Origin of the sequence: Pseudomonas putida NBRC 14164, assembly GCF_000412675.1 — a bacterium.
Taxonomy (GTDB): Bacteria; Pseudomonadota; Gammaproteobacteria; order Pseudomonadales; family Pseudomonadaceae; genus Aquipseudomonas; species Aquipseudomonas putida.
Genome location: NC_021505.1, coordinates 4,394,095 through 4,449,769, shown reverse-complemented (window position 1 = coordinate 4,449,769; position 55,675 = coordinate 4,394,095). Strand labels below are relative to the sequence as shown.

Genomic DNA, 55,675 nt, shown 5'->3' with positions numbered 1-55,675 from the left:
GCGGGCATGCCCGCTCCCACAGGTACAGCGTAGCCCCTGGCTGAGCGCAATCCCTGTGGGAGCGGGCAAGCCCGCGAAGGGGCGCGCAGCGGCCCCAAAAAACTGAAATTGTTAGGAGTCGTCATGGACGCTCGCTTGATTGCTTTTCTGGACCGCGCCGAATCGGTACTGGCGCGCCTTGAACCCTTGTTGCCCGCACAACGCCCGACCATCGACTGGGGCACCACGCTGGCCGCCCGCTGGCAGCGCGATGGCCGCAGCGGCTACCTGCTGCCGCTGGAAGTCAGCCTGGACATCCGCCTGAGCGACCTGATCGGCGTCGACAAACAGCGCGACCAGCTGGGCCGCAACACCCACCAGTTCATCAACGGCCTGCCAGCCAACCACGCGTTGCTGTGGGGCTCGCGCGGTACCGGCAAGTCGTCGCTGGTGCGCGCCTTGCTCGCCGAACATGCCGGCGCCGGCCTGCGCCTGATCGAAATCGAACGTGATCACCTCGCCGACCTGCCACGGGTGGTCGAGCAGCTGCAGAAGCTGCCGCAACGCTTCATCCTGTTCTGTGACGACCTGTCGTTCGAAGCCGGGGAGGGCGACTACCGGGTGCTCAAGAGCGTGCTTGATGGTTCGCTGGAGCAGGCGCCGGACAACGTGCTGCTGTACGCCACCTCCAACCGCCGCCACCTGGTGCCCGAGAAGGAGAGCGACAACGAGAACTGGAAGCGCGTGGACGGCGAGCTGCACCCCAGCGAAGCGGTGGAAGACAAGATTGCCTTGTCTGACCGCTTTGGCCTGTGGCTGTCGTTCTACCCGTTTACCCAGGACCACTTCCTGAATGTTGTCGAGCACTGGATCGGCCAGCTGGCGCGCCCTGCGGGCCTGGTCTGGCAGCGTGATGAACAGCTCGACATCCTCGCCGTGCGCTGGGCCACCGGCCGCGGTAACCGTAATGGCCGTTGTGCCTATCAGTTCGCCCGCTACTGGGTCGGGCTGCAATTGCTGGAGCAAAAGTAAATGATCGACCTCAATGCCAGTGGCGCCGGCCTCGACGGCTACAACCTGCTGGCGGCGCAAGTGCAGGCGCTGTTTGCCGACGAGCGTGATTTCATCGCCAACGCCGCGCAGTTTTCGGCGTTTCTGTACAACCAGGTGGACGACCTGAACTGGGCCGGGTTCTACCTTAACCGCAACGAAGAGCTGGTGCTGGGCCCGTTCCAGGGCCAGGTGGCGTGCGTGCGCATTCCGTTCAGCAGGGGTGTGTGCGGGGCAGCGGCGACAACGCGGCAGACTCAGCGGGTAGAGGACGTGCATGCGTTCCCGGGGCACATTGCCTGCGACAGTGCGTCCAACAGCGAGCTGGTGATCCCGTTGGTAAAGGAGGGCAGGCTGGTTGGTGTGCTGGACCTGGATAGCCCCAAGGTTGGACGGTTCAGCGAGGCGGACCAGGTGGGGCTGGAGCGGTTGGCGGCGATCTTCCTTGAGCTGACCGACTGCTAAGTGTTGCATCGCCTGTGCTGGCCTCTTCGCGGCTAAAGCCGCTCCCACAGGTACTGCATTGCCCTCAGGCCTGGTGTGATCCCTGTGGGAGCGGCTTTAGCCGCGAAGAGGCCAGCACAGGTTCAAGCGTCAGTCGTAAATCACCTTCTTCTTCCAGGTCTCTTCCTCGTCGGTCTTGAGCCCGTCGGTCAATTCGTTGTGCTCGTCCTCCGCCGGTGCCATGCGGTCCAGCACCTGGGCATTGGCACGGGCCAGCAACTTCTCCAGATACGTCAGCTGCTCTTCATAGACCTTCGGCTCCGGCTGCTTGCGCAGGTACTGCACGCCGCGCTCGAACGCCAGGCGTGCCTGGCCCGGCTGGTTCTTCTGCAGGGCCTGCTGGCCCAGGTTGTTGAAGAACTCGATATGCAGCAATACCAGGATGTGGCGGATTTCCTTCACCCAGTGCTTGGCTTCGACTGCAGGTAAAAAGCCTTCCTGAGCCGCACGGGTTACCTGGTTGTGCATGGCCTCCAGCAAGAAGCGCACATCCTTGGCCTTGACCTCGGTGTGGATCGGGTTGGGCGGGTTGTTCACCGGTATCTTGTCGCCCAGGGCGATCAGCCCTTCCAGCTCGGCGATGCGCGCCTTGAGTTCGGCATTGTGCTTGTCCACCGCCAGCTGGCGCTGATTAAGGTTCAGTTCCAGGCGGGTCAGCAGCAGTTTAAGGGCCGGTGTCATGAACTGGCCGGGGAAGGTCTCGGTGATTTCGCCACAGCGGCGCAGGCGGTCGGCGAGTTCGACCCTCGTCCGGACGCGTTCGATCTTGCCGTTCTCGACCACATTGTTTAGGTAGCCGATCACAATCAGCAACGCGATGCCTGCCACGATGAGCAGGGTGATCAGAAGTGGTGTCACCGTTAATGCCTCATTGAAGAAGAATTACAGCTTTGAGTGTAGTGAGTTTGCCAAGGGGCGAACAGCGGCTGTATGCCTGTGCCGGCCTCGTCGCGGCTAAACCCGCTCCCACAGGCCTGTGCAGGATGACTTCTCTCTATATCGACAACCCGGCCCGCATCTGCACCCCAACCCACCCGGAAGTCATTGATTTAAATAAATTTCTACAAAGGGGTTGACGCCTTCCCGAACCATCCATAGAATGCGCGCCACTTGCAGCGTAAAGCACACAGCGAAACGCGGCAGGGAGTGAAAGCAGGCAGTAATGCCAGCAGCGTGTCCCCTTCGTCTAGTGGCCTAGGACACCGCCCTTTCACGGCGGTAACAGGGGTTCGAGTCCCCTAGGGGACGCCAATGCGGGAATAGCTCAGTTGGTAGAGCACGACCTTGCCAAGGTCGGGGTCGCGAGTTCGAGTCTCGTTTCCCGCTCCAGTTTCTCCGGCAACGCTTGACGGCGGGGCAGGAAAAGAAAATCCAGGGTGAATCGTGAGGTTCAAGTCTGGTGCACTGAAAAGTGTTGTGTGTCCCCTTCGTCTAGTGGCCTAGGACACCGCCCTTTCACGGCGGTAACAGGGGTTCGAGTCCCCTAGGGGACGCCATTTGCGGGAATAGCTCAGTTGGTAGAGCACGACCTTGCCAAGGTCGGGGTCGCGAGTTCGAGTCTCGTTTCCCGCTCCAGTTTAAATACTGTGGCGTCTATGCGGTGCAGTGGTGGTGAAGGCTGTAAAGGCGCTTCACGCCGGTAGTGGTAAAGCTTCAAATTGCGGGAATAGCTCAGTTGGTAGAGCACGACCTTGCCAAGGTCGGGGTCGCGAGTTCGAGTCTCGTTTCCCGCTCCAAATATTGGTTTACAGGGTTGAATAAAACTTTGTGAACCTTCAAAAAAAGACGCTTCGGCGTCTTTTTTCGTTTCCGATCATTTGTTTTTATCGTTACACAGGCCGCAGGGTATTCACCCAGCGGCCTTTTTTTGCACGTTATTTGTAGCTTACGGTAAAGGTCAGCCCGCCCTCGGCCAAGCCCGGGGTTATCACTGGTGCGCTCTGGTAGTAGCGCGCCTGGAAGTCCAGATGGGTGGTGCCGATACTTATTGGCTTGACCATTTCCTCCGATTGCAGTGGCATGGGCGAGCCATCGCTACGCAGCAGCTGGATTTCAACCCCGGCGGCATCGGAAGCGCCACCCAGGCTAAAGCGTCCCTCGGCTGGCACGGTCGGCACCGAGCCATTGGCGCCATCCAGTTCGATGTACACGTTCGCGGGCGCGGGGTTGGGGGCGCTGGCGTCTTCGCACTCGCTGAGTGTTATCTGGAAGGGAACGGGCGGGGTCGCGGGGTTTGCCCCTGTGAAATCGGCAGGGGTGTAATTGCCCAGATTCACCAGGCCGGGGCTTACCGAGTTGGATTTCAGTGAACACTGCGCCTGGTTCACCGTTGCGCTCACGCGGTACTCAATCACCTTGCCCAGGTTATGCAGGAACCCATGAAACATCTCGCCGTTGACGCGTTGGGGGCCGGGATCGATTGGCCCGGTCTTGATGAACCAGGCAGTACCGGTGATAACCGACACCCCGACGGGGAAAGGCTGGTCTTGCATGGTCCCCGAGTAGGGGATGACAGGGGAGGTGCCAGCATCTGGGGCGAATGAGTTGTTGGCCACGCCGTCGAATGGTGAACCAAGCTCCATGTATACGCCAACCCCGCGAATGTTGGTTTCCATGACGTGGCCATTGATGTCCTTGCCATTCAGGGGCGGCAAGGCGCCAGAGAAGATTGGCGCGGTGTTGGGCAGCCTTGCCGTGGGCGGGCTGGCAGGGTTCCACCCGCACGAGACGCTGGCGCCTTCGTTGTTGGGCCTGGTCATGGAGCTGGTACCGATCACCGTACCGACTGCGGCATCGCGGGGTACCCAGAATGTCCCCATGTCACGCTCGTAGGTCATGTAGCTGCTGCCTGTCTGAAACGTACAGTCGGCGTAAGCGTTGCCAGAGAGCAGGCCCAGGCCCAGGCAGCAGGCGGTCAGCCGCAAGCTGCGGTCGATATTGAAGGTGAACGCTGTCATCAGAGTGTTTCCTGGGTATTGTCGCCGGGCAGAAGGGGCTGGCTGCTGGCTACGGGCAGTTGGCAGTGCAGGGTTTGCAGGCGGTAGCCACCCTCTTGTGCGAGTGCTTGCGGGTCGATGTGCAGTGTGCAGGCTTTATCGCTGGCCTCGCCCCACAGCACGCGTATGGTTTGCGGGCCTGTGGTGCGGGTAGACACCAGTGCCTGGCCGGCCTGGCCGACCACACCCAGGCTCTGGCCATCGGCATCGAGCACCTGGGCGCCAAATGGCACGGGTTGGCCATTGGCCTGGCGCAGGGTCAGCACCAGGCGGCCCACATGCTCGGCTTCGTAGCTGGCCTTGACCACCGCGCCGCGTCGCGGCACCACTTGCTGGCTGGCATTGCCAATCACCACTTCCGGCGACAGGTCGTCGGTTTGCAGTACCAGTGAATTCAGGCGATAGGGGCGCAGGTACGGCACCAGTGCATAACCTTGGGCATTGGTACGCGCCGAGGAGGTGTTCTGTACGCCGACGCCGGCCACATCGGGCACGTGGACCAGGGCCATGGTTTCGCCCAGATGGCTGCCAAACGCCAGGCCGTCGCCATGCAGCATCACGGCACCGCTGGCGTTCACCGACATGCTGCGGTAGTCGTTGCCTTCGTTGTAGCCCATGCCGACACTGGCCTGGCTGCCTTGGTAGTTGATAGACAGCCCACCGCTGTTGCGCCCTTGGTCGTCGTTGGCCAGCGAGGTGCTGTAGCTGAGCCGGTTGTCCAGCAAGCCGCCGCTGAGGCTGGCGCGTTCGCTGATCTGGCCATTGTTGTTGCGCACGTCGAAGCTGGCCTGTTGCTGGCGGCCGAAGTCCAGTGGCATGCTCAAGCTCAGGCCGAACATGCGGCTGTCGTCGTTTTTCGAGTCCAGGGCCTGCGAGGCAAACAGGTTGACCGCGACCTTGCCCAGGCGGGTGGTGTATTGCAACTGGTACTGGCGGCGCTGGTGGCTGGTTTGCCAGTAGGTGTCCTGAGATAAGGTCAGGTTGAGTGCGCTGCGGTCACCGACGCTCTGGTACACCGATGCTTCCAGGCGGCTGCGGCGGTTGCCAAGGTAGCTGCTGGCATTACTACGTTGCCGCACCGCTTCGTCGAAGTCGCGGTAGCCCTCGGTCGAGTAGCGATAACCGGCGAAGCGCACGCTGGTGCGGCTTTGGAAGCTTTTGCCGTAGCGCAAGGCAAAGCTGTGGCCCTGGGCGTCGCCCAGCGTGGTGCCCAGGGCGCTGGAGGAACGGGTGACATCGAACGACAATGCGCCTATCTGGCCGATGTCGCGGCCCATGCCCAGTACGCTGGCGTTGTAGTACTCGCTGGAAAGCACGCCGCCATACAGCGTAGTGTCCCAGACACCGCCGCGGGCCAGGGTGGCCTGCCAGAACATCGGGTCGTCGAGTTGTTCGGCGCCGTCGTAGCGGCCCACGGTCGCGCTGTAGCGCCACACGCCTTCGCGCAGCAGGCTGCCCATGCTCGAGTAGGGTTGAGTGAAGCGGCGGATCTGGCCATCGGCTTCGGTGATGACCACTTCCAGCTCGCCATGGCCAGAGCCCACGCTGAGGTCATCGATGGCGTAAGGGCCGGGCGCAACGTAGCTGGAATAGATAGGGTAGCCATTGTGCAGGATTTCTACCTTGGCACGGCTTTGGGCTACCCCGCGGATTATTGGCGCGTAATGCTGCATTGCATCGGGCAGCATGCCTGTGTCGGACGCCACCTGCGCGCCTGTGAAGCGCACGCTGCGGAACATGTCGCTGTTGGTGAAGGTTTCGCCCAGGGTGAGGTTGGCCTGCAGGCCGGGCAGGTCGCGCTGCGCGAACGTGTCGCTACGGGTCCAGCGGCGTGCCCCGTCGGCCTCCTCGCGTAGTGCCTGCTTGCTACGCAGGCGCCAGGGCCCCAGGTTAAGGCCGCTGTTCAAGTACAGGTCCTGGCTGCTGCGGCTGCGGCCATCGCGCTGGCTGCTGTGCTGGGCCGAAGCCTGGTAACTGATGAAGGCGGCGTTGATGCCGTTGCTCCAGCGGGCCTCGGGCACGCTGCCCGAACGGTCCTGGCGCAGGGCGATTTGCGGGATCGACAGCGACAGGTGCAACTGTGCGGGGTCGAAATCGGCACTGGCGTGTGGTACCAGCTGCGCCAGGTCCACACAGCTGTCGTCGTCTGGCAGGGGTGTTTCCAGGGCCTGCTCGCGCAGGTCGAGGGTGCGTAGCAGTTCGGCCGTCAGGCAGGGCTGCAACCTTTTTCCATTTGGGCCCTCGATGAAATCGATGTCCTGTTCGGGCAGGGGGCTGAGGTTGAGCGAGACCTGCACCCGGTAGCGTCCCGACGGCAAGAGTGCCTGCGCGGCAAGGTTTTGCAGCGCCAGGGTACCGGCCTCGGCGGACTGGCCGGGGGCCTGGCGCATGAAACCGGGCTGGAAGGCGATGTCGGTCTGGCCGGCCAAGGCAGGGTGGGCAAGGGCCAACGCCAGGCAGCCGCCAAGCAGTGGCGGCAGCGGGGCGAGGCGCGGGCGCAACGGCAATAGCCTGCGCCGTTCGAGCTGGAGCATGAGCGTGTCCTGGGCGGCGCCGACGGACGATGCACAGGTGGGCTCGTGGCAGGCGCCTGAAGCGAATGACGGGGCGTGAAGGCAGTTGTTTGCCGGGTCACGTTGAAAAGGCGGGGGCAGGTTAGAGGGCTGTCAGGGCTTGGGATGTAGGAAAAGGCTTCTGATTTGTCGGGATAAAAGGATGTGCTGGTGATTGTCCTGGTGCTTGATGGGGCGTCTCAGGACAAGAGCCTGAGCAACCTTGCCCCAGGCCAGGAATCGGTGGCCTACCCGCTCAAAACCACACAACCGAACGAAATGCTTTTCCACGCCATGTACCAGTCCACCGGGCGGGTAACTGACGGCGACGCGGCATCGGAAGTGCGCTTCTCGGTAGATATCAGGTAATACGTTACGCTCCAGGCGCTTCTGCGGACGCACCTGGAGCCCCTGCAAAAAGTAGCAAAGAGACATGCCCATGCCCCGCCCCAACTCCATTATCCCCAGGCTTGCTCTGGCGATAGGCACCAGCCTTGCCCTGCTCATCCAAGTCAGTGCCCACGCCGCCCTCACCATCAGCTCAACCCGAGTCATCCAGCCCAGCGACCGACAAAGCACCAGCATCGTGGTCGCCAACCCCAGCCAACGCCCTTACGCAGCCCAGGCCTGGATCAATACAGAGGCAGACGACAACACTACTGCAGTGCCGTTGATCGCCTCACCTGCGCTGTTTCGCATCGATCCCGCCGGCGAACAGACGGTACAGCTGAACCGCCTGCCCAACAACCTGCCCAAGGACCGTGAATCGGTGTTCTACTTCAACCTGCAGGAAATCCCGCAGGCAGACGACAAACCGACTAATACCCTGACCATCGCCTTGCGCACCCGCATCAAGGTCTTCTACCGCCCAACCCAGCTCAAAGGCCGCCCACAGGACCACCTGCAGGACCTGGCCTGGTCGGTGCAAACACTCGAAGGCAAGCCGCACCTTGTGGTGGACAACCCCTCCCCTTACTACTTCACCTTCAATCAGCTAACCCTGCGCAGCGCCAAAGGCAGCGAGAAAATAGACGGCAGGAAAATGGCCATCCCCATGGGCAGGCAAACCTACCCCCTCAAAACCTCGACTGCGCAGGACGGTCTGAAGGTCGACTTCACAACCATCAATGACTACGGTGGCCTAACGCCCGAGCTGTCCCGACCGGTGGAGCGCCCGTGAAAGGTCGCTCACGGGAGAAGTTTAGGACTGTAGAGGGGAAATTTGATCCAGGTCGTACCGTCGTCGAAACTGACTTCGACATGGAAGGTGAACGTTTGGCCAAGCCAAAGCGTTGCAAGGTAGGCTTTGGGGAGGGTCACATCCTTGTTCGCGCCAATGCCCCGTCTCACTTGCGCATCAGTGACCGAATGGGCGGTCAGGACATTGTAAGGGGGCGCATCTGCCCCGCCAGGTCGCACGCCCGTTACCGTGATATTGACCCACTGCCCCACGGCAATGCACGGCCACACACCCAGGCTGACAGGCACCTGATCCAGCGCCGGGCCCAGGCTGAATCCGTTTGAATCGACCCCCTCCAGCGCTACCTGAGGTAACCCCTCCTTGAACTCAGTCACTTTCAGATTGGTCACGGCGGAAGGAAACACATCGACACCGTCGCTGACTTCATAGCGCACGACCAACGTGCGCTTGCCGTATGCCAGCACATGTTTTTCGGGAATCGCATAGGAACTCCGCCCAGCCCGGACGAACCGCTGGCCCAACTCATAAGCAGCGAATTCACCTATGCCAGCCTGCCGGCACTGCCACAGAACAACCCCGACCTGAATATGCCAGAATGGCTGTTGCTGGAGAAGGAAGACATTTTTGAAGGCGAGGGGGAAGCGCGCCAGTTGCTAAACAGCAAAATCCGCCGCTATCTGAATAAAGTCGACACTCCGTTCCAACATGGTCGGGTCGACCAACAAATCACACAGATCAACGATGCAACCACTACCAGCGACTGGAAGTACGAAAAAGTCAAGGACGGCAATGATCAGCTCACTTGGAGCCGCAGCACCGAAACCTTCACTGACCATACCCATACGTTAGAGAAAAAAACAGCCACCACCTACTCCATGCATAACGGCCAAGTGGTACTGGAGCACGATGCCAATAATGTGTTCACACACTATGAGCATGACGTATTGGGCCGCGTCATCGCAGAAACCGCGAGCCCTGGCACCCCCTATGCCACCACACGCGCCACCGCCTACAAGCTGCTCGACGAAAGTGGGCGCAAACGCACCTGCGAGGAAACCACCGACAGCAAGGGTGTAGTCACCCGCACCGTATTCGATGGCAGCCGCCGCCCGATCCGGGAAGAGCGTGAAGCCAAGGACGCCGTGACAGGGGTAGTCGTGAAGCGCACGGTAGCCGAGTTCAACTATGACTCGGCGGGCCGCCTGGTGAGCGAAATCGGCTATGACTACCTGCCGGACAAAGACGGCAAGCCAGAGCCGCGCGTGCTCAAGCTGGAGTCAAAGTACAAGTACGACGGCTGGGGCCAACAGTGCGAGGAAGAACGTCCCGACGGCATCAAGGAACGTATCGACGCTACGCCGCTCGAGCCTGGTGGCCAGCTGATCACCCGCTGGACCGAAAGCCCGAACGCGCCCGGGCACAGGCTGCAGCAAACCGTCAGTAAGCTCAATCGCTTCAGCAAACCGGTTTACGAGTGCCGTCTGCTGGAGGAAGAAGTCAAGGCCCCTGACGAAAGCACGCACCGTGTTACACGCGAGGCCGGCCGCACTGACTTCACCTACGATGGGGTCGGCCGCTGCGTGAGCCGGACCGAATCTATCCTGGACCCGAGAGGCGGCAACCAGATCATCAAACGCACCAGCAAGTTCACCTATGACGCCTTGGGCCGCATGACCAGCAATCAGCGGCCAGATGGCACGACCCTGCTACGTAAGTTCGCCCCCCACAGCATGGGCGAATCTCAAGTCAACCCTGACCTACTCCGAAGACACCGGCCTGCTGGAGACCACCGAAACCCGCGACACCACCAACCCCGACGCGCAACAACAGTCTGTCACCCTGTGCACCCAGCACAACGACAGCTTGGGCAGGGAGACCCGCCGCACCTTGAGCGTCAACGGCCAGGTGCGCCAGCTGGTAAATGTATGGCTGGACAACGACATGCTGCATTCGCGAACCCTTTGGCAAGGCGAGCAAAAACTGCGTGAGGAAACGTTCGAGTATGACGATCTCGGTCGCCTGACCAAATACGACTGCCCTGTCCAAACCACCAGCGGCCGGCAGATCAAAACCCAGATATTCAGATTCGACGCGGTAGACAATGTCAAACGCTGCCGTACAACCTTCAATGAGGGCGAATGGCCAGTGCCACCCCGGCAGCGCCGTATGGCTTCAGTGCGTAGAGGTTGGTGCCTTCAGGGCCGTAAACCGCAGAGAAGGTGACATAGGCATCTGTGCCGGGGTTGATGGTGCACTGGTCTGGGTCAATGCGCAGGGCGAACGTACGAGGGGGCGTCTGCTTGCCTGCAGTGGGGCCGAAGTAATCTGGGGAATAGCTACCGAGGCCAATCTGAGGCAGGATGCTGCCGCCAGTGCCCGGCATGACCACTTCGATAGGGCAGGTACCGCCTGGGGTAATGGTGCCGTGGAAGTTGATATTGCCGGTGTTTGCAAATGCTGCAGTGCTCGCCAAGCCCATGGCGAGGGCGATAAGTGTGCGTTTCATAGTTTATATCCTGGTGGTGGCATTCGAACATGCAGGTCAATGTTCGCCTAGCAGGATATTCAGGGCGCAGGTAGGGTGGCTGTAGGCCAATTCCACAAAAGGCATGTAAACAATGGACAAAGCTGCCAGGGCGGCGCAGCGGACCACGCCGGTCGGTCGAACTCAGTGTTGCGTGTTACCGCTAGCTTGGCCCAGCAATTGCTTCTGCTGGTTCCAGTCAAAGGCTTCGCCATTCTGTTCTGCCTCGTAGCGGCGCTCTTCCAGCTGTTGGTACAGATCCAGCTCTTGGTCAGGCATGAAATGCAGGCAGTCGCCGGCGAAGAACCACAGCAGGTCGCGCGGTACCAAGTGGGCAATTTGCGGGTAGCGCTGGATCACCTGGCAGATCAGGTCCTGGCCCAGGTACTGGCTTTGCAGGGGGTCTCGTGGCAGCAGGGTCAGCAACTCGTCGAAGCGTTCGAGAAACAGAGCGTGGCTTTCCTCCGGCACCTGCTCGGCTTCACCCAGGGCTACCAGGATGGTGCGCAGGTGCTGCAGCAGTTGCAAGTGGTAATCCAGGTGGGGATTGACCATGGGGTGATCCTTGAGGGTAATTGAAACGGGGCCGAAGTATACGCCGGTTGTGGACCTGTTGTGGAAGGTCCGCCGGGTTTGCCCATGATGCGTCCCTACCTATCAGTTCTGCCAGGTGTGCCCCCGCCGCTGCTGATGTAGATTCGAGCCTGAACCAACGATGCGGCCTTTCAGCAGGTGGCGGCGGTGTCGAAGGCATACGATCTTCTGAGCGAGGTTAGCACCATGGTAAGCGACAACACCCCAAAGCAGAGCGGTTCTATCATCTTCTGGAGGGACGATAGCACTAGCATTGGGTTCAATTTGCCGGCAGAAGGAAGTGGCGAAAGCGCTAAGAAGACAGTTGTCGCCAACCACAGCGTAATTGAGATGAGTGACATCCCCTCTGCCACGACCATCACCTTGAACTACAGAACTGCCCCGAACGACCCGACTGTGCGATCATCCATCACACTGCGTACCACCCACCGACCAGCCTCGCTTAACCGTACCGAATACAGCTATCTGTTGAATACGCATAAAGTTGGCGATTTCGTCCCTAGCGCCTTTGGGCTGGAGGTGATTGCGAAAATGGATGGACCTTCCCCTCAGGCCGATGTCAAGGCAGACCATCAAATTGATTGTCTCGTTAAACTTTCCAGCTCGCCGCCCAGTGCCTGATCTGGCCGCGTCCAAGCATGTGATAATTGGCGGTTACAAGGTGCGGGGGCGTGCCGGGGACGAGACATAACGCTCCGTCCTGGCGAAAATCCGCCCTTGCACCTGAATGGTTGTTTATCGCTCAGCGCACCTTGCCCTCTCCTGGTAGCAGTTGCTCTTTGTCGAACGCGTCCACATCAATCACTGCGCGGCAGGCTTGCTCTGCTTCACGCAGCCGTTGCGCCTCGCCCGGTTGTACTATGCCCCTTTCGACTGCCGCATCGATTACCGATTGTCCGGGGACCGTTTGCACCTTTCCCTCCTTGACTGCCTGATGCAACATCTTGCGCACCGGCACCACTTCATCAAGCAAATCGCAGGCCCGCTGCAGTGCTGCCACAGGGTCGCCCGCAGCTTGCGGTCGGAAGCAGCCGGCCAGCAGCTCTTCCAGTGTCGGGTCGCCTTTGCTACGCCCGATCAGTGCCGCCACTTCGGCATCCAGTTCATCGCTCGGCCCTGTATGACGACGGCCAAGCGGGAACACCAGCACGCGTAGCGCGCAGCCGACAAGCCTGTTTGGAAAGTTGTCGAGCAACCGGTCCAGCGCCTTTTCCGCCTGGCCCAGGCTTTCTTCCATGGCCCAGCGCAGCAAGGGCTGCATGTGCTCGGGCGAGCCCAGGTCGTGGTAGCGCTTGAGCGCAGCGCTGGCCAGGTACAGGTAGCTGAGCACATCGCCCAGGCGCGCACTCAGGCGTTCGCGGCGCTTGAGCGCGCCGCCCAGGAGCATCATAGACAGGTCCGCCAGCAGGGCAAAGGCCGCCGCCTGGCGGTTGAGGGCGCGGAAATAGCCCTGGCTCAGGGTATCCCCCGGTACTTTCTCGAAAACCCCCAACCCCAGGTTAAACACCAGGGTACTGGCCGCGTTGCCGGCGGCGAACATGATATGTTTCATCAGCAGGTCGTCGAATTCCTTCAGTGCCTGGTCACGGTCCTCGCGGCCGGCCAAGGCCATTTCCCTGAGCACGAACGGATGGCAGCGAATAGCGCCCTGGCCGAAGATCATCAGGTTGCGCGAAAGGATGTTGGCGCCTTCGACCGTGATGAAGATCGGCGCACCTTGCCAGTTGCGACCCAAATAATTGTTGGGGCCCATGATGATGCCCTTGCCGCCGTGCACATCCATGGCGTGCTGGATGCATTCGCGCCCCCGCTCGGTCAGGTGGTACTTGAGAATTGCCGACAGCACCGAAGGCTTTTCGCCAAGGTCCACGGCCTTGGCGGTCAGCAGGCGGGCGCTGTCCATCAGCCAGGCGTTGCCGCCGATGCGTGCCAGCGATTCCTGGATGCCCTCGAAGGCCGCCAGCGGCACGTTGAACTGCTCGCGGATATTTGCGTACTGGCCGGTCACCAGGCTGGTGTACTTGGCCGCGCCGGTGCCGACCGCAGGCAGGGAAATCGAACGGCCCACCGACAGGCAGTTCATCAGCATCATCCAGCCCTTGCCAAGCATGGCCTGCCCGCCGATGAGGAAGTCCAGCGGCACGAACACGTCCTTGCCGCTGTTGGGGCCGTTCATGAACGCGGCGCCCAGCGGCAGGTGGCGCTTACCGATTTCGACACCGGGGGTGTCGGTGGGTATCAGCGCAAGGCTGATGCCCAGTTCTTCCTCTTCGCCCAGCAGGTGGTCAGGGTCGTAGGCCTTGAAGGCCAGGCCCAGCAGGGTAGCGACCGGGCCCAGGGTGATGTAGCGCTTTTCCCAGTTCAGGCGCAGGCCCAGCACTTCTTCGCCATTCCACTGGCCTTTGCAGATAATGCCGGTGTCGGGCATGGCGCCGGCATCAGAGCCAGCGAGCGGGCCGGTCAGGGCGAAGCAGGGGATTTCGTCGCCGCGAGCCAGGCGTGGCAGGTAGTGGTTGCGTTGTTCGTCGGTGCCGTAGTGCAGCAGCAGTTCGGCCGGGCCCAAAGAGTTGGGCACCATCACCGTGGAAGCCAGGTCGCCACTGCGGGTGGCCAGTTTCATCGCCACCTGCGAGTGCGCGTAGGCAGAGAAGCCTTTTCCGCCATATTCCTTGGGGATGATCAGCGCGAAGAAACCATGCTGCTTGATGTGGTCCCAGGCTTCGGGCGGCAGGTCCAGGTCCTGGCCGATCTGCCAGTCGCTGACCATGGCACACAGGTCCTCAGTGGGGCCGTCGATGAAGGCCTGTTCTTCTTCGGTCAGCTTCGGTGCCGGGTAGGCCAGCAAGGTGCGCCAGTCGGGGCGCCCGCTGAACAGTTCTCCGTCCCACCATACCGTGCCGGCGTCGATGGCCTCGCGCTCGGTTTGCGACATTGGCGGCAGGGTGCGCTGGAACCAGTTGAATACCGGGCCGGTGAACACTTTGAGGCGCCACTCCGGCAGCGCAACCAGGGCGATCTTCAAGGCCAGTACGATCCAGATCACAGCCAGAAGCCAGCCGGGCGCACTGCTGAAAATGCCCATGAGCAGCACATAGGCCGCCATGATGCCGAGAATCTGCAAGGGCGCCAGGCGCCGGTGCGTGAGGTACGCCGCGCCGATCACCAGCACTACCAACCACAACAGCAACATAATCGGTCCTCCTTGGAACCAAGGGCTTGAGCCGTCCCAGACAGCTTAGACGCAATGCTGTGAACGGCAGCTTCAGAACAGTGACAGGGTGTGGCAGCGGGAGTTTCAGTTCATTTGTTCATCTGTACCGGCCTCTTCGCGGGCACGCCCGCTCCCACAGGAATACCGGTGGCGTGAAGACTGTGGTGATCCTGTGGGAGCGGGCGTGCCCGCGAAAGGGCCGGTACAGGCGGCGAAGGTCTGGAGTAGACTGCACCACCACCGCATTTCATAAGGACGTTGCCATGCTGAAGATCTGGGGCCGCAAGAATTCGAGCAATGTGCGCAAGGCACTGTGGATTGCCCAGGAACTGGGCCTTGATTTCGAGTCCATCGACGCCGGTGGCGCTTTCGGCGTGGTCAACGAGCCGCACTACCGCGCCCGCAACCCCAACGGGCTGGTGCCCATGCTCGAAGACGGCGACCTGACCCTGTGGGAGTCCAACACCATCGTCCGCTACCTGTGCGCCGAGTACGGCGCAGAGCTGGGCTGGTACCTGGAAGACCCGCGCCAGCGCGCCTTGGCCGACAAATGGATGGACTGGACCACCTCGTCCTTCGCCGCACCGTTCCGTCCGCTGTTCTGGGGCCTGCTGCGCACCCCGGAAGACCAGCGCGACTGGGTGGCGATCAACGCCGCGCACAAGCAGTGCGCCCAGCTGCTGGCCATTGCCGATGAAACCCTGGCCAAACAGCCCTACCTGTCCGGTGACCAGATCGGCATGGGCGACATCCCACTGGGTAGCTTCATCTATGCCTGGTTCGAAATGCCCATCGAGCGCCCGGCCATGTACAACCTGCAAGCCTGGTATGAACGCCTGAAACAACGCCCGGCCTACCAGGCCGCGGTGATGACTGCGCTCACTTGAACCTGCTTCGATAGTCATTATCAATAGATGTGACTGTACTTGTGCGGCCTGGCCTTGCACCATTGGCCGCACTCACTGCGCCAGTGACTTTACCTGGCGTGTCCTGCACCTTTTTCCTCGGTAAGTGACCCGCTATGAGTTCCGCCCTGTCCATCCGACAGCTCACCAAGACCTACGGCAACGGCTTCCAGGCCCTCAAAGGCATCGACCTCGATGTTGCCGAAGGCGACTTCTTCGCCTTGCTGGGCCCCAACGGCGCCGGCAAATCCACCACCATCGGCATTCTCTCCACCCTGGTGAACAAGACCAGCGGCACGGTGAACGTTTTCGGCCATGACCTCGACCGCGAGCCTTCAGCGCTGAAGCGATGCCTGGGTGTGGTGCCTCAGGAATTCAATTTCAACCAGTTCGAGAAAACCTTCGACATCGTCGTGACCCAGGCCGGCTATTACGGTATTCCGCCCAAGCTGGCCAAGGAACGCGCCGAGCAGTACCTGACCCAGCTGGGCTTGTGGGACAAGCGTGATGTGCAGTCTCGTTCGTTGTCTGGCGGCATGAAGCGCCGCTTGATGATTGCCCGCGCGCTGATTCACGAGCCGCGCCTGTTGATCCTCGACGAACCCACCGCAGGTGTGGACATCGAACTGCGCCGCTCCATGTGGAGCTTTCTCACCGAGCTGAACCAGAAGGGCATCACCATCATCCTCACCACCCACTACCTGGAAGAGGCTGAGCAGCTGTGCCGCAACATCGGCATCATCGACCACGGCACCATCGTCGAGAACACCAGCATGCGCCAGTTGCTGGGCAAGCTGCATGTCGAAACCTTCGTGCTCGACATCAAGCAGGACCTGGCCAGCGCGCCGGTGCTGCAAGGCTATCCGTGCCGGCTGCTGACTCCCCATACCCTTGAAGTGCAAGTGGACAAGGACATCGGCATTACCGCGCTGTTCGGCCAGTTGGCGTTGCAGAACATCGAGGTGCAGAGCTTGCGCAACAAGACCAACCGACTCGAGGAGCTGTTCGTGTCCCTGGTGGAAAAAAACCTGTCGAAGGTGGCCGTATGAGTGTGGAGCTGCGCACCAACTGGGTCGCCCTGAACACCATCGTCTACCGCGAAGTGCGGCGCTTCTTGCGCATCTGGCCGCAGACGTTGCTGCCGCCTGCGATCACCATGGTTTTGTACTTTGTCATCTTCGGTAACCTGATCGGCCGACAGATTGGCGACATGGGTGGCTTCACCTACATGCAGTACATCGTGCCGGGGCTGATCATGATGTCGGTGATCACCAACTCCTACGGCAACGTGGTGTCGAGCTTCTTCGGCAGCAAGTTCCAGCGCTCGATCGAAGAGCTGATGGTGTCACCGGTGTCACCGCACACCATTCTTGTCGGCTATGTGCTGGGCGGCGTGCTGCGCGGTTTGGCGGTGGGGGTGATCGTAACCATCCTGTCGATGTTCTTCACCGACCTGCAGGTGCACCACCTGGGCGTGACCGTGGTCGTGGTGCTGCTGACGGCCACCATCTTCTCGCTGCTGGGCTTCGTCAACGCCGTGTTTGCGCGCAATTTCGACGATATCTCGATTATCCCGACCTTTGTGCTGACGCCGCTGACCTACCTGGGCGGGGTGTTCTACTCGATCAACCTGCTGCCGCCATTCTGGCAGACCGTGTCGCTGGCTAACCCGGTGCTGCACATGGTGAACTCGTTCCGCTACGGCATCCTAGGGGTGTCGGATATCAGCATTGGCACGGCGATCACCTTCATGCTTGTGGCCACCGCAGTGCTCTACACGTTGTGCATCCGCCTGCTGGTCAGCGGCCGCGGGATGCGGGCATGAGCCCTGTTGTGAACATCTGAGCTTGCGCCGGCGCCATTGCCGGCCAATCCACCAGCGCCAGTACAGCAGGGTGGTGAAGTAGGCGGCAATGCCCAGCACCACCCCGCACACCACCGACCCCAGCAGGAACGGCTGCCACACGGTGGCAAGCTGGTCGGTGATCCAGTCGAACGTCAGTTCGTCGGGCAATGTGCGCGGCGGCACCTGCATCAGCCAGGCGCCGGTCATGTAGGTGACGAAGAACACCGGCGGCATGGTGAGCGGGTTGGTCAGCCACACCAGGCTGACCGCGATCGGCAAGTTGCCACGTACCGGGATTGCCAGCGCCGCCGCCAGCAGCATCTGCATGGGGATAGGAATCAACGCCGCGAACAGGCCCACGCCCATGGCCCGTGCCACCGAATGGCGGTTCAGGTGCCAGAGGTTGGGATCGTGCAGCAACTTGCCGAAAAAGCGTAAGGACTTGTGTTCCCGAATGCTGGTCGGGTCCGGCATGTAGCGTTTGAAAAGTCGGCGCGGCATGTAGGCTCCCGGAGCGTTGATCCGCGCAGTATGCCCTTAATCCTGCGCAGTCTCGTTTAGAGTTTGTGACAATTGTTGAGCAAGCTTTGCCGGCAATTGAGCTATGCCTCAGGGGGTGATTTACCTTCTGGAGCTCTACCTCATGCGCACAGGGATGTTTGCGCTCGCGCTCGGGCTGCTGTGCCTGGGCTTTCTCCCCGTATTGCCATCGGTCGGGTGGCTGCTAGCGCTGGCGGCCTGTGCTGCCGTCAGCTTGTTTACCCGTGTTTGGCCGGTGGGCTGCTTTCTGTTGGGCCTGTGTTGGGCGTGCTGGTCTGCTCAGCAGGCGCTTGATGATCGCCTGGCTGCCGGCCTGGATGGCCGCACCTTGTGGCTGGAGGGGCGGGTGGTCGGCTTGCCAGCCCGAACGGCGCAGGGCGTGCGCTTCGAGCTGCAGGCAGCACACTCGCGGCGGGCCGAGCTGCCGCAACGGTTGCAACTGAGCTGGTTCGACGGGCCGCCGCTGCGGGCCGGTGAGCAGTGGCGGCTGGCCGTGACCTTGCAGCGCCCGGCCGGGTTGCTCAACCCCTATGGGCCCGACCGGGAGGCGCAACTGCTGGCGCGGCGGGTGGGGGGCACCGGTACGGTAAAAGCCGGGCAACTGCTGGCGCCTGTAACCGGTGGTTGGCGCGATGTGCTGCGTCAGCGTTTGCTGGCGGTCGAAGCCAATGGCCGGCAGGCCGCGTTGGTGGCACTGGTGCTTGGCGACGGCACAGGCTTGGCCCGGGAGGACTGGCAGACGTTGCAAGCCACCGGCACGGTGCACCTGTTGGTGATCTCTGGCCAGCACATCGGCCTGGTGGCCGGCTTGCTGTACGGTCTGGTCGCCGGACTGGCGCGTTGGGGGCTGTGGCCCGCCCGGTTGCCGTGGCTGCCCTGGGCGTGTGGCCTGGCCATGGCGGCGGCGCTGGCCTACGGCTGGCTGGCCGGTGCCGGTGTGCCGGTGCAGCGCGCCTGCCTGATGCTGGCGGTGGTGTTGCTCTGGCGCCTGCGCTTTCGCCACCTCGGTGCGACGCTGCCGCTGTTGCTGGCGCTGGTCGTGGTGCTGCTGGTCGAACCGCTGGCAGCGCTGCTGCCTGGTTTCTGGCTGTCATTTATGGCGGTGGCCACGCTTGTCTATTGCTTCAGTGCCCGGCTAGGGGGCTGGCGGCCTTGGCAGGCCTGGACGCGCGCGCAATGGGTGATCGCCATCGGCCTGCTGCCGGTGTTGCTGGCCACGGGGCTGCCGGTGAGCCTGAGTGCGCCGCTGGCCAATCTTGTCGCAGTGCCTTGGGTGAGCGTGGCGGTGCTGCCTTTGGCACTGCTGGGTACGTTGCTGCTGCCACTGGGCGGGGTAGGGGAGGCGTTGCTATGGCTGGCGGGGGGGCTGCTGGATGGGCTGTTCCGGCTGCTGGCGCTGGTGGCGCAGCAGCGCCCGGCATGGGTGGCGCCGGCCCTGCCATTATGGGCCTGGCTAGTGGTGAGCCTGGGCGCTCTGTTGGTTTTGCTGCCCCGTGGTGTGCCGCTGCGCGGCTTGGGCGGGGTGATGCTGCTGGCCTTGTGGGTGCCCAGGGAACCGGTGCCGCACGGGCAGGTCGAGGTCTGGCAACTGGACGTTGGCCAAGGGCTGGCGGTGCTGTTGCGCACCCGGCATCACAACCTGCTGTACGACGCCGGGCCGGCCAGAGGCGAAAGCGACCTGGGGGAGCGGGTGGTGTTACCGACGTTGCGCAAGCTGGGGGTGGGCAGCCTGGACACGATGGTGATCAGCCACGCGCATGCCGACCATGCGGGTGGTGCCTCGGCCATACAGCGTGGTCTGCCGGTCAGGCGGCTGATCGGCGGGGAAGCGCTGGAAGAAGTGCCATTGCAGCCTTGTGCCAGTGGCGAACAATGGGACTGGGATGGCGTGCGCTTTTCGCTGTGGCGCTGGGCGGCCGGGCAGAGCAGCAATGACCGTTCCTGTGTGCTGTTGGTAGAGGCGCAGGGCGAACGCTTGCTGCTGGCGGGGGATATGGAAGCTGCTGCCGAACGGGCTTGGCTGGCGGACCATGAAACGCCGCGTATCGACTGGTTGCAGTCACCGCACCATGGCAGCCGCAGTTCGTCCACCGAGGCGTTCATCCGGGCTACTGCGCCGCATGGGGTATTGATTTCGCGAGGGCGCAACAACAGCTTCGGGCACCCGCATGTTCAGGTGATGGAGCGTTATCAGCGGCATGGGCTGGCGGTGCATGACACGGCGGTGGAGGGGGCATTGAGGTTGGTGTTGGGGCAGCATGGCGAAGTCGAAGGTATGAGGGAGCAGCGGCGGTTTTGGCGGGTTCGAGCTGAGTGAGCGGGAGGCAGGCCGGTGCATACGCCAATTCCCTGACCTCCGGCAGATGAGCCCTCGGCGCGCCTATGGTAGAGTGGCGGCCTTTTTGCGAAGGGGCGTTTACTGTGTGGGAATTGGTCAAGTCCGGTGGTTGGATGATGCTGCCGATCATTCTGAGTTCCATCGCTGCCATGGCTATCGTCGTCGAGCGCCTGTGGACCCTGCGCGCCAGTCGCGTCACCCCGCCGCACCTGCTGGGCCAGGTGTGGATGTGGATCAAGGACAAGCAACTGACCAGTGACAAGCTCAAGGCCTTGCGCGCCGATTCGCCACTGGGCGAAATCCTTGCCGCAGGCCTGGCCAACTCGCGCCATGGCCGCGAAATCATGAAAGAGTGCATCGAGGAAGCCGCCTCGCGCGTCATTCACGAACTGGAGCGCTACATCAGCACGCTCGGCACCATCGCCGCCATGGCCCCGCTGCTGGGCTTGCTGGGCACCGTGCTGGGCATGATCGACATCTTCAGCGCCTTCATGGGCTCGCAGATGAATGCCAATGCGTCCGTGCTGGCCGGTGGTATCTCCAAGGCCCTGGTCACCACTGCGGCCGGCCTGATGGTCGGTATCCCGGCGGTGTTCTTCCACCGCTTCCTGCTGCGCCGCATCGATGAGCTGGTGGTGGGCATGGAACAGGAGGCAATCAAGCTGGTGGAAGTGATCCAGGGCGACCGTGAAGTGGAAGTGGCCGGAGGCAAGGCGTGAAGTTCCGGCGCAATCGCCAGCGGGAGAACGTTGACATCAACCTGGCGTCGTTGATCGACGTGGTTTTCGTCCTGCTGCTGTTCTTCGTGGTCACCACAACCTTCACCCGCGAGACCCAGCTGCGCGTCGAACTGCCCGAAGCTGCCAGCGCCGAGAAGGCGCCGGCCGACCAGGACAAGCTGGTGGAAATCACCATCAGCGCCGAAGGCGTGTATTCGGTGAACAACCACCTGCTGCCCAAGAGCGACCTGGCCACCTTGAGCGAGGCCATCGAGCGTGAGTCGGGCGGTGACAACAAGCTGCCGCTGGCCATCAGCGCCGACGGCAAGACCCCGCACCAGGCTGTGGTCACCGCAATGGACGCCGCCGGCAAGCTCGGTTTCAGCCAGTTGCGCATGACCACCGTCGAGGCGGCCCAGGGCACGCCTTGATGGCTTTCGCCGACCGTTTGCTCGCCGCCTGGTACGCCGGGCACCCAGCGCTGGCGCTACTGCGCCCGCTGGAGGCGTTGTACCGCCGCGTGGTCACGCGCAAGCGGGCACGTTTTCTCAGTGGCGAAAGTGCCAGCTACCGGGCGCCAGTGCCAATCATCGTGGTGGGCAACATCACCGTGGGCGGCACCGGCAAGACGCCGATGATTCTCTGGCTGATCGAGCACTGCCGCCAGCAGGGGCTGAAGGTGGGCGTGGTCAGCCGTGGCTATGGTGCCAAGCCGCCGCAGCTGCCCTGGCGGGTGCAGGCCGACCAGCCGGCCGACCAGGCGGGCGATGAACCGCTGCTGATCGTGCAGCGCACCGGCGTGCCGCTGATGATCGACCCCGACCGCTCCCGCGCTGTGCAGGCGTTGCTGGCCAGCGAACCGCTCGACCTGATCCTGTGCGATGACGGCATGCAGCACTACCGCCTGGCCCGCGACCTCGAACTGGTGCTGGTCGATGCCGCCCGCGGCCTGGGCAATGGCCGCTGCCTGCCAGCCGGCCCTTTGCGCGAGCCCGTCGAACGCCTGCAGGATGCTGACGCGGTGCTGTTCAACGGTGCCAGTGCCGACCGCGCCGATGGTTTTGGCTTCTGCCTGGAGCCGTCCGCCCTGGTCAACCTGCGCACTGGCGAGCGTCGTGCCCTCGACCATTTCCCCGCAGGCCAGTGCCTGCACGCGGTGGCCGGTATTGGCAACCCGCAACGTTTCTTCAATACCCTGCTGGGGCTAAACTGGCAGCCGGTGCCGCATCCCTTCGCCGACCATGCACGGTTCAGTGTCCAAAGCCTGGCCTTCAGCCCGCCGCTGCCGCTGGTGATGACCGAGAAGGATGCGGTGAAATGCCGGGCCTTCGCCGCTGACGACTGGTGGTACCTGGCCGTCGAGGCGCAGCCCACGCCGGCTTTCAGCGCCTGGTTCGACAACCAGCTGCAGCGTCTGCTGCGCAAGCCCTGAGCCCGTTTTCAATTTTCGGCCACCTGGCCTAAAGGAAGCCTCCAATGGACACCAAACTGCTCGATATCCTGGCCTGCCCGATCACCAAGGGCCCGCTCAAGCTCAGCGCCGACAAGACCGAGCTGATCAGCAAGGGCGCTGGCCTGGCCTACCCGATCCGCGACGGCATCCCGGTCATGCTGGAAAGCGAGGCGCGTACCCTGACTGACGACGAGCGTCTGGACAAATGAGCCTGGACTTCACCGTGGTGATCCCCGCCCGGCTGCGCTCCACACGCTTGCCAGGCAAGCCGCTGCTGGCGATTGCCGGCAAGCCGATGGTGCAGCATGTGTGGGAGCAGGCGCGTAAAAGTGCTGCCAGCCGTGTGGTCATCGCCACCGACGACGCCAGTATCCTGGAAGCCTGCCAGGCGTTCGGCGCCGAAGTGCTGATGACCCGTGCCGACCATGAATCGGGCACTGACCGCCTGGCCGAGGTGGCGGCGCACCTGGGCTTGCCGGCTGACGCCATCGTGGTCAACGTGCAGGGCGACGAGCCGCTGATCCCGCCGGTGATCATCGACCAGGTGGCGGCCAACCTGGCTGCGCACCCGGAAGCTGGCATCGCCACCCTGGCCGAGCCGATTCATGAGCCGGAAACCGTGTTCAACCCCAACGCGGTCAAGGTGGTGAGCGACAAGAACGGCCTGGCCCTGACGTTCAGCCGCGCGCCGCTGCCCTGGGCCCGCGATGCTTTTGCCAGGGGCCGTAACGTGCTGCCAGAAGGCGTGCCGTATCGCCGCCACATCGGCATGTACGCTTACCGCGTCGGCTTCCTGCAGGACTTTGTCGGTTGGGGCCCGTGCGGGCTCGAACAGACCGAAGCGCTGGAGCAGCTGCGTGCCTTGTGGCACGGCGTGCGTATTCACGTCGAGGATGCCATCGAGGCGCCTGCCGTGGGCGTTGATACACCTGAAGACCTGGAGCGCGTAAGGCGCTTGCTGGAGGCTTGATGCGCGTCCTGTTCGTCTGCCTGGGCAACATCTGCCGCTCGCCTACCGCCGAAGGCGTGCTGCGCCATCAATTGCAGGCCGCCGGGCTTGCCGACCGGGTGCAAGTGGCTTCTGCCGGCACCGGCGACTGGCATGTCGGCAAGGCGCCAGACAGCCGCACCTGCAAGGCGGCGCTGGCGCGCGGTTACGACCTGTCGCCGCAGCGCGCCCAGCAGGTCAAGGCGGCGCATTTTGCCGAGTATGACCTGGTCCTGGCCATGGACGAGAGCAACCTGCGCGATCTGCGCGCCCTGCGCCCGCATACCGCAGTGGGCGAACTCGACCTGTTCCTGCGCCGCTATGGCTCGGTGCTGGATGAGGTACCTGACCCGTACTATGGCGGCGCTGACGGCTTCGAGCAGGTGCTCGACCTGGTCGAGGCGGCCTGCCAGGCGCTGGTGCTGGAAATCAAGGGGCGGCTATGACAGGGCAGTGGCAGGAGCAGGTATCGCTCAAACCGTACAACACCTTCGGCATCGACGTGAAGGCGCGTTACTTCAGCCAGGCTCAGGATGACCAGCAGGTGCGTCAGGCACTGGGCCAGGCGCAGCAGCGCGGGCTGCCGGTGTTGGTCATCGGTGGTGGTAGCAACCTGCTGCTCACCCGCGATATCGACGCGCTGGTGCTGCACATGGCTAGCCGTGGCTGCCGTGTGCTCAGCGACGATGGTGAACATGTCGTGGTCGAAGCCGAGGCCGGTGAGCCGTGGCATGTATTTGTGCAGTGGACACTGGCGCAGGGCTTTTGCGGGCTGGAAAACCTCAGCCTGATCCCAGGCACCGTGGGCGCCGCACCGATGCAGAACGTGGGCGCCTATGGGGTGGAGATCAAGGACGTGTTTGCCGGCCTGACCGCCCTGGACCGCGAGACGGGCGAACTGCATGACCTCGGTTTGGCAGAATGTGCCTTCGGTTATCGCGACAGCCTGTTCAAGCGCAACCCCGGGCGCTGGTTGATCCTGCGCGTGCGTTTTGCCTTGAGCCGTACCTTGCAGGCCCATCTGGACTATGGCCCGGTGCGTCAGCGCCTGGCGGAGCAGGGCGTGGCCGAGCCGACTGCGCAGGCGATCAGTGATGCTATTTGCAGCATTCGCCGTGAAAAGCTGCCAGACCCGGTGGAGCTCGGCAACGCCGGGAGCTTTTTCAAGAACCCGGTGGTGTCGGCTGAGCTGGTTGAGCGTATTCGTGCGCAATACCCGGCAGTGGTCGCTTATCCTCAGGCCGATGGCCAAGTGAAGCTGGCTGCGGGCTGGTTGATCGAGCAGGCGGGCTGGAAGGGCCATCGCGACGGCGATGCGGGCGTGCATCGCTTGCAGTCGCTGGTGCTGGTCAACTACGGTCAGGCGAGCGGGGCACAGATGCATGCGCTGGCACGGCAGATCCAGGCGGATATCCTGGAGCGGTTCGGGGTTGAGTTGGAGATGGAGCCTAACCTCTACTGAGCGTTCGGCTTTGGAATTGCGGGGTGGCAGAAATCGAGCGCCGCCCGCGCGGCGCTCGATCTCATAGGCAATGCGGCAGTAGCGACGAACACAAGAAAAAGCCCCGCCAGTTCGCACTGGCGGGGCTTTTTCATTCAGCCTTGGCTATCAACTGTGATGAGGCTTGTGCTCATCGGCGGCTTCCAGGGCTGGCTCCTCGGTCGCTGCAGCAGCTTCCTGCGCGGCTTTGGCGGCGGCCTCGGCCTCACGCTTGCGGCGGCGCACTTCACGCGGGTCGTTCGGCGCACGGCCGTTGGCCAGCATGACGGTGGCAGCTTCTGCCTCTACCGGGGCAGGCTCGACGACCACAGGTGCAGGCTCTGCGACTACTTCTGGCTGGGCTTCGACAACCGGTGCAGGCTGCTCGGCAACCGGAGCGGTTTCAACCACGGCCGGAGCTTTTTCGATTTCGCCCGCTTCGACAGCAGGCGTTTCAACAGGGGCTTCGGCGACGATTACCGGTTCGGCAGCAGGCGCTTCTTCAACCAGGTGTTGCGGAGCGACTTCGACTACCGGCTCGGCAGTGACCTCGGCCACGACAACCGGCTCGCTGACAGGCTGCTCCACCACTGGGGCTACGGCAACGTCTTCAGCCTTGGCGACGGCTTCAACCGGCTCGACCTTTTCAGCCTTCTCGACCGGCTGAGCGGCGTGGCTGTTGTCGGTCTCTGCTGCGGCAGCGATTTCGGCGGTGGCCAGTTCGGCCTGCTGGTTGGCCTGGGCTTCGGCGTCGGCGCTGATGTTGCTGCTGGCAACAGCGGCAGTCACTGCCAGGCCGGCGGCCAGTTCGGCACCCAGCTCGGTGGCCTGGTGCTGTTGTGGCTGCTCTTCGCTGCCTTCTTCCTCTTCGCCACCGTCGATCAGCTCGCCATTGGCGTTGCGCTGGCGCTCACGACGGTTGCTGCGACGACGCTGGCCACGGGAGCGGCGGCGCGGACGCTCGCCATCGGTGCCTTCCTGTTCGTCTTGCAGCAGCTCTTCGTTCGGCAGTTGCTCTTCGGCCAGTTCGGCAGCCTGCTCGGCCGCTTCTTCGGCTACGCGTGGCTGGCGCTCTTCGCGTGGTGGGCGCGGGGCGCGTTCTTCGCGTGGCGCACGTTCTTCGCGAGGTGCGCGCTCTTCACGCGGAGCACGTTCTTCGCGAGGAGCACGCTCTTCACGCGGAGCACGTTCTTCGCGAGGTGCGCGCTCTTCACGCGGAGCACGTTCTTCGCGAGGTGCACGCTCTTCACGTGGGGCGCGTTCTTCACGGGCTACACGCTCTTCACGTGGCTGGCGCTCTTCGCGTTCGGCTGGCGGGGTGGCATCCAGCGGCTCACGCAGTTCGCGCACGCGCTCTTCGCCGCGGTTGCTGCGGCGGTCTTCGCGTGGCTGGCGTGGTGCACGCTCTTCGCGTGGGGCGCGTTCTTCGCGTGGTGCACGCTCTTCGCGCGGTGCACGCTCCTCGCGTGGCTGGCGCTCTTCGCGCGGGGCGCGCTCGGCACGCTCTTCACGCGGCTTGCGCTCTTCGTCGCGGCGGCCGTTGCGGTTGCGGCTCTGTTGACGGCCGTTGCGGCGCTCCTCGTTGCGCGGGCTGCGCTCGGCGGCCGGTTTCTCGGCGACGACAGGTGCAGCAGCTGCAGGTTCGTCCTTGCCGGCGAACAGGCTGACCAGCGACTTCACCAGGCCTTTGAACAGGCTTGGCTCCGGGGCGCTCGGGGCCGGGGCGGCCGGGGCAACAGCCTGAGGCTCTTCAGCAACCGGTACCGGCGCGTTGGTGCGGGCCGGGGCGGTCTTGACCGCTGCTTCCTGGCGAACCAGGGTGCGGGTGGCGGTCTGCTGCGGTGCCTCTTCGGCTTCGGTGGTGGCGATCTCGTAGCTGGACTGGTTGTTCAGCACTTCCGGGTTGTCGTCGCGCAGGCGCTGGACTTCGAAGTGCGGAGTTTCCAGGTGATCGTTCGGCAGGATGATGATGCGCGCACGGGTGCGCAGTTCGATCTTGGTGATCGAGTTGCGCTTCTCGTTGAGCAGGAACGCGGCCACCGGGATTGGCACTTGTGCACGGACTTCGGCAGTGCGGTCCTTCAGGGCTTCTTCTTCGATCAGGCGCAGGATGGCCAGCGACAGCGACTCCACGTCACGGATGATGCCGGTGCCGGAGCAGCGTGGGCAGACGATGCCGCTGCTTTCGCCCAGCGATGGGCGCAGGCGCTGACGGGACATTTCCAGCAGGCCGAAGCGCGAGATGCGGCCAACCTGCACGCGGGCACGGTCCGCTTCCAGGCATTCGCGCACGCGTTCTTCAACGGCGCGCTGGTTTTTCGCCGGGGTCATGTCGATGAAGTCGATCACGATCAGGCCGCCGATGTCACGCAGGCGCAGCTGGCGGGCGATTTCCTCCGCCGCTTCCAGGTTGGTCTGCAGGGCGGTTTCTTCGATATCGCTGCCTTTGGTGGCGCGCGCCGAGTTGATGTCGATAGACACCAGGGCTTCGGTCGGGTCGATCACGATCGAACCACCGGACGGCAGGTCGACCACGCGCTGGAAGGCGGTTTCGATCTGGCTTTCGATCTGGAAGCGGTTGAACAGCGGTACGCTGTCTTCGTACAGTTTCACCTTGCTGGCGTACTGCGGCATCACCTGGCGGATGAAGGTCAGGGCCTCTTCCTGGGCGTCGATGCTGTCGATCAGCACTTCACCGATGTCCTGGCGCAGGTAGTCGCGGATGGCGCGGATGATGACGTTGCTTTCCTGGTAGATCAGGAATGGCGCGGCGCGGTCCAGGGATGCTTCCTTGATGGCGGTCCACAGCTGCAGCAGGTAGTCGAGGTCCCACTGCATTTCTTCGCTGCTGCGGCCAAGGCCGGCAGTGCGCACGATCAGGCCCATGTCGCCCGGCACGGTCAGGCCGTTCAGGGCTTCGCGCAGTTCGTTGCGCTCTTCGCCTTCGATGCGGCGGGAGATGCCGCCAGCACGCGGGTTGTTGGGCATCAGCACCAGGTAGCGGCCAGCCAGGCTGATGAAGGTGGTGAGGGCGGCGCCTTTGTTGCCGCGCTCTTCCTTCTCGACCTGGACGATGACTTCCTGGCCTTCGCTGAGCACTTCCTTGATGTTCACCCGGCCTTCGGGGGCTTTCTTGAAGTATTCGCGGGAGATTTCTTTCAGCGGCAGGAAGCCGTGACGTTCGGAACCGAAGTCGACGAAGGCGGCTTCGAGGCTGGGTTCGATGCGGGTGATCTTGCCTTTGTAGATGTTGGCCTTTTTCTGCTCACGTGCGCCGGACTCGATGTCCAGGTCGTAGAGGCGTTGGCCGTCCACCAGGGCTACACGCAACTCTTCGGGTTGAGTTGCGTTAATCAGCATTCTTTTCATGTTGTACCGTCGGTTTCCGGGCTGCCGGAAACGGCGTTCGGCACACACGACGTCTCATGGTCGGTGCCAAGGTGCGCAAAGGGTGGCCGGGCCACCCCCGTGTCGAGCGACGTTCGGCACCAGCCGGTTGCCCAGCCTGCCGTTGTCGCGACGACGCGTCCTGTTTGCTGCGGTGCCAACAAGGCCCCGGTGGCTTCGAATGGATATCGAATCAACCAAGCGGGCCTTGTGCACTCAGTCAGGAGGAGGAATCAACCTTCAGCCGTGGACGCCCGGGGGCATCTGTTCAGGACCTTATCCGCTCGCCAGCCGTCAGTGGCTGGTGGCCGGACGCGGTGCTACACGGTCCGAGGGCTGTGCATCTCCACCCTGCACGTATCCCTGATAATTCGGGTGCTGCCGCGCGCTGAATCCGCAACGGGTTGCATTTTTCGCCACTGCAGGTACTGCACTGGCGCCATTGATGTCCAAGGCAGGTATTTCCGAAGCATTCGCCGTGCGTTGCGTGGAAGCGACTCGCGGGCAGAGGTACTGCGAAAAGAATCGGGTAAGCAGGTGAAACACCGCGCTTGTCGTTTTTTTTCGCTCTTCTCTACACAGCGCTGGTGGCGATTCCAGGCAATTCGGTAAACTGGCGAAAACCCCGTAGGACGGCCTCGCGTCCTGGAGAATTGCGTTGGTCAGGGCCGGCTGAAAGCCTGGTGCCGCTGGCCTGCCGCTTTTGGCGGCGTTCGCGACTATAGCAGCAATGATTAAGTGCTTCAATTCCATAAAAAATTGTTATGATCCCGCAATGACGACCAATACCCCTCCGACTTCCGGCGTTCAGCTGATCGAAGTCGCGCCGGAGCTTGCCGGCCAACGCATCGACAATTTCCTCATCACGGCCCTCAAGGGCGTGCCCAAGACTTTGGTCTACCGCATCCTGCGCAAGGGTGAAGTGCGGGTGAACAAAGGTCGGGTAAAGCCTGAGTACAAGATCCAGGCCGGCGATATCGTGCGGGTACCGCCCGTCCGCCTGCCGGAGCGTGACGAGCCGGCGCCGGTGGCCCAGGGCTTGCTGCAACGCCTTGAGGCGGCCATTGTCTACGAAGACAAGGCGCTTATCGTGATGAACAAGCCGTCCGGCATCGCCGTGCATGGCGGCAGCGGCCTGAGCTTTGGCGTGATCGAAGCGCTGCGCCAGCTGCGCCCGGACGCCAAGGAGCTGGAGCTGGTACACCGCCTGGACCGCGACACCTCCGGCCTGCTGATGATCGCCAAGAAGCGCAGCATGCTGCGCCACCTGCATGCCGCCCTGCGTGGCGATGGTGTCGACAAGCGCTACATGGCGCTGGTGCGCGGCCACTGGCCGACCTCGAAGAAGCAGGTAAACGCTCCGTTGCTCAAGAGCAACCTGCGCTCCGGCGAGCGCATGGTCGAAGTGAACGAGGAGGGCAAGGAAGCGTTGACCCTGTTCCGCGTGCTGCGCCGCTTTGGCGAGTTCGCCACCATTGTCGAGGCCCGTCCGATCACTGGGCGTACCCACCAGATCCGCGTGCACACCCTGCATGCCGGGCACATGATTGCCGGTGACAGCAAATACGGTGACGAAGACTTCAGTCGCGAAATTCGTGATTTGGGGGGCAAGCGCCTGTTCCTGCATGCCTATGCGCTGACCGTGCCGCTGCCGGACGGTGGTGAGCTGAAGCTTGAAGCGCCTGTGGATGAAGTCTGGGCGAAAACCATTGAACGTCTGAGTGCGTCCTGACCCATGAATAAAGGCTATGAGCTACTGATCTTCGACTGGGACGGTACCCTGGCCGATTCCATCGGGCGTATTGTCGAGGCCATGAATGCCGCCGCCGAGCGTGCCGGCGAGGCGCCCAGCAGCGACGGCGCGGTCAAGGGCATCATCGGTCTGGCCCTGGGTGAGGCGATCCATACGCTGTACCCGCACCTGGCGCCTGAGCAGGTCGAGCGCTTTCGTCAGCACTATGCCGACATCTACATGGCGCTGGACCAGCAGCCTTCGCCGCTGTTCGAGGGCGTGGTCGAGTCGCTGGATGCCTTCCGTGCCGAGGGTTACCGCCTGGCGGTGGCGACCGGCAAGGCGCGTCGTGGGCTGGATCGGGTACTCAAGGCCAATGGCTGGGAGGCGTTCTTTGACATCACTCGCGCTGCTGACGAAACCCGCGGCAAGCCGCATCCGCTGATGCTCGAGGAAATTCTCGGCCATTGCGGCGTCGAACCGGGGCGTGCGCTGATGGTCGGGGACTCGGCATTCGACCTGCAGATGGCCAGCAATGCCGGCATGCATTCGGTGGCGGTGGGCTATGGTGCCATGTCGCTGCAGGCGCTGGCCGAGTTTGGTCCGCAGGTGTGCATCGATCACTTTTCCCAGCTGCGTGAGTGGCTGGGCGGTTCCGCAATTCCACTTCCAAGGTAGGTAAGCATGGCAGACGAATGGAAAGCCCCCGAGGCCGCACCCGAGGAGCGCGAAGGGCGCGAAGAGCGCAAGAGTTGGCAACTGCTGGAAAAGACCTTGCTGGCCAGTGTGCAGGAGCAGCGCCGGGCGCGGCGCTGGGGGATCTTCTTCAAGCTGCTGACTTTCATCTACCTCTTCGGCTTCCTGGCATTGTTCACGCCACTGATGGACATGGACAAGGCGGCATCGCGCAGTGCCAGCCATACCGCGCTGGTCGAGGTACGCGGGGTGATTGCCGACCAGGAAGGCGCCAGCGCCGACAACATCGTCAAGAGCCTGCGCGACGCGTTCAAGGACAGCAAGACCAAGGCCGTGGTCATGCGCATCAACAGCCCGGGCGGCAGCCCGGTGCAGGCGGGTTACGTGTATGACGAAATCCGCCGCCTGCGCGCCGAGTATCCGGCCATCAAGCTGTATGCGGTAATTGCTGATCTTGGTGCTTCCGGTGCCTATTACATTGCCAGTGCGGCGGACGAGATCTATGCCGACAAGGCTAGCCTGGTGGGCTCGATTGGCGTGACGGCGGCTGGTTACGGCTTTGTCGGCACCATGGAGAAGCTGGGCGTGGAGCGGCGTGCCTACACCTCGGGTGAGCACAAGGCCTTCCTTGATCCGTTCTCCCCTGAAAAGCCAGAAGAAACCCGGTTCTGGCAGGGGGTGCTGGACACCACGCACAACCAGTTCATCGCCATGGTCAAGCAAGGGCGCGGCGAGCGCCTGAAGGATAAGGACCACCCGGAGTTGTTCAGTGGCCTTATCTGGTCGGGCGAGCAGGCCAAGGCGCTGGGGCTGGTGGATGGGCTGGGCAGTGCCAGCTACGTGGCGCGTGAAATTGTAGGCGAGAAGGAGCTGGTGGACTTCACTGTGCAGGAGTCGCCGTTCGATCGCTTCTCCAAGCGCGTGGGGGCCAGTGTGGCTGAGCACCTGGCGATGTGGATGGGGTTCCAGGGGCCGCAGTTGCGTTGAGTTCGGCGTGCATTTTGCGGCGCCTGTGAGACCGAGCGCCGCCCGCGAAGCGCCGCGCGGGCGGCGCTCGGTCTCCCAGGCGCAGAAAATCTCAAGCCAGGCTCAAGGGACAACCACCCCCTCCCGGGTCAACATATCCACCAGTCGAATCAACGGCAGCCCGATCAGGCTGGTCGAATCGCACCCGTGGGTGCTCTGGAACAAACTCACCCCCAAGCCCTCTGCCTTGAAGCTTCCTGCGCAATCCAGTGGCTGTTCCGCCGTCACATAGCGCTCCACCCGCTCCCGGCTCAATTCGCGCAGCGTCACCGTAAACGGCACGCAGTCCACCTGGCAGTGCCCGGTCGCGCTATTGAGCAATGCCAATCCGGTCAGAAAGCTCACCTGCTGCCCGCTGCACTCCAGCAGTTGCTCGCAAGCCCGCTCGAACGTGTGTGGTTTGCCCAGCACCTGTTCGCCCAGTACTGCAACCTGGTCCGAACCGATAATCAGGTGCGCGGGATGGCTGCCCGCCAAAGCTTCGGCCTTTTGCCTGGCCAGCCGGCGCACCAGTTCCACGGCGGGCTCGTCATCCCGTCGCTGTTCGTCTATATCGGGGCTTGCCCAAGTGAAGGGCAGGCGCAGGCGTGTCAGCAGTTCGCGGCGATAGGCAGAGCTGGAAGCCAGTAACAAAGGAAGCATGGTAGACTCCGTTTCGGTTGAACCAATCCTATCACGCACGATGCCGCCGAATTTCCTTTGACAGGGACGGGGGGCATCCCTAGAATGCTGCGCCTATGTTGAATGACCCGATTCCACCTCACGTTGACCCGCGCAAATTAGCCGATCGTGGCGTAACCCTTAACGGTTCGCTGCAACTCGCTGATTTGGAAAGACTCTGCGACCCGCTTTCCGACAATGTCGGTACGGTGCAGGCGAAGTTCGATTTTGAACGAGATGAACAGCACGTGGTGGTTATCCACACCGAGCTGAACGTCGAGGTCAAGATGGTTTGCCAGCGTTGTCTTGAGCTGGTCACCCTGCCGATCTACAGCGAATGTACATACGCTGTGGTGAAGGAGGGTGCGAATACCCAGTCGTTGCCGAAAGGCTATGACGTGCTGGAACTGGGCGAAGATCCTTTGGATCTGCAGGCATTGGTCGAGGAGGAGCTTCTGCTCGCCTTGCCAATCGTGCCTGCTCACCATCCGGAAGAATGCCAGCAGCCGGCGGGCGCAGACGAGCCCGAATCGAGCAAGGACGAGGTATCGCGGTCCAACCCGTTCAGTGTTTTGGCGCAGTTAAAGCGTGACCCAAACGTTTAGGAGTTAATCAATTATGGCTGTTCAGCAGAACAAAAAATCCCGCTCTGCCCGTGACATGCGCCGTTCGCACGACGCCCTGTCGGAAAACGCGCTGTCGGTAGAGAAAACCACCGGTGAAATTCACCTGCGCCACCACGTTTCGCCAGAAGGCGTATACCGTGGTCGTAAAGTGATCGATAAGGGCGCTGACGAGTAATCCTTGTCCGCTCAGATCATCGCGATCGACGCAATGGGCGGGGACTTCGGTCCCCGCAGCATTGTCCAGGCTAGCATTGCCTGCCTTTCGGCTACCCCCTCGCTGCACCTGACCCTCGTCGGTCAACCCTCCCTCCTAGAAGATCTTGTCAGCGGCCTTGCAGCTGCGGATCGCGCGCGCCTGCAGATTGTCGCCGCCAGTGAGGTGATCGGTATGGACGAGCGGCCCTCCCAGGCGCTACGCGGCAAGCCGGACTCGTCGATGCGCATCGCCCTCGAACTGGTGCGTGACGGCAAGGCCCAGGCCTGCGTCAGTGCCGGCAATACCGGGGCGCTGATGGCGCTGTCACGCTTCGTGCTCAAAACCTTGCCGGGTATCGATCGGCCAGCCATGGTGGCGGCGATCCCGACCCAGGCGGGTTACTGCCAGCTGCTGGACCTGGGTGCCAATGTCGATTGCAGCGCCGAGAACCTCTATCAGTTCGCGGTGATGGGCTCGGTGGCCGCCCAGGCCCTGGGTGTGCATCGGCCGCGTGTGGCATTGCTGAACATCGGTACCGAGGACATCAAGGGCAACCAGCAGGTCAAGCTGGCGGCCACGCTGTTGCAGAACGCTCGCGGCCTTAACTACGTCGGTTTCGTCGAAGGGGATGGCCTGTACAGAGGGGAGGCGGACGTGGTGGTGTGCGACGGTTTTGTCGGCAACATCCTGCTTAAATCCAGCGAGGGTCTGGCAACGATGATCGGTGCACGCATCGAAAAGCTGTTCAAGGGCGGTGCATTTGCTCGCGTTGCCGGGGCCGTGGCCATGCCGCTGCTCAAGCGCCTGCAGGCCGACCTGGCGCCGGCGCGGCACAACGGTGCGAGCTTTCTGGGGTTGCAGGGTATCGTCATCAAGAGCCATGGCTCGGCAGGCGTGCAGGGCTTCCAGAGCGCCATCCAGCGGGCGTTGATCGAAATTCAGGAAAACCTGCCGCAGCGCCTGCATGGCCGCCTTGAAGACCTGTTGCCTTAGGCATTTCGGCGATGAAGTGCTTAAATGTGACCGCTTGGTCTGCGTTTCCATCCAAGTTTTCAGATTCCGCGCCTGGCCTGCGGCCTGGCGCACCCTATCCGACGACAAGATCATAAGGGCTTGTTCAATGTCTGCATCCCTCGCATTTGTCTTTCCCGGTCAAGGTTCCCAGTCGCTGGGCATGCTCGCCGAGCTCGGCGCCGAGAAGCCAGTGATCATCGAAACCTTCAAGGAAGCTTCCGACGCACTCGGTTACGACCTGTGGAAGCTGATCCAGGAAGGCCCGGAAGAGCAACTCAACCAGACCGACAAGACCCAGCCGGCCATCCTCACCGCGTCCATCGCGCTGTGGCGCTTGTGGCTGGCGGAAGGCGGCGCCGCGCCAGCCTTCGTCTCCGGTCATAGTCTGGGTGAATACAGTGCCTTGGTTGCCGCTGAAAGCATCAGCCTGAAAGACGCCGTTCGCCTGGTCGAGCGCCGTGGTCAGTTGATGCAGGAGGCCGTGCCTGCAGGTCACGGTGCCATGGCTGCAATCCTTGGCCTGGACGACGCCGTGGTGGTAGAAATTTGCGCCGAAGCGGCAGAAGACCAAGTGGTCAGCGCCGTCAACTTCAACTCGCCAGGCCAGGTGGTCATCGCAGGTAACAAGGCTGCGGTAGATCGGGCCATGGAGCTGTGCAAGGCCAAAGGTGCCAAGCGCGCCCTGCCGCTGGCGGTCAGCGTGCCGTCGCACTGTGCCCTGATGAAGCCGGCCGCCGAGCGCTTTGCCGAATCGGTCAATGCCATCGAATGGAAGGCGCCGCAAATTCCGGTGGTGCAGAACGTCACCGCTGCCATTGCCGCCGACCTCGATGCCCTCAAGCATGACCTGCTGGCCCAGCTGTACCAGCCTGTGCGTTGGGTCGAGTGCGTGCAGACCCTGGCTGCCAACGGTGCAGTCAACCTGGTCGAGTGCGGCCCGGGCAAGGTCCTGGCTGGCCTGAACAAGCGTTGCGCCGACGGCGTGACCACCTACAACCTCAATACCCCTGACGCCGTTGCCGCCACCCGCGCGGCACTGGCCTGATTTGGAGAAGCTTGCATGAGCCTGCAAGGTAAAGTTGCACTGGTCACCGGCGCCAGCCGTGGCATTGGCCAGGCCATCGCCCTCGAGCTGGGCCGCCAGGGCGCGACCGTGATCGGTACCGCCACTTCGGCCTCCGGCGCCGAGCGCATTGCTGCCACCCTGAAAGAGCACGGTATCACCGGCACCGGCATGGAGCTGAACGTGACCAGCGCCGAATCCGTTGAAGCTGTTCTGGGTGCCATCGCCGAACAGTTTGGCGCGCCGGCCATCCTGGTCAACAACGCCGGTATCACTCGCGACAACCTCATGCTGCGCATGAAGGACGACGAGTGGTTCGACGTGATCGACACGAACCTGAACAGCCTCTACCGTCTGTCCAAGGGCGTGCTGCGTGGCATGACCAAGGCACGTTGGGGTCGTATCATCAGCATCGGCTCGGTCGTCGGTGCAATGGGTAACGCTGGCCAGGCCAACTACGCCGCCGCCAAGGCTGGCCTGGAAGGCTTCAGCCGCGCCCTCGCGCGTGAAGTGGGCTCGCGTGGCATCACCGTAAACTCGGTGACTCCGGGCTTCATCGACACCGACATGACCCGCGAACTGCCAGAAGCGCAGCGTGAAGCCCTGCAAACCCAGATTCCGCTGGGCCGCCTGGGCCAGGCTGATGAAATCGCCAAGGTGGTTTCGTTCCTGGCGTCCGACGGTGCGGCCTACGTGACCGGCGCTACCGTGCCGGTCAACGGCGGGATGTACATGTAACACTGCAACTCAATGTGACGGATTTCGTAAAAAAAGAGTCATACTGCGAGCCTAAAATCCGTTATAAAGCTGCAACCAGATTCCAGGCGGCGGGTGCGGTGACTGGTTTGAAGGTGCGTTTAGCTTGAAAAGCGAACGTCTTTCTATAAAATTGGCCACCGGCCAGCTGCCTGACATATATCCATTAGGAGTAAACCTAGGTATGAGCAACATCGAAGAACGCGTCAAGAAAATCGTCGCCGAGCAACTGGGCGTGAAGGAAGAGGAAGTGACCAACGAGAAGTCCTTCGTCGATGACCTGGGTGCCGATTCGCTTGACACCGTTGAGCTGGTGATGGCTCTGGAAGAGGAATTCGAGACCGAAATCCCTGACGAAGAAGCCGAGAAAATCACTACCGTTCAAGCAGCTATCGACTACGTCAACAGCCACAAGGCCTAAGACACTGTAGTCGTCGCTTCTTGACGAGAAAAACCGCACTGCCTTTGCCGGCGTGCGGTTTTTTCTTTGCGAACACGCTGCTTTGGGGCGAGCCGGCTTCGCTGACCGCGCACCAAGAGCCTGTTGCCATTCCATTCCTGCGCTTGAATGTAATCGCAAGAGACTCTGTTATTAGAAAAGGAGAGTACTGTGTCGCGTAGACGCGTCGTGGTCACCGGTATGGGTATGCTGTCGCCACTGGGTACCGATGTACCGAGCACCTGGCAGGGCATTCTGGCTGGCCGCAGTGGCATTGGTCCGATCGAACACACGGACCTGTCTGCCTACTCCACCCGTTTTGGCGGCTCGGTGAAAGGCTTCGAGGTCGAGCAATACCTGTCGGCCAAAGAGGCCCGCAAGCTTGACCTGTTCATCCAGTACGGCCTGGCGGCCGGTTTCCAGGCGGTGCGTAATGCCGGCCTGGAGGTCACCGACGCCAACCGTGAGCGCATTGGCGTGGCCATGGGCTCGGGGATCGGCGGCCTTACCAACATCGAGGAAACCAGCCGTACGCTGCACGATTCGGGGCCGCGTCGCATTTCCCCGTTCTTTGTGCCGGGCTCGATCATCAACATGATCTCCGGGTTCCTGTCGATCCACCTGGGCCTGCAGGGGCCGAACTACGCCATTGCCACTGCGTGCACCACTGGCACCCATTGCATCGGCATGGCCGCGCGCAATATCGCCTACGGTGAAGCTGACGTGATGATTGCAGGTGGCGCGGAGATGGCTGCCTGTGGCCTGGGCATGGGCGGCTTCGGTGCCTCGCGTGCGCTGTCTACCCGCAACGACGAGCCAAGCCGGGCCAGCCGCCCATGGGACAAGGGCCGTGACGGCTTTGTATTGTCCGACGGTGCCGGTGCCCTGGTGCTCGAAGAGCTGGAGCACGCCAAGGCCCGTGGTGCGACCATCTATGCCGAGCTGGTTGGCTTTGGCATGAGCGGCGACGCCTACCACATGACTTCGCCACCCGACACCGGCGAGGGCGCTGCCCGCTGCATGGCCAACGCCTTGCGCGATGCCGGTATCCAGCCGGAAGAGGTCAGCTACATCAACGCCCACGGTACCTCGACCCCTGCGGGCGACGTGGCCGAGGTGGCCGCGATCAAGCGCGTGTTCGGCGAGCATGCCTACAAGCTGGCTGTCAGTTCGACCAAGTCGATGACCGGCCACCTGCTGGGCGCCGCAGGCGCGGTGGAAGCGATCTTCAGTGTGCTGGCGATCAACAGCCAGATGGCCCCGCCCACCATCAACCTGGACGAACCGGACGAAGGTTGCGACCTCGACTTCGTGCCGCACCAGGCGCGCAGCATGCCGATCGACGTGGTGTTGTCCAACTCGTTCGGCTTTGGCGGCACCAACGGCTCGCTGGTGTTCCGCCGGTTCGCCGGTTGATGCACAGCTGGGTCGATGGCCAGCCCTCGGTTGCAGTCAACCTGCAGAACCGCGGCCTGGCCTACGGCGATGGCCTGTTCGAGACCATTGCCGTGCGCGGTGGCCAGCCCAGCTTGCTGGACGGCCACCTCGCACGCCTGGCGCTGGGTTGTCAGCGCTTGGCGATCAGTGCCGACATGGCGCTGGTGCGCGACGAGCTCCTGCGCTATGCCAGCCAGCTCGGTGAAGGTGTAGCCAAACTCATCCTTACCCGTGGTGACAGCCAGCGTGGCTATGCGCCGGTTGCCGGTGCCGTGCCACGGCGAATCCTGCAGGGCAGCCCGTTACCCAGCTATCCTGTGGAGCATGCCGAGCACGGCGTGCGCTTGTTTCCTTGCCAGACCCGGCTTGGGGAACAACCGCTGCTGGCCGGCCTCAAACACCTCAACCGGCTGGAGCAGGTGCTGGCCCGTGCCGAATGGCAGGACAGCGAGCATGCCGAAGGCCTGATGCGTGACGGGCAGGGCAGGGTGATCGAAGGGGTGTACAGCAATCTGTTCCTGGTGCGCGATGGCGTGCTGTTCACTGCCGACCTCAGCCGTTGTGGTGTGGCCGGGGTGATGCGTGCTGCATTGCTGGAACAGGCCGCGGTGCTGGGCATCCCGGCGCAGGTCGCTGACCTGTCGTTTGACGCGCTGGAGCAGGCAGATGAAGTATTTGTTTGCAATAGCGTTTACGGCATCTGGCCCGTGCGGGGCGTAGCCGCGCTAAACTGGTCGCCTGGCCCGCTCACCCGTAAACTGCAGGCCGTTGCCCGTACGTTACTGGAAACCTGAATTCGTGAGACGTAAATTCCTGCTACTGCTGGAAATGGGCTTGATCCTTGCCGGGCTGGCGCTTGGCTGGTCGGCCTGGAAGGTCAACTCGGTCCTGGAGCAGCCCCTGCACGTGACGCAGGAGCGCCTGCTCGACGTGCCCAATGGCACCAACCCCAACCGCATGTTCTACCGCATGCAACAAGAAGGGTTGCTCGACGATGCTGTCTGGTTGCGCTTGTACTGGCGCTTCAACATGGCTGGCACCGCCCTGCACACCGGCGAATACCGCCTCACCCCTGGCATGACGGTCGAACAGTTGTTCGACGCATGGCGCCGGGCCGATGTGGTGCAGTACAACCTCACTCTGGTCGAAGGCTGGACCTTCCGTCAGGTGCGCTCGGCTGTGGCCAGGCATGAAAAGATCAAGCACACCCTGGACGGCCTGTCGGATTCCGAAGTGATGGACAAGCTCGGCCATACCGGCGTGTTCCCCGAAGGGCGCTTCTTCCCGGACACCTACCGCTTCGTGCGTGGCATGAGCGATGTCGAGTTGCTGCAGCAGGCCTACATGCGCCTGGACGAAGTGCTGGCAAAGGAGTGGGCCGAGCGCACCACCGACCTGCCGTATCGCGACCCGTACCAGGCGCTGATCATGGCCTCGCTGGTGGAAAAGGAAACCGGTATCCCGCAGGAGCGTGGGCAGATTGCCGGCGTATTTGTACGGCGCCTGCGCCTGGGCATGATGCTGCAGACCGACCCGACGGTGATCTACGGCATGGGTGAGCGTTACAACGGCAGGATTACCCGCGCCGACCTGCGCGAACCGACGCCCTACAACACCTATACCATGACAGGGCTACCGCCCACCCCGATTGCCATGGTCGGCCGCGAAGCGATTCACGCGGCGCTCAACCCGTCCGATGGCACCAGCCTGTACTTCGTCGCCCGCGGCGATGGCAGCCATGTGTTCTCCGACGACCTCGACGACCATAATTCGGCGGTGCGCGAGTTCCAGCTCAAACGTCGTACCGACTACCGCTCCAGCCCTGCGCCGCAGCAAGAGGCACAGCCGGGTACTGACGACGCCCAGCCCCAGGTGCCTGCAACTGACGAGCCGGCTGCACAGCCAGCACCCGAAGCGCCGCCTGCGCAGGATGCCCCTGCTGGTGGTGCGCAAGCGGCCGAACGGCCGACGCCTGACGAACAACATTAAGGACTGCCTGTGAGCGGCTTGTTTATTACGCTGGAAGGCCCCGAAGGCGCGGGCAAGAGCACCAACCGCGATTACCTTGCTGCGCGCTTGCGCGAGCAGGGCCTGGATGTAGTGCTGACCCGTGAGCCCGGTGGTACGCCGCTGGCCGAAAAAGTGCGCGAGCTGCTGCTGGCCCCCACCGATGAAAGCATGGCGGCCGACACCGAGCTGTTGCTTGTGTTCGCGGCGCGCGCGCAACACCTCGCGCAGGTAATCCGCCCGGCACTGGCCCGCGGCGCCGTGGTGCTGTGTGACCGCTTCACCGACGCCACCTATGCCTATCAGGGCGGTGGGCGCGGTTTGTCGGTCGAGCGCATCGCTACTCTGGAGCAATTTGTCCAGGGTGACCTGCGCCCGGACCTGACCTTGGTCTTCGACCTGCCAGTGGAAGTGGGCTTGGCCCGTGCTGCCGCCCGCGGCCGCCTGGACCGTTTCGAGCAAGAAGGCCAGGCGTTTTTCGAAGCGGTGCGCCAGGCATACCTGCAGCGCGCCCAGCGCGAGCCGCAGCGCTACAGCCTGCTCGATGCCGCGCAAACGCTGGAAGCCGTGCAGCGCGCCATCGATGCGCTGCTGCCGGCGATTGTGGAGCGTTGCCGTGGCTGACGCCTACCCCTGGCAGCAGGCCCTCTGGCAGCAGCTGGCCGGCCGCAGCCAGCACGCGCACGCCTACCTGCTGCACGGGCCGCAGGGTATCGGCAAGCGGGCCATGGCCGAGCGCCTGATGGCCCGCCTGCTGTGCCAGCAGCCCCAAGGGCTGGATGCCTGCGGCGGGTGCAAGTCCTGCCTGTTGCTAAAGGCCGGTAGCCACCCGGACAACTTTGTGCTCGAGCCTGAAGAGGCCGACAAGCCGATCAAGGTCGACCAGGTGCGCGAGCTGGTGGCGTTCGTGGTGCAAACCGCGCAATTGGGCGGGCGCAAGGTGGTGCTGATCGAGCCTGTCGAGGCGATGAACGTCAACGCCTCCAACGCGCTGCTCAAAAGCCTCGAAGAGCCATCTGGCGATACGGTGCTGCTGTTGGTCACGCACCAGCCCAGCCGCTTGTTGCCGACCATCAAGAGCCGCTGCCAGCAGGTGGCGTGCCCGCAGCCAAGCCTGGCCCAGAGCCAGGCCTGGCTGGCCGGTGCGTTGCCTGACAGTGACGAGGCCGAGCGCGACGAGCTGCTGACGCTGGCCGCCGGTTCGCCATTGATGGCGGTCAGCCTGCAGGCACAAGGTGTGCGCGAGCAACGTGCGCTGGTTACTGACGGGGTGAAGAAGCTGATCAAGCAGCAGCAATCGCCCAGCCAGTTGGCCGATGCCTGGAACGGCGTGCCACTGCTGTTGCTGTTCGACTGGTTCTGCGATTGGTCGCATCTGATCCTGCGCTACCAGTTGACCCAGGACGAGGAGGGGTTAGGCTTGGCTGATATGCGCAAGGTGGTGCAATACCTGGCGCAGAAGAGCCGCCAGGCCAAGGTGCTGGAGGTGCAGGCCTGGATCCTGGAGCAGCGCCAGAAAGTGCTGGGCAAGGCCAACCTCAACCGCGCCCTGCTGCTCGAAGCGTTGCTGGCTCACTGGCTGCAACTGCCGGGTACCCGCTGATTTTCATTTTTTCATGTGTGCCGTTATCCCATGCTCGTAGATTCCCATTGCCACCTTGACCGTCTTGACCTGAGTGCCCACCAGGGCTCCCTCGATGCTGCTTTGCAGGCGGCCCGTGAGCGCGGGGTCGGTCATTTTCTGTGTATTGGCGTCAGTGCCGAAAACGCCGGTGCAGTGAAGGCGTTGAGCGAACAGTACGCCGATGTCGATTGCTCGGTGGGTGTGCACCCGCTGGACCTGGCACCGGGTGAAACCCCAGCGCTGGAATGGCTGCTGCGCGAGCTGGCCCACCCCCATGTGGTGGCGATAGGTGAAACCGGGCTGGATTACCACTATGAGCCGGAAGCTGCCGAGCTGCAGCAGGCTTCGTTCCGCCTGCACCTGGAAGCCTCGCGGCAGACCGGCAAGCCGGTCATCGTGCACACCCGTGCGGCACGCGCCGATACCTTGGCACTATTGCGCGAGGTCAACCTGCCGCAGGCTGGTGTGCTGCATTGCTTCACCGAAGACTGGGAGATGGCCAAGGCCGCGCTGGACCTGGGGTATTACATCTCGCTGTCTGGCATCGTTACCTTCCGCAATGCCGATGCCCTGCGTGAAGTGGCTCGGCAGGTGCCGGTCGATCGTTTGCTGGTCGAGACCGATTCGCCGTATCTGGCACCCATTCCGTACCGTGGCAAACCGAACTTGCCACAGTATGTGCGGGAAGTGGCGGAGTATGTGGCTTCGTTGCGGGGCGCCAGTTATGAGCAACTGGCTGAGCAGACTACTGCCAACTTCAAGCGGTTGTTCCCGTTGGCACGGGTGGCTTGATGGCGCATGAGCCTGAGCGCACTTGCACTTGCACTTGCACTTGCACTTGCACTTGTACTTGCACTTGCTTTGGCTTCTAAGCGCGCGGTAGCTCAGGCGACACAGATTGCGACTTCAGGAGGCCGAGCGCAGGGCTTGCGGAGGGAGGTGACGGGCATGGATGCCCGTCAAGCGCTGGGCCCCAGGATGGGGCCTGCAGCGCGGTCCTCCCGGGAGCAAGCCCGGAGCGAGGGAACCCCGGAGCGTAGCGCAGGGGCCGGATGATGGGAGCGGACGGCTTTGGTTACTTTGGCCAAGACCAAAGTAACCCGCCGGAAGGGCGGAAAGGTGACTCAGCGCCACCTGCGCGAACGAATGTCTACACTTGTATCAAGGCGCACATCGTAAAAGCCAAGAAGCTTATGTAGTGGTTTTGATATAGCGGATAGGCCATTTGCGATGGCGACGCTGACTCACCTTTTCGCCCTTACGGCGAGTCACTTTTTGTCAAACGCGACAAAAAGTAACCAAAAAACGCTGCGCTCCGATCATCCGGCCCCTGCGCTGCGCTCCAGGGTTCCCTCACTCCGGCCTTGCTCCCGGGAGGACCGCGCTGCAGGCCCCATCCTGGGGCCCAGCGCTTGACGGGCATCCATGCCCGTCACCTCCCTTCGCAAGGCCTGCGTTCGGCCTCCTGAAGTCGCGAAGATCAAAAGCAAGATCAAGATCAAGATCAAGATCACAGGCACGGTACAGCACAAACATCGAGCGGGGAGTGCGGGTCGCTGTGCGGCCCGTCGCGCAAGCAAAAAAAACCCGGGTTCTGGGGGGGGAATCCGGGTTAAGACCATTAGGAGTAAAACAAAGGTACGCGGTCCCTGAGCACCTTTATCGGCGCGCCACTTGGGGGGGATGCGCCGCGCCAACACTTCAAGTATTGGTCAGGTTTGGCGCAGTGCCAGCGTATATTGGTCGTTTTTTAAACAAATTTGGAATACGCCGAGGTTTCAATCCTTCCACAGCGCATGGCAGTAAGCATGGTGAAACACAGACATGCGTGGATGATCCGTGCAATTTCTTGCAAGTTAGGCATAATAAACCGCTTCGATTGTCATCCAGTCCTTCCCATGCAGAAAGAACCTCGTAAGGTCCGTGAGTTTCGCCGTCGCGAACAGGAAATCCTCGACACCGCGCTCAAGCTGTTTCTCGAACAGGGTGAGGACAGCGTCACTGTCGAAATGATCGCCGACGCCGTGGGTATCGGCAAAGGCACGATCTACAAGCATTTCAAGTCAAAGGCGGAAATCTACCTGCGCCTGATGCTCGACTATGAGCGCGACCTGAACGAACTGTTGCACTCGGCCGACGTCGACCGTGACAAGGAAGCCCTGTCACGCGCCTACTTCGAGTTCCGCATGCGCGACCCGCAACGTTACCGGTTGTTCGATCGCCTGGAAGAGAAGGTGGTCAAGGGCAACCAGGTGCCGGAAATGGTCGAGCAACTGCACAGTATCCGTGCCTCCAATTTCGATCGCCTGACTCAGCTGATCAAGGGCCGCATCAGCGAAGGCAAGCTCGAAGACGTACCCCCGTATTTCCATTACTGCGCCGCCTGGGCGCTGGTGCACGGCGCCGTTGCGCTGTACCACTCGCCATTCTGGAGCAATGTGCTTGAGGATCAGGAAGGTTTCTTCCAGTTCCTGATGGACATCGGTGTGCGCATGGGCAACAAACGCAAACGCGATCCGGAACCGACGAACTGAAGCGTTCCGTCACTTGACGCTGGAACCGGCAGGGTGCGGGGGCTTGCAAAAACCTGATTTATGAGTCAGGTTTCGCCTGCCCCTTATCATCCATGCCGGAGTCATTCATGATTGTCGATCGTCAAGGCAGGCGCTTTCGCAACCTGCGTGTCAGCCTGACGGCTGCTTGCAATTATGCCTGCACCTACTGCGTGCCCGACGGCAAACGCCTGGTGGCGGCGCAAGACGAACTCTCGGCAGATGCCCTGGCCCGCGGCGTGGCTTACCTGATCGAAGCGGCTGGTATCGAGCGCCTGCGCATCACAGGGGGTGAGCCGCTGGTGAGCCCGCGCCTGGATGCCTTTCTGGCCGCAGTGGCCAAGCTCGACCTCGACGATATCTCGCTGACCACCAATGGCCAGCTGTTGGCGCGCAAACTGCCCCAGCTGCAAGCGGCGGGTATCCGACGCCTGAATGTTTCCCTCGACACTCTCGACCCCCAGGCCTTCCGCCGCATTGCCCGGGGCGGCGACCTGGCCAGTGTGCTGGCGGGTATGGAGCAGGCCACTGCGCTGGGCATGCGAATCAAGGTGAACATGGTGCCAATGCGCGGGCACAACCTCGACCAGGTATTGCCGCTGCTGGATTACTGCCTGGAGCGCGGCTTCGAGTTGCGCTTCATAGAACTCATGCGCATGGGCCACCTGGCCCGTGAGCACAATGCCTTTGTGCAGCAGTTCGTCGGGCTCGACCAGTTGCTGGCGCTGATCGGCGGCAAGTATGCCTATGTCCAGGTCGATGCGCCGCTGGACGCTACAGCCCTGCGCTATGAAATCCCGGGCATTGGCCACTTCGGCATCATCGCCAACGAGAGCGTGCCGTTTTGCCGTACCTGCTCGCGCTTGCGCCTGTCCTCCACGGGCTGGTTGCATGGCTGCCTGTCTTCGAGCAATCGCCACTTCGTCGGTGACCTGCTGGAAAAGCCGCGTCATCAGGCCCTGCCGGCCCTGCAGCGCCTGTTGGTCAAGGCGCTGGCAGACAAGCAGGACCTGGCGTTTTCCGGTGATGTGATGGTGATGAAGGTGATTGGCGGCTGAAGCTGGCGCAAAAGCTGCATCCGCCGGCTATTCGCCGGTTTTTCGTCGCCGGCCACTGGAGGAAAGATGCGTAGCCTGGTCTTGCTGCTGGCGCTGATGGCGCTGGGCGGCTGCATGAATGTCAGCGATATGGGCGAAGGCGTCCGCTATCACATGAGCGATGCCGGTCTGCTGGACCACAGCGATACCCGGCGTACCCTGTCGATCCGCCTGCAGCCCGATTCGTTCATTTTCATCGGCCAGGGCGCATTCGTGCCGCCGGGCAAGGGGCCGGTGCCACGGCAGAACGCGGTGGCTGACGAGGCGTTCAAGAGCTTTGTCGAGTATTTCCCGTTGGTGCGCCGCGCCCAAGGCCCATTGGGCCTGGAAGACGCCATTGCCCAGGCACGCTCGGTGGGTGCCGACTACGTCCTGTACACCCGCTTCGCCCGTACCGACGACCGCATCGGCAATGGCGATGAGTGGTATGACGAACAGGCCGTCGACCGGCTGGGGTGGGACACTGGCGTGGTGCAGATGATGTTGATCGAAACCAATACCCGCTACCTGATCGACACCGCACGCATCAAGAGCCGTGGCGGTTTGTTGACGTTCCACGACAACACCCCGGAGGATTTGCTTGGTGCGCCGATGCGCGAGTACGCTCGTAGCCTTCTGGGTATGAGCGAATGAGGCAGGCGTGATGAGTGACTCCGGCAAGGCCAATGATCTTCTGGCACAGATCCCCAAGGCCAAGGGCCTGCCGCCGGTGCATCTGTGGAACCCGGATTTTTGCGGTGACATCGACATGCGCATTGCCCGTGATGGCACCTGGTATTACCTGGGCACGCCGATCGGGCGCAAACCGATGGTGCGGTTGTTTTCCACGATCATTCGCCGCGATGGCGATGACTACTTCCTGATTACCCCGGTAGAAAAGGTTGGCATCCGCGTCGACGATGCCCCATTCGTGGCCGTGGCGCTGGAGGTGCTGGGGGAGGGGGAGCAGCAGGTGCTACGCTTCACCAGCAATGTCGAGGACCAGGTTGACGCCGGGCCGGATAATCCCCTGCGGGTAGTGATCGACCCGGTGACGCAGGAGCCATCGCCCTATGTGCTGATGCGCAGCAACCTTGAGGCGCTGATTCACCGCAATGTTTTCTATCAGTTGGTAGAGCTGGCGGTGGCGCGTGAAATCGACGGCGAAGAATGGCTGGGGGTCTGGAGCCAGGGCGTGTTCTACCCGATTGGGCGTAGCAGCTGAGCTCTTGGTTGCCTGTACCGGCCTCTTCGCGGGCATGCCCGCTCCCCAGGTACAGCACCTGTGGCGAATGAGCTTGTGGGAGCGGGCGTGCCCGCGAAGAGGGCGGCACAGGTAAGATCGGCCCCCTGCTTTTACCTCGAATTGGCCATTTGTCTTCAGCCAACGAAGGCCTAACCTGCTGGCATTAGCCATCCAGGAGAAGCCCGCCATGAAACCCTTGGCCATCGTCCTTTTTGCCCTGCTCGCCGCCCAAGCCCCCGCCTGGGCCCACGGCGACGTAGCCGACCAGGTCAAAGTCCTGCAGCAGCAACAACCCTCGAACGCCCCGGGCAAAACGGCTGTCATGCTTACGGTGAGCTACGCCCCTGGCGAGGCATCGCCCGCGCATCAGCACCCCGGCGCAGTGATGGCCTACGTTCTGGAGGGGGCAGTGGTGTCGAAGCTCAACAACGATCCGGAAAAGACCTACAAGGCCGGTGAGTACTGGTACGAGGCGCCAGGCACCGTGCACAGCGTGTCACGCAATGCCAGCAAGACCCAGCCCGCCAAGCTGCTGGTCTGGAGCCTGGTGGACGAGGGCAAGCCAGTGACCGAGCCGCTGGGTCAGTAAATCCGATGCAATGCAAAAAGCCCCCGGTTGCTTGCGCACCCGGGGGCTTTTCAATGTTTGGCTCCGCGACCTGGACTCGAACCAGGGACCCAATGATTAACAGTCATTTGCTCTACCGACTGAGCTATCGCGGAATCTGCGCCATATGTTACTGATTGCCCGGGAGATGTCAAGCCTCTCCCAGGCAAATCAATAAGTTACAGCACTTCGACGATGGCCTTGGTCACCACGTGGATGTTGCTCTGGTTCAGCGCGGCAACCGCGATGCGGCCGGTGTCCAGCGCGTAGATGCCAAAATCGTTCTTCAGGCGCGCCACTTGTTCAACGGTAAGGCCCGAGTAGGAGAACATGCCCGCCTGGCGGCCAACGAAGCTGAAGTCGCGCTTGGCACCATATTCAGCCAGCAGGCTGACCATTTGCTGGCGCATGCCGTGGATGCGCTGGCGCATCTCGCCCAGCTCGGCTTCCCACATCTGGCGCAGTTCGTCGCTGTTCAGCACGGTAGCGACGATGGTCGCGCCGTGGGTCGGCGGGTTGGAGTAGGTGGTGCGGATTACGCGCTTGACCTGCGACAGCACGCGAGTGCTTTCGTCTTTGTTGCCGGTGACGATCGACAGTGCGCCAACGCGCTCGCCGTACAGCGAGAACGACTTGGAGAACGAGCTGGAAACGAAGAACTCCAGGCCCGACTCGGCGAACAGGCGCACGGCGAAGGCGTCTTCGGCGATACCGTCACCAAAGCCCTGGTAGGCCATGTCGAGGAACGGCACATGGCCCTTGGCCTTGACCACTTCCAGGACGTTTTTCCAGTCGTCCAGGCCCAGGTCGACGCCAGTCGGGTTGTGGCAGCAGGCATGCAGCACGACGATCGAGCCGGACGGCAGGTTGTTCAGGTCTTCGAGCATGCCGGCACGGTTGACGTCGTTGCTAGGCGCGTCGTAGTAGCGGTAGTTCTGTACCGGGAAACCGGCGGTTTCGAACAGTGCGCGGTGGTTTTCCCAGCTCGGGTCACTGATGGCAACCACGGCATTGGGCGACAGGCGCTTGAGGAAGTCGGCGCCGATCTTCAGCGCGCCGGTGCCGCCAACGGCCTGCACGGTGACCACGCGGCCAGCGGCCAGCAGTGGCGACTCGGCGCCGAAGATCAGTTTTTGCACGGCCTGGTCGTAAGTGGCGATGCCGTCGATCGGCAGGTAGCCGCGCGAGGCGTGCTGGGCGGCACGCTGGGTTTCGGCTTCGATCACGGCGCGCAGCAGCGGAATGCGGCCTTCCTCATTGCAGTACACGCCAACGCCCAGGTTGACCTTGTCGGTACGTGGGTCGGCGTTGAATGCTTCGTTGAGGCCCAGGATAGGGTCGCGGGGTGCCAGCTCGACAGCGGAAAACAGGCTCATTGTTACCTTGGCTCTGATTGGAGAGTGATAGGACGTACACGCTCCAGCCGAATGCACTGAAGCGGTGCACAAACGGGGAGTCAGTATAGTGATACCGCCCGGTCACTGCGACACTCTGGCACAGCTTTTCCGGCTATTTGCGCAAATATTTTTCGACCATTGGTCTAATTGCCGTGTCCACTGTAACAAGCGCTCACAGCCCGGCCTTGAAAGCGCCCCCGGATAGCCGCATTTGGGTATAGACTACTGGCTAAATTTACAGTTGCTGCAACACCGCGAGGTCAAACATGTCCGAGTTCCAGCTCGTCACCCGTTTTCAGCCGGCCGGCGACCAGCCCGAGGCCATCCGCCAGATGGTCGAAGGCATCGAGGCGGGGCTGTCGCACCAGACGCTGCTCGGCGTGACCGGTTCGGGCAAGACCTTCAGCATCGCCAACGTCATCGCCCAGGTGCAGCGTCCGACGCTGGTGCTGGCGCCGAACAAGACCCTGGCCGCGCAGTTGTACGGCGAGTTCAAGGCCTTCTTCCCCAACAACGCGGTTGAGTATTTCGTTTCCTACTACGACTACTACCAGCCCGAGGCCTACGTGCCGTCGTCGGACACCTTCATCGAGAAGGACGCCTCGATCAACGACCACATCGAGCAGATGCGCCTGTCGGCGACCAAGGCGCTGCTGGAGCGGCGCGATGCAATCATCGTCACCACCGTGTCGTGCATCTATGGCCTGGGCAGCCCCGAGTCCTACCTGAAAATGGTCCTGCATGTGGACCGCGGCGACAAGCTCGACCAGCGCGCACTGCTGCGCCGGCTGGCCGACCTGCAGTACACCCGCAACGAAATGGACTTTGCCCGTGCCACCTTCCGCGTGCGCGGTGATGTGATCGACATCTTCCCGGCCGAGTCGGACCTTGAAGCCATCCGCATCGAACTGTTCGATGACGAGGTGGAGAACATCGCCGCCTTCGACCCGCTCACCGGCGAGGTTTTCCGCAAGTTGCCACGTTTCACCTTCTACCCCAAGAGCCACTACGTTACCCCGCGGGAAACCCTGCTGGAGGCCGTGGAGGGCATCAAGGAAGAGTTGAAGGAGCGCCTGGAGTACCTGCACAAGGCCAACAAGCTGGTAGAAGCACAGCGCCTGGAGCAGCGCACCCGTTTCGATCTGGAAATGATCATGGAGCTGGGTTACTGCAACGGCATCGAGAACTACTCGCGCTACCTGTCCGGGCGCCCGGCCGGTGCGCCACCACCCACCCTGTACGACTACCTGCCAGCCGATGCACTGCTGGTGATCGACGAATCCCACGTGAGCGTTCCGCAGGTCGGTGCCATGTACAAGGGCGACCGTTCACGCAAGGAAACACTGGTCGAATACGGCTTCCGCATGCCCTCGGCACTGGACAACCGTCCGATGCGTTTCGACGAATGGGAGGATGTCAGCCCGCAGACCATCTTCGTGTCCGCTACCCCGGGCCCCTACGAGGCCGAGCATTCCGGGCGCGTGGTGGAGCAGGTGGTGCGTCCGACCGGCCTGGTAGACCCGCAGGTCGAGATACGCCCGGCGCTGACCCAGGTGGACGACTTGCTGTCGGAAATCCGCAAGCGCGTGGCGCTGGGCGAGCGGGTGCTGGCCACTACGCTGACCAAGCGCATGGCCGAGGACCTTTCTGATTACCTGGCCGACCACGATGTGCGGGTGCGCTACCTGCACTCGGACATCGACACGGTGGAGCGGGTAGAGATCATCCGCGACCTGCGCCTGGGCACCTTCGACGTGCTGGTGGGCATCAACCTGCTGCGCGAAGGCCTGGACATGCCGGAGGTTTCGCTGGTGGCGATCCTCGATGCCGACAAGGAAGGCTTCCTGCGGTCGGAGCGCTCGCTGATCCAGACCATCGGACGCGCTGCGCGTAACCTCAATGGCCGGGCCATCCTGTACGCCGACAACATCACCGGCTCGATGCAGCGGGCAATTGACGAAACCGAGCGACGCCGTGAAAAGCAGGTCGCCTTCAACGAAGCCAACGGTATCGTGCCCAAGGGCGTGGTCAAGGACATCACCGACATCATGGAAGGCGCCACCGTGCCTGGCGCGCGCAGCAAAAAGCGCAAGGGCATGGCCAAGGCGGCAGAAGAGAGCGCCCGTTACGAGGCCGAGCTGCGTACGCCGGGCGAGATCACCAAGCGTATCAAGCAGCTTGAAGAGAAGATGATGCAGTTCGCCCGCGACCTGGAGTTCGAAGCTGCGGCGCAGCTGCGCGACGAGATTACCCAGCTGCGCGAGCGGTTGATTACCAGCTGATCCCTTTGGGTGGCTGAACTGGCCCTATCGCCGGCAAGCCAGCTCCCACAGGTGTGCCGCTGCATTCAAAATTTGCCCGGTACCTGTGGCAGCTGGCATGCCGGCGATAGGCCCAGCACAAGCTAGTGAGCTTCCCCAGCCTTCAACCCTTCCGGCAGCTTGCGGGTGAGCAACACTGCCACCATGCTCACTGCCAACCCGATCCCGACAAAGTGGAACGCGTCGTTGTACGCCATGATCATGGCCTGCTGGTGGGTGATCTCGCTCAACTTGCCCAGCGCCGCATTGTCATTGCCCAGCCGCTCGGCCAGTTGCGCCAGCCGTTCCGCCACCTGCGGGTTGCTCGGCACTACCGCTTCGCGCAGGTAGTCGAAATACACCTTGGTCCGCGCATCCAGCAGCGTGGCCAGCAAGGCGATGCCAATCGCACCGCCCAGGTTACGCAGGATATTGAACAGGCTCGATGCCGACCCCGCGTCCTGCGGCTGGATGTAAGCCGTGGCGATCAGCGAAATGGTCACCATGATCATCGGCTGGCCAAGGGCGCGGATGATCTGGATATGGTTGAACTGCGGCCCGGCAAAGTCCGGGTTGAGCACCCCCGAGCCGAAACTCGCGGCGCCGAACAGGCAGAACCCCAGGGCGCACAGCAGCTTGGGCGACACCACTTTCATCAGCTGTGGCACCAGCGGGATCAGAAACAGCTGCGGCACCCCCATCCACATGATCACCTCGCCGATCTGCAAGGCGTTGTAGCCCTGCACCTGAGCCAGGTACAGCGGCAGCAGGTAGATCGACCCGTACAGGCCTACGCCCATGCCCAGGCTGGCGATGCTCGACAGGCCGAAATTGCGGTTACCGAGGATGCGCAGGTTGATCAGCGGGTGTGGCTTGGAGAACTGCAGGATGACGAAGGTGATCAGGCTGACCAAGGCGACGCTGCCCAGGCCGACGATCAGGTGCGACTCCAGCCAGTCCTTGCGGTGCCCCTCTTCAAGAAACACCTGCAGGCAGCCCAAACCCAGGCCCAGGGTGACGATGCCTGCGTAATCGGTGCTTTTCAGCAGTTCCCAGTGCGCGTCTTTCTTCTCCAGCCCGTACAGCAGGCCGGCAATCATCACCAGGCCCGGCGGGATGTTGATGTAGAAAATGTACTCCCAGCCCCAGTTCTCGGTCAGCCAGCCGCCCAGGGTGGGGCCGATGGAGGGGGCAAACGTGGCGGTCATGGCGAACATCGCCATGCCTTTGGCGCGGTGGTGTTCGGGCAGCTTGATCAGCGTGAGGGTAAACGCCAGTGGGATCAGCGCGCCGCCGGTAAAGCCTTGCAGGGCGCGGAACAGGATCATGCTCTCCAGGTTCCAGGCCATCGAGCACAGCAGTGACGACAACAGAAAGCCCCCGGAAACCCACACGGCCAGGCGTCGGGCAGACAGCAGTTGCACCAGCCAGGCGGTCAGCGGAATCATGATGATTTCCGCCACCAGGTACGAGGTGGAAATCCACGAGCCTTCTTCCAGGGTTGCCGACAGGGCACCCTGAATGTCCTTCAGTGACGAGTTGGTGATCTGGATGTCCAGCACCGCCATGAACGCGCCGAGCATCACACTCATCACCGCGATCCAGTCGCGCCGGGTAGGCTCGTCGCTGGGCCTGAGCAGTTGGTCACCGGCCATCGTGGCCTTCGCTCTCGCTGCGCAGGTCTATGGTGGCGGTCACCGACATGCCGGGGCGGATGCGCCCATGCAGCGGGTTGTCGGCGCTGAAGGTGAGCTTGACCGGGATGCGCTGCACCACCTTGGTGAAGTTGCCGGTGGCGTTATCGGGTGGCAGCAGGCTGAACTGCGCCCCCGAGGCCGCGAACACACTGTTTACCCGGCCTTCGATGGGGGTGTCCGGGTAGCTGTCGAACAGCAGCTCGGCGCGCTGGCCGGGCTGCATGTGGCCGATCTGGGTTTCCTTGAAGTTGGCCTGCACCCAGATGTCTTCGTCGGGCACGATCGACAGCAGGTAGGCGCCGGCCTGCACCACCTGGCCATTGCGCGCATTGCGCTGGCCGATGGTGCCGCTGATCGGCGCGCGGATTTCGCAACGGGTCAGGTTCAGCTCGGCCTGGGCCAGGTCGGCGCGTGCGTTGGCGATTTGTGCATCGAGGCGTTTGAGGTCGGCGTTCAGTGCATTCACCTGCTGGCGCTGGCTTTGCAGGTCGGCGCGGGCCTTGTCGACCTGAGAGCCGGCAACATGGCTGTCTGCCGACAGGGTTGTGACCCGTTCCTCGGATATGAAACCTGGCTTGCGCAGCTTTTCGGCACGGCTCAGGTCCACCCGAGAACGGTCGAACGTGGCCTGGTTGGCAGCCACCTGAGCCTGCCCGGCGGCGATCAGGCTACCTTGCTGGGTCAGGCGACTTTGTGCCTGTGCGTATTCCGCTTCACGGGTGGCCAGGGTGGCGCGGGCGCGGTCAACCGCCAGGTCAAAGTCTGCCGCTTCCAGGCGTACCAGCAGGTCACCTTTGTTGACGTGCTGGTTGTCCTCGACCGGCACCGCGTCGATACGTGCGCCCAGCTGGCTGGAGATACGGGTGATCTCGCCCTGTACATAGGCGTTGTCGGTGCTCTCGTAGAAGCGGCCCTTGAAGTACCAGTGGGCCAGGAAGGCGAGGGCGATGATGGCCACTAGGGTGAAGAAGATCGCCAGGCGGCGTTTGAGTTGGGCAGGCATGGGGACTATCGTTCCAGAAATGTAAGCAAATTTAACAGTGCCGCAGGGCCTGTCGACAAGTGACGTTCGCGCCATTGCTGGAGCCCGGTGCCTGCCTCCTGCTAACATCCCGCCTTTGTTTCATCTTCAGTTCGAGACCTTCCATGACCACCGTACGCACGCGTATCGCGCCATCGCCTACCGGCGACCCCCATGTCGGCACTGCCTACATCGCCCTGTTCAACTACTGCTTTGCCAAGCAGCACGGCGGTGAGTTCATCCTGCGCATCGAAGACACCGACCAGCTGCGCTCCACGCGCGAGTCGGAACAGCAGATCTTCGACGCCCTGCGCTGGCTCGGCATCGAATGGAACGAAGGCCCGGATGTTGGCGGCCCGCACGGCCCGTACCGGCAGAGCGAGCGTGGCGAGATCTACGCGAAGTATGCCAAGGAGCTGGTTGACGCCGGCCACGCCTTCTATTGCTTCTGCACCGCCGAAGAGCTGGAGCAGATGCGTGCCGAGCAACAGGCCCGCGGTGAAACCCCGCGCTACGACGGCCGCGCACTGCTGCTGAGCGCCGAGGAAGTGCAGCGCCGCCTGGACGCTGGCGAGCCACACGTGATCCGCATGAAGGTGCCGAGCGAAGGTATCTGCGTGGTGCCGGACATGCTGCGTGGCGATGTCGAAATCCCGTGGGACCGCATGGACATGCAGGTGCTGATGAAGAACGACGGCCTGCCGACGTACTTCCTGGCCAACGTGGTCGACGACCACCTGATGGGCATCACCCACGTCCTGCGTGGCGAAGAGTGGCTGCCGTCGGCGCCCAAGCTGATCAAGCTGTACGAATACTTCGGCTGGGAGCAGCCCAAGCTGTGCTACATGCCGCTGCTGCGTAACCCCGACAAGTCCAAGCTGTCCAAGCGCAAGAACCCGACCTCGGTGACCTTCTACGAGCGCATGGGCTTCATGCCTGAGGCGATGCTCAACTACCTGGGCCGCATGGGCTGGTCGATGCCGGACGAGCGCGAAAAGTTCTCGCTGGACGAGATGGTCGAGCACTTCGACCTGTCGCGTATTTCGCTGGGTGGCCCGATCTTCGACATCGAGAAGCTGTCCTGGCTCAACGGCCAGTGGCTGCGCGAACTGCCGGTCGAGGAATTCGCCACACGCCTGCAGAAGTGGGCATTCAACAGCGACTACATGATGAAGATTGCCCCGCACGTGCAGGGCCGGGTCGAGACCTTCAGCCAGGTTGCCCCGCTGGGCGGGTTCTTCTTTGAAGGTGCGCTGAAGCTGGATGCCAAGCTGTTCGAGAGCAAGAAACTGTCGGCCGACCAGGTGCGCCAGGTGATCCAGCTGATCCTGTGGAAGCTCGAAAGCCTGCGCCAGTGGGAAAAAGAGCGCATCACCGGCTGCATCCAGGCCGTGGTCGAGGCGCTGGAACTGAAGTTGCGTGATGCCATGCCGCTGATGTTCGCCGCCATTACTGGCCAGGCCAGCTCGGTGTCGGTGCTGGACGCCATGGAAATCCTCGGCCCCGACCTGACCCGCTACCGTCTGCGCCAGGCCCTGGACCTGCTGGGTGGTGTGTCGAAGAAAGAAAACAAAGAGTGGGAAAAGCTGCTGGCTTCCATCGCCTGATTCAGCATTACACCTAACCTGTGGGAGCGGGCGTGCCCGCGAATGCGGTGTTTGATCTACCATCGCATTCGCGGGCACGCCCGCTCCCACAGGCCCAGTTGAAGCCCGAAAAACCGGGGCAGGGCGGTAAGTGATTGTTATCTGTGAAAAAACTTTTGAATATTTTCAAAATTTCGTTTGACAGCCCTGCAATCCGATCTTAATATGCGCCCCGTCCACAGCGATGAACGAAAACGAAACGCCAGCCACCCAGCCAGCGATTCAGTTCAAAGCGACATTGTGGGGCTATAGCTCAGCTGGGAGAGCGCCTGCATGGCATGCAGGAGGTCAGCGGTTCGATCCCGCTTAGCTCCACCAAATTCCGCTTGTCAGCCACGGCTGGCAAGCAAGACCGGGTCCAGCAACCGGGTCTTGAAGGTAAGAAGGTTCGTCCCCTTCGTCTAGTGGCCTAGGACACCGCCCTTTCACGGCGGTAACAGGGGTTCGAGTCCCCTAGGGGACGCCAGTTTTACACAAGCGATGTTTCATTATGTCGCTGGGCCGCGAGGCTAGAAATCCGGGGCTATAGCTCAGCTGGGAGAGCGCCTGCATGGCATGCAGGAGGTCAGCGGTTCGATCCCGCTTAGCTC

Annotated in this window: 53 protein-coding genes and 9 tRNA genes (1 of these 62 cut by a window edge); 48 read left to right on the top strand and 14 right to left on the bottom strand. The window is 62.5% G+C overall.

What is annotated here, in order from left to right; all coding sequences use genetic code 11:
• Positions 1–123: 123 nt before the first annotated feature.
• The gene (locus PP4_RS19695) at positions 124–1,011 is read left to right on the top strand and encodes an ATP-binding protein (RefSeq protein WP_016500925.1); all 888 of its coding nucleotides are present in this window, start codon (positions 124–126) and stop codon (positions 1,009–1,011) included.
• A complete protein-coding gene (locus PP4_RS19690) occupies positions 1,012–1,494 on the top strand; it encodes a GAF domain-containing protein (protein ID WP_016500924.1) in 483 nt (160 codons plus the stop codon).
• Between the two features lie 129 nt (positions 1,495–1,623).
• Here PP4_RS19690 and PP4_RS19685 read toward each other — a convergent pair whose 3' ends face one another.
• Positions 1,624–2,391, bottom strand: a complete 768-nt coding sequence (locus tag PP4_RS19685) for a hypothetical protein (protein ID WP_016500923.1) — start codon at positions 2,389–2,391, stop codon at positions 1,624–1,626.
• Positions 2,392–2,708: 317 nt separating this feature from the next.
• Here PP4_RS19685 and PP4_RS19680 point away from each other — a divergent pair.
• The 5 genes from PP4_RS19680 to PP4_RS19660 all read left to right on the top strand — a co-directional run bounded on the left by PP4_RS19680 (position 2,709) and on the right by PP4_RS19660 (position 3,269).
• Positions 2,709–2,784, top strand: a tRNA-Glu gene (locus tag PP4_RS19680).
• A 2-nt stretch (positions 2,785–2,786) separates the two neighbouring features.
• A tRNA-Gly gene (locus PP4_RS19675) sits at positions 2,787–2,862 on the top strand.
• Positions 2,863–2,953: 91 nt separating this feature from the next.
• A tRNA-Glu gene (locus PP4_RS19670) sits at positions 2,954–3,029 on the top strand.
• A gap of 3 nt (positions 3,030–3,032) precedes the next feature.
• Positions 3,033–3,108 (top strand) — tRNA-Gly (locus PP4_RS19665).
• Positions 3,109–3,193: 85 nt separating this feature from the next.
• Positions 3,194–3,269, top strand: a tRNA-Gly gene (locus tag PP4_RS19660).
• Between the two features lie 138 nt (positions 3,270–3,407).
• Here the strand turns inward: PP4_RS19660 and PP4_RS19655 are convergent.
• The gene (locus PP4_RS19655) at positions 3,408–4,490 is read right to left on the bottom strand and encodes a fimbrial protein (RefSeq protein ID WP_016500922.1); all 1,083 of its coding nucleotides are present in this window, start codon (positions 4,488–4,490) and stop codon (positions 3,408–3,410) included.
• Positions 4,490–7,063: a fimbria/pilus outer membrane usher protein gene (locus PP4_RS19650; RefSeq protein ID WP_016500921.1), complete on the bottom strand. Its 2,574-nt coding sequence runs from the start codon at positions 7,061–7,063 to the stop codon at positions 4,490–4,492. The genes PP4_RS19655 and PP4_RS19650 overlap by 1 nt, the downstream gene beginning before the upstream one ends.
• Positions 7,064–7,252: 189 nt before the next feature.
• Between PP4_RS19650 and PP4_RS19645 the strand changes: the two genes are divergently transcribed.
• Together PP4_RS19645 and PP4_RS19640 are read left to right on the top strand one after the other, a co-directional pair.
• Positions 7,253–7,450: a hypothetical protein gene (locus PP4_RS19645; RefSeq protein ID WP_016500920.1), complete on the top strand. Its 198-nt coding sequence runs from the start codon at positions 7,253–7,255 to the stop codon at positions 7,448–7,450.
• A 70-nt stretch (positions 7,451–7,520) separates the two neighbouring features.
• Positions 7,521–8,261, top strand: a complete 741-nt coding sequence (locus PP4_RS19640; protein ID WP_016500919.1) for a fimbrial biogenesis chaperone — start codon at positions 7,521–7,523, stop codon at positions 8,259–8,261.
• 8 nt (positions 8,262–8,269) lie between these two features.
• Here the strand turns inward: PP4_RS19640 and PP4_RS19635 are convergent, their stop codons facing one another.
• A complete protein-coding gene (locus PP4_RS19635; RefSeq protein WP_041167830.1) occupies positions 8,270–8,746 on the bottom strand; it encodes a hypothetical protein in 477 nt (158 codons plus the stop codon).
• On the opposite strand from PP4_RS19635, the gene PP4_RS19630 reads away from it, so the two are divergent.
• Positions 8,747–10,270, top strand: a complete 1,524-nt coding sequence (locus PP4_RS19630) for an RHS repeat domain-containing protein (RefSeq protein ID WP_016500917.1) — start codon at positions 8,747–8,749, stop codon at positions 10,268–10,270.
• A gap of 137 nt (positions 10,271–10,407) precedes the next feature.
• Here the strand turns inward: PP4_RS19630 and PP4_RS19625 are convergent, their stop codons facing one another.
• A complete protein-coding gene (locus PP4_RS19625; protein ID WP_016500916.1) occupies positions 10,408–10,788 on the bottom strand; it encodes a fimbrial protein in 381 nt (126 codons plus the stop codon).
• A gap of 162 nt (positions 10,789–10,950) precedes the next feature.
• The gene (locus PP4_RS19620) at positions 10,951–11,361 is read right to left on the bottom strand and encodes a PA2817 family protein (RefSeq protein ID WP_016500915.1); all 411 of its coding nucleotides are present in this window, start codon (positions 11,359–11,361) and stop codon (positions 10,951–10,953) included.
• 225 nt (positions 11,362–11,586) lie between these two features.
• Here PP4_RS19620 and PP4_RS19615 point away from each other — a divergent pair, with 225 nt between their 5' ends.
• A complete protein-coding gene (locus PP4_RS19615; RefSeq protein ID WP_041168110.1) occupies positions 11,587–12,021 on the top strand; it encodes a hypothetical protein in 435 nt (144 codons plus the stop codon).
• Positions 12,022–12,142: 121 nt separating this feature from the next.
• Here the strand turns inward: PP4_RS19615 and PP4_RS19610 are convergent, their stop codons facing one another.
• Positions 12,143–14,590: an acyl-CoA dehydrogenase gene (locus PP4_RS19610; RefSeq protein WP_016500913.1), complete on the bottom strand. Its 2,448-nt coding sequence runs from the start codon at positions 14,588–14,590 to the stop codon at positions 12,143–12,145.
• A 284-nt stretch (positions 14,591–14,874) separates the two neighbouring features.
• Here PP4_RS19610 and PP4_RS19605 point away from each other — a divergent pair, with 284 nt between their 5' ends.
• The 3 genes from PP4_RS19605 to PP4_RS19595 all read left to right on the top strand — a co-directional run bounded on the left by PP4_RS19605 (position 14,875) and on the right by PP4_RS19595 (position 17,341).
• The gene (locus PP4_RS19605) at positions 14,875–15,498 is read left to right on the top strand and encodes a glutathione S-transferase (protein WP_016500912.1); all 624 of its coding nucleotides are present in this window, start codon (positions 14,875–14,877) and stop codon (positions 15,496–15,498) included.
• A gap of 134 nt (positions 15,499–15,632) precedes the next feature.
• The gene (locus PP4_RS19600; RefSeq protein ID WP_016500911.1) at positions 15,633–16,565 is read left to right on the top strand and encodes an ABC transporter ATP-binding protein; all 933 of its coding nucleotides are present in this window, start codon (positions 15,633–15,635) and stop codon (positions 16,563–16,565) included.
• Positions 16,562–17,341, top strand: a complete 780-nt coding sequence (locus PP4_RS19595) for an ABC transporter permease (protein WP_016500910.1) — start codon at positions 16,562–16,564, stop codon at positions 17,339–17,341. The genes PP4_RS19600 and PP4_RS19595 overlap by 4 nt, the downstream gene beginning before the upstream one ends.
• Here the strand turns inward: PP4_RS19595 and PP4_RS28200 are convergent.
• Entirely contained in the window at positions 17,225–17,863 is a 639-nt protein-coding gene (locus PP4_RS28200) for a DUF2062 domain-containing protein (protein WP_016500909.1), read from the bottom strand. The two genes, PP4_RS19595 and PP4_RS28200, sit on opposite strands and share 117 nt — an antisense overlap.
• 142 nt (positions 17,864–18,005) lie before the next feature.
• On the opposite strand from PP4_RS28200, the gene PP4_RS19590 reads away from it, so the two are divergent.
• The 8 genes from PP4_RS19590 to murB all read left to right on the top strand — a co-directional run bounded on the left by PP4_RS19590 (position 18,006) and on the right by murB (position 24,862).
• The gene (locus PP4_RS19590) at positions 18,006–20,219 is read left to right on the top strand and encodes a DNA internalization-related competence protein ComEC/Rec2 (RefSeq protein ID WP_041167829.1); all 2,214 of its coding nucleotides are present in this window, start codon (positions 18,006–18,008) and stop codon (positions 20,217–20,219) included.
• Between the two features lie 104 nt (positions 20,220–20,323).
• A complete protein-coding gene (locus PP4_RS19585) occupies positions 20,324–20,959 on the top strand; it encodes a MotA/TolQ/ExbB proton channel family protein (protein WP_016500907.1) in 636 nt (211 codons plus the stop codon).
• Positions 20,956–21,390 (top strand): ExbD/TolR family protein, encoded by a 435-nt coding sequence (locus PP4_RS19580; protein ID WP_016500906.1) that lies wholly within the window; start codon positions 20,956–20,958, stop codon positions 21,388–21,390. The genes PP4_RS19585 and PP4_RS19580 overlap by 4 nt, the downstream gene beginning before the upstream one ends.
• Positions 21,390–22,391 (top strand): tetraacyldisaccharide 4'-kinase, encoded by a 1,002-nt coding sequence (lpxK, locus tag PP4_RS19575; protein WP_016500905.1) that lies wholly within the window; start codon positions 21,390–21,392, stop codon positions 22,389–22,391. Before PP4_RS19580 ends, lpxK begins: the two co-directional genes overlap by 1 nt.
• Positions 22,392–22,435: 44 nt before the next feature.
• The gene (locus PP4_RS19570; RefSeq protein ID WP_003247142.1) at positions 22,436–22,621 is read left to right on the top strand and encodes a Trm112 family protein; all 186 of its coding nucleotides are present in this window, start codon (positions 22,436–22,438) and stop codon (positions 22,619–22,621) included.
• Entirely contained in the window at positions 22,618–23,382 is a 765-nt protein-coding gene (gene kdsB / locus PP4_RS19565) for a 3-deoxy-manno-octulosonate cytidylyltransferase (protein ID WP_016500904.1), read from the top strand. The genes PP4_RS19570 and kdsB overlap by 4 nt, the downstream gene beginning before the upstream one ends.
• Positions 23,382–23,846 carry a low molecular weight protein-tyrosine-phosphatase gene (locus PP4_RS19560; RefSeq protein ID WP_016500903.1) on the top strand — a complete coding sequence of 155 codons (465 nt, stop codon included), beginning with the start codon at positions 23,382–23,384 and terminating at the stop codon, positions 23,844–23,846. Before kdsB ends, PP4_RS19560 begins: the two co-directional genes overlap by 1 nt.
• Positions 23,843–24,862 (top strand): UDP-N-acetylmuramate dehydrogenase, encoded by a 1,020-nt coding sequence (murB, locus tag PP4_RS19555; protein WP_016500902.1) that lies wholly within the window; start codon positions 23,843–23,845, stop codon positions 24,860–24,862. The genes PP4_RS19560 and murB overlap by 4 nt, the downstream gene beginning before the upstream one ends.
• 147 nt (positions 24,863–25,009) lie before the next feature.
• Here the strand turns inward: murB and rne are convergent, their stop codons facing one another.
• The gene (gene rne, locus PP4_RS19550; protein ID WP_041167828.1) at positions 25,010–28,249 is read right to left on the bottom strand and encodes a ribonuclease E; all 3,240 of its coding nucleotides are present in this window, start codon (positions 28,247–28,249) and stop codon (positions 25,010–25,012) included.
• A 793-nt stretch (positions 28,250–29,042) separates the two neighbouring features.
• Here rne and rluC point away from each other — a divergent pair.
• The 3 genes from rluC to PP4_RS19535 are packed head-to-tail and all read left to right on the top strand — an operon-like array spanning position 29,043 to position 31,682.
• A complete protein-coding gene (rluC, locus tag PP4_RS19545) occupies positions 29,043–29,999 on the top strand; it encodes a 23S rRNA pseudouridine(955/2504/2580) synthase RluC (RefSeq protein WP_016500900.1) in 957 nt (318 codons plus the stop codon).
• A 3-nt stretch (positions 30,000–30,002) separates the two neighbouring features.
• Positions 30,003–30,677 (top strand): HAD family hydrolase, encoded by a 675-nt coding sequence (locus tag PP4_RS19540; protein WP_016500899.1) that lies wholly within the window; start codon positions 30,003–30,005, stop codon positions 30,675–30,677.
• A 6-nt stretch (positions 30,678–30,683) separates the two neighbouring features.
• On the top strand, positions 30,684–31,682 hold the full coding sequence (locus tag PP4_RS19535; protein WP_016500898.1) for a S49 family peptidase: 999 nt from the start codon (positions 30,684–30,686) through the stop codon (positions 31,680–31,682).
• 102 nt (positions 31,683–31,784) lie between these two features.
• Here PP4_RS19535 and PP4_RS19530 read toward each other — a convergent pair whose 3' ends face one another.
• The gene (locus PP4_RS19530) at positions 31,785–32,363 is read right to left on the bottom strand and encodes a Maf family protein (protein WP_016500897.1); all 579 of its coding nucleotides are present in this window, start codon (positions 32,361–32,363) and stop codon (positions 31,785–31,787) included.
• 95 nt (positions 32,364–32,458) lie between these two features.
• On the opposite strand from PP4_RS19530, the gene PP4_RS28190 reads away from it, so the two are divergent.
• The 18 genes from PP4_RS28190 to PP4_RS19445 all read left to right on the top strand — a co-directional run bounded on the left by PP4_RS28190 (position 32,459) and on the right by PP4_RS19445 (position 47,006).
• Positions 32,459–32,986 (top strand): YceD family protein, encoded by a 528-nt coding sequence (locus PP4_RS28190; protein ID WP_016500896.1) that lies wholly within the window; start codon positions 32,459–32,461, stop codon positions 32,984–32,986.
• A gap of 13 nt (positions 32,987–32,999) precedes the next feature.
• Positions 33,000–33,182: a 50S ribosomal protein L32 gene (rpmF, locus tag PP4_RS19520; RefSeq protein ID WP_016485486.1), complete on the top strand. Its 183-nt coding sequence runs from the start codon at positions 33,000–33,002 to the stop codon at positions 33,180–33,182.
• A 3-nt stretch (positions 33,183–33,185) separates the two neighbouring features.
• Positions 33,186–34,196 (top strand): phosphate acyltransferase PlsX, encoded by a 1,011-nt coding sequence (plsX, locus tag PP4_RS19515; RefSeq protein WP_016500895.1) that lies wholly within the window; start codon positions 33,186–33,188, stop codon positions 34,194–34,196.
• A 127-nt stretch (positions 34,197–34,323) separates the two neighbouring features.
• Entirely contained in the window at positions 34,324–35,262 is a 939-nt protein-coding gene (fabD, locus tag PP4_RS19510) for an ACP S-malonyltransferase (RefSeq protein ID WP_016500894.1), read from the top strand.
• A gap of 15 nt (positions 35,263–35,277) precedes the next feature.
• Entirely contained in the window at positions 35,278–36,018 is a 741-nt protein-coding gene (fabG, locus tag PP4_RS19505; protein WP_016500893.1) for a 3-oxoacyl-ACP reductase FabG, read from the top strand.
• A 202-nt stretch (positions 36,019–36,220) separates the two neighbouring features.
• The gene (acpP, locus tag PP4_RS19500; RefSeq protein WP_016500892.1) at positions 36,221–36,457 is read left to right on the top strand and encodes an acyl carrier protein; all 237 of its coding nucleotides are present in this window, start codon (positions 36,221–36,223) and stop codon (positions 36,455–36,457) included.
• 189 nt (positions 36,458–36,646) lie between these two features.
• Positions 36,647–37,891 (top strand): beta-ketoacyl-ACP synthase II, encoded by a 1,245-nt coding sequence (gene fabF, locus PP4_RS19495; RefSeq protein WP_012271164.1) that lies wholly within the window; start codon positions 36,647–36,649, stop codon positions 37,889–37,891.
• Positions 37,891–38,706, top strand: a complete 816-nt coding sequence (pabC, locus tag PP4_RS19490) for an aminodeoxychorismate lyase (protein ID WP_016500891.1) — start codon at positions 37,891–37,893, stop codon at positions 38,704–38,706. The genes fabF and pabC overlap by 1 nt, the downstream gene beginning before the upstream one ends.
• A gap of 4 nt (positions 38,707–38,710) precedes the next feature.
• Entirely contained in the window at positions 38,711–39,901 is a 1,191-nt protein-coding gene (mltG, locus tag PP4_RS19485) for an endolytic transglycosylase MltG (protein ID WP_016500890.1), read from the top strand.
• 9 nt (positions 39,902–39,910) lie between these two features.
• Positions 39,911–40,543: a dTMP kinase gene (tmk, locus tag PP4_RS19480; protein WP_016500889.1), complete on the top strand. Its 633-nt coding sequence runs from the start codon at positions 39,911–39,913 to the stop codon at positions 40,541–40,543.
• Positions 40,536–41,522, top strand: coding sequence for a DNA polymerase III subunit delta' (locus PP4_RS19475; RefSeq protein ID WP_016500888.1), 987 nt, complete (start codon positions 40,536–40,538; stop codon positions 41,520–41,522). The genes tmk and PP4_RS19475 overlap by 8 nt, the downstream gene beginning before the upstream one ends.
• Before the next feature lie 30 nt (positions 41,523–41,552).
• Positions 41,553–42,335 (top strand): TatD family hydrolase, encoded by a 783-nt coding sequence (locus PP4_RS19470; protein ID WP_041167825.1) that lies wholly within the window; start codon positions 41,553–41,555, stop codon positions 42,333–42,335.
• Between the two features lie 633 nt (positions 42,336–42,968).
• Entirely contained in the window at positions 42,969–43,196 is a 228-nt protein-coding gene (locus PP4_RS29895) for a hypothetical protein (protein WP_080642808.1), read from the top strand.
• A gap of 245 nt (positions 43,197–43,441) precedes the next feature.
• Entirely contained in the window at positions 43,442–44,077 is a 636-nt protein-coding gene (locus PP4_RS19465) for a TetR/AcrR family transcriptional regulator (protein WP_016485495.1), read from the top strand.
• A gap of 107 nt (positions 44,078–44,184) precedes the next feature.
• Positions 44,185–45,153 carry a GTP 3',8-cyclase MoaA gene (locus PP4_RS19460; protein WP_016485496.1) on the top strand — a complete coding sequence of 323 codons (969 nt, stop codon included), beginning with the start codon at positions 44,185–44,187 and terminating at the stop codon, positions 45,151–45,153.
• A gap of 66 nt (positions 45,154–45,219) precedes the next feature.
• The gene (locus tag PP4_RS19455) at positions 45,220–45,825 is read left to right on the top strand and encodes a DUF4823 domain-containing protein (protein WP_016485497.1); all 606 of its coding nucleotides are present in this window, start codon (positions 45,220–45,222) and stop codon (positions 45,823–45,825) included.
• Positions 45,826–45,835: 10 nt separating this feature from the next.
• Positions 45,836–46,396 carry a DUF1285 domain-containing protein gene (locus PP4_RS19450; protein WP_016500884.1) on the top strand — a complete coding sequence of 187 codons (561 nt, stop codon included), beginning with the start codon at positions 45,836–45,838 and terminating at the stop codon, positions 46,394–46,396.
• A 208-nt stretch (positions 46,397–46,604) separates the two neighbouring features.
• The gene (locus PP4_RS19445) at positions 46,605–47,006 is read left to right on the top strand and encodes a cupin domain-containing protein (RefSeq protein ID WP_016500883.1); all 402 of its coding nucleotides are present in this window, start codon (positions 46,605–46,607) and stop codon (positions 47,004–47,006) included.
• A 58-nt stretch (positions 47,007–47,064) separates the two neighbouring features.
• Here PP4_RS19445 and PP4_RS19440 read toward each other — a convergent pair.
• Positions 47,065–47,140 (bottom strand) — tRNA-Asn (locus tag PP4_RS19440).
• Between the two features lie 63 nt (positions 47,141–47,203).
• Complete coding sequence (locus tag PP4_RS19435) at positions 47,204–48,400, bottom strand: amino acid aminotransferase (RefSeq protein WP_016500882.1); 1,197 nt, start codon at positions 48,398–48,400, stop codon at positions 47,204–47,206.
• A gap of 287 nt (positions 48,401–48,687) precedes the next feature.
• On the opposite strand from PP4_RS19435, the gene uvrB reads away from it, so the two are divergent.
• Positions 48,688–50,703 carry an excinuclease ABC subunit UvrB gene (gene uvrB / locus PP4_RS19430; RefSeq protein WP_016500881.1) on the top strand — a complete coding sequence of 672 codons (2,016 nt, stop codon included), beginning with the start codon at positions 48,688–48,690 and terminating at the stop codon, positions 50,701–50,703.
• A 122-nt stretch (positions 50,704–50,825) separates the two neighbouring features.
• Here the strand turns inward: uvrB and PP4_RS19425 are convergent, their stop codons facing one another.
• Positions 50,826–52,316, bottom strand: coding sequence for an MDR family MFS transporter (locus tag PP4_RS19425; RefSeq protein ID WP_172488784.1), 1,491 nt, complete (start codon positions 52,314–52,316; stop codon positions 50,826–50,828).
• A gap of 49 nt (positions 52,317–52,365) precedes the next feature.
• Entirely contained in the window at positions 52,366–53,421 is a 1,056-nt protein-coding gene (locus PP4_RS19420) for an HlyD family secretion protein (RefSeq protein ID WP_016500879.1), read from the bottom strand.
• Positions 53,422–53,564: 143 nt separating this feature from the next.
• Between PP4_RS19420 and gltX the strand changes: the two genes are divergently transcribed.
• The 4 genes from gltX to PP4_RS19400 all read left to right on the top strand — a co-directional run.
• On the top strand, positions 53,565–55,046 hold the full coding sequence (gltX, locus tag PP4_RS19415) for a glutamate--tRNA ligase (RefSeq protein ID WP_016500878.1): 1,482 nt from the start codon (positions 53,565–53,567) through the stop codon (positions 55,044–55,046).
• Between the two features lie 281 nt (positions 55,047–55,327).
• A tRNA-Ala gene (locus PP4_RS19410) sits at positions 55,328–55,403 on the top strand.
• A 72-nt stretch (positions 55,404–55,475) separates the two neighbouring features.
• Positions 55,476–55,551 (top strand) — tRNA-Glu (locus PP4_RS19405).
• 53 nt (positions 55,552–55,604) lie between these two features.
• Positions 55,605–55,675, top strand: a tRNA-Ala gene (locus PP4_RS19400); it runs 5 nt beyond the window's last position.

What these genes read in the sequence shown, in the direction of transcription:
- PP4_RS19695 (WP_016500925.1), top strand. Translation starts at nt 124, where the DNA reads ATGGACGCTCGCTTGATTGCTTTTCTGGACCGCGCCGAATCGGTACTG.
- PP4_RS19690 (WP_016500924.1), top strand. Translation starts at nt 1,012, where the DNA reads ATGATCGACCTCAATGCCAGTGGCGCCGGCCTCGACGGCTACAACCTG.
- PP4_RS19655 (WP_016500922.1), bottom strand. Translation starts at nt 4,490, where the DNA reads ATGACAGCGTTCACCTTCAATATCGACCGCAGCTTGCGGCTGACCGCC.
- PP4_RS19650 (WP_016500921.1), bottom strand. Translation starts at nt 7,063, where the DNA reads ATGCTCCAGCTCGAACGGCGCAGGCTATTGCCGTTGCGCCCGCGCCTC.
- PP4_RS19640 (WP_016500919.1), top strand. Translation starts at nt 7,521, where the DNA reads ATGCCCCGCCCCAACTCCATTATCCCCAGGCTTGCTCTGGCGATAGGC.
- PP4_RS19630 (WP_016500917.1), top strand. Translation starts at nt 8,747, where the DNA reads ATGTTTTTCGGGAATCGCATAGGAACTCCGCCCAGCCCGGACGAACCG.
- PP4_RS19625 (WP_016500916.1), bottom strand. Translation starts at nt 10,788, where the DNA reads ATGAAACGCACACTTATCGCCCTCGCCATGGGCTTGGCGAGCACTGCA.
- PP4_RS19620 (WP_016500915.1), bottom strand. Translation starts at nt 11,361, where the DNA reads ATGGTCAATCCCCACCTGGATTACCACTTGCAACTGCTGCAGCACCTG.
- PP4_RS19615 (WP_041168110.1), top strand. Translation starts at nt 11,587, where the DNA reads ATGGTAAGCGACAACACCCCAAAGCAGAGCGGTTCTATCATCTTCTGG.
- PP4_RS19610 (WP_016500913.1), bottom strand. Translation starts at nt 14,590, where the DNA reads ATGTTGCTGTTGTGGTTGGTAGTGCTGGTGATCGGCGCGGCGTACCTC.
- PP4_RS19605 (WP_016500912.1), top strand. Translation starts at nt 14,875, where the DNA reads ATGCTGAAGATCTGGGGCCGCAAGAATTCGAGCAATGTGCGCAAGGCA.
- PP4_RS19600 (WP_016500911.1), top strand. Translation starts at nt 15,633, where the DNA reads ATGAGTTCCGCCCTGTCCATCCGACAGCTCACCAAGACCTACGGCAAC.
- PP4_RS19595 (WP_016500910.1), top strand. Translation starts at nt 16,562, where the DNA reads ATGAGTGTGGAGCTGCGCACCAACTGGGTCGCCCTGAACACCATCGTC.
- PP4_RS28200 (WP_016500909.1), bottom strand. Translation starts at nt 17,863, where the DNA reads ATGCCGCGCCGACTTTTCAAACGCTACATGCCGGACCCGACCAGCATT.
- PP4_RS19590 (WP_041167829.1), top strand. Translation starts at nt 18,006, where the DNA reads ATGCGCACAGGGATGTTTGCGCTCGCGCTCGGGCTGCTGTGCCTGGGC.
- lpxK (WP_016500905.1), top strand. Translation starts at nt 21,390, where the DNA reads ATGGCTTTCGCCGACCGTTTGCTCGCCGCCTGGTACGCCGGGCACCCA.
- PP4_RS19570 (WP_003247142.1), top strand. Translation starts at nt 22,436, where the DNA reads ATGGACACCAAACTGCTCGATATCCTGGCCTGCCCGATCACCAAGGGC.
- kdsB (WP_016500904.1), top strand. Translation starts at nt 22,618, where the DNA reads ATGAGCCTGGACTTCACCGTGGTGATCCCCGCCCGGCTGCGCTCCACA.
- PP4_RS19560 (WP_016500903.1), top strand. Translation starts at nt 23,382, where the DNA reads ATGCGCGTCCTGTTCGTCTGCCTGGGCAACATCTGCCGCTCGCCTACC.
- murB (WP_016500902.1), top strand. Translation starts at nt 23,843, where the DNA reads ATGACAGGGCAGTGGCAGGAGCAGGTATCGCTCAAACCGTACAACACC.
- rne (WP_041167828.1), bottom strand. Translation starts at nt 28,249, where the DNA reads ATGAAAAGAATGCTGATTAACGCAACTCAACCCGAAGAGTTGCGTGTA.
- rluC (WP_016500900.1), top strand. Translation starts at nt 29,043, where the DNA reads ATGACGACCAATACCCCTCCGACTTCCGGCGTTCAGCTGATCGAAGTC.
- PP4_RS19540 (WP_016500899.1), top strand. Translation starts at nt 30,003, where the DNA reads ATGAATAAAGGCTATGAGCTACTGATCTTCGACTGGGACGGTACCCTG.
- PP4_RS19535 (WP_016500898.1), top strand. Translation starts at nt 30,684, where the DNA reads ATGGCAGACGAATGGAAAGCCCCCGAGGCCGCACCCGAGGAGCGCGAA.
- PP4_RS19530 (WP_016500897.1), bottom strand. Translation starts at nt 32,363, where the DNA reads ATGCTTCCTTTGTTACTGGCTTCCAGCTCTGCCTATCGCCGCGAACTG.
- PP4_RS28190 (WP_016500896.1), top strand. Translation starts at nt 32,459, where the DNA reads ATGTTGAATGACCCGATTCCACCTCACGTTGACCCGCGCAAATTAGCC.
- rpmF (WP_016485486.1), top strand. Translation starts at nt 33,000, where the DNA reads ATGGCTGTTCAGCAGAACAAAAAATCCCGCTCTGCCCGTGACATGCGC.
- fabD (WP_016500894.1), top strand. Translation starts at nt 34,324, where the DNA reads ATGTCTGCATCCCTCGCATTTGTCTTTCCCGGTCAAGGTTCCCAGTCG.
- fabG (WP_016500893.1), top strand. Translation starts at nt 35,278, where the DNA reads ATGAGCCTGCAAGGTAAAGTTGCACTGGTCACCGGCGCCAGCCGTGGC.
- acpP (WP_016500892.1), top strand. Translation starts at nt 36,221, where the DNA reads ATGAGCAACATCGAAGAACGCGTCAAGAAAATCGTCGCCGAGCAACTG.
- pabC (WP_016500891.1), top strand. Translation starts at nt 37,891, where the DNA reads ATGCACAGCTGGGTCGATGGCCAGCCCTCGGTTGCAGTCAACCTGCAG.
- PP4_RS19470 (WP_041167825.1), top strand. Translation starts at nt 41,553, where the DNA reads ATGCTCGTAGATTCCCATTGCCACCTTGACCGTCTTGACCTGAGTGCC.
- PP4_RS29895 (WP_080642808.1), top strand. Translation starts at nt 42,969, where the DNA reads ATGCCCGTCACCTCCCTTCGCAAGGCCTGCGTTCGGCCTCCTGAAGTC.
- PP4_RS19465 (WP_016485495.1), top strand. Translation starts at nt 43,442, where the DNA reads ATGCAGAAAGAACCTCGTAAGGTCCGTGAGTTTCGCCGTCGCGAACAG.
- PP4_RS19460 (WP_016485496.1), top strand. Translation starts at nt 44,185, where the DNA reads ATGATTGTCGATCGTCAAGGCAGGCGCTTTCGCAACCTGCGTGTCAGC.
- PP4_RS19455 (WP_016485497.1), top strand. Translation starts at nt 45,220, where the DNA reads ATGCGTAGCCTGGTCTTGCTGCTGGCGCTGATGGCGCTGGGCGGCTGC.
- PP4_RS19450 (WP_016500884.1), top strand. Translation starts at nt 45,836, where the DNA reads ATGAGTGACTCCGGCAAGGCCAATGATCTTCTGGCACAGATCCCCAAG.
- PP4_RS19445 (WP_016500883.1), top strand. Translation starts at nt 46,605, where the DNA reads ATGAAACCCTTGGCCATCGTCCTTTTTGCCCTGCTCGCCGCCCAAGCC.
- PP4_RS19435 (WP_016500882.1), bottom strand. Translation starts at nt 48,400, where the DNA reads ATGAGCCTGTTTTCCGCTGTCGAGCTGGCACCCCGCGACCCTATCCTG.
- uvrB (WP_016500881.1), top strand. Translation starts at nt 48,688, where the DNA reads ATGTCCGAGTTCCAGCTCGTCACCCGTTTTCAGCCGGCCGGCGACCAG.
- PP4_RS19420 (WP_016500879.1), bottom strand. Translation starts at nt 53,421, where the DNA reads ATGCCTGCCCAACTCAAACGCCGCCTGGCGATCTTCTTCACCCTAGTG.
- gltX (WP_016500878.1), top strand. Translation starts at nt 53,565, where the DNA reads ATGACCACCGTACGCACGCGTATCGCGCCATCGCCTACCGGCGACCCC.